The 57,261-nt window shown below is 57.1% G+C and carries 59 protein-coding genes (1 of these 59 only partly in view); 51 read left to right on the forward strand and 8 right to left on the reverse strand.

The window, feature by feature from the left end:
• Positions 1-114: 114 nt before the first annotated feature.
• Positions 115-1,077: a putative endonuclease domain-containing protein gene (locus CDUR_RS02100; protein WP_179418805.1), complete on the reverse strand. Its 963-nt coding sequence runs from the start codon at positions 1,075-1,077 to the stop codon at positions 115-117.
• Between the two features lie 124 nt (positions 1,078-1,201).
• On the opposite strand from CDUR_RS02100, the gene tsaB reads away from it, so the two are divergent.
• Genes tsaB through tsaD form a run of 3 tightly spaced genes read left to right on the forward strand, consistent with a single transcriptional unit; the run spans position 1,202 to position 3,416 of the window.
• A complete protein-coding gene (tsaB, locus tag CDUR_RS02105; protein WP_179418806.1) occupies positions 1,202-1,852 on the forward strand; it encodes a tRNA (adenosine(37)-N6)-threonylcarbamoyltransferase complex dimerization subunit type 1 TsaB in 651 nt (216 codons plus the stop codon).
• Entirely contained in the window at positions 1,852-2,313 is a 462-nt protein-coding gene (gene rimI, locus CDUR_RS02110) for a ribosomal protein S18-alanine N-acetyltransferase (RefSeq protein ID WP_179418807.1), read from the forward strand. Before tsaB ends, rimI begins: the two co-directional genes overlap by 1 nt.
• A 50-nt stretch (positions 2,314-2,363) precedes the next feature.
• Entirely contained in the window at positions 2,364-3,416 is a 1,053-nt protein-coding gene (gene tsaD / locus CDUR_RS02115) for a tRNA (adenosine(37)-N6)-threonylcarbamoyltransferase complex transferase subunit TsaD (RefSeq protein ID WP_179419178.1), read from the forward strand.
• 4 nt (positions 3,417-3,420) lie between these two features.
• On the opposite strand, the gene CDUR_RS02120 is transcribed toward tsaD, so the two are convergent.
• Positions 3,421-4,260, reverse strand: a complete 840-nt coding sequence (locus CDUR_RS02120) for a YwqG family protein (RefSeq protein WP_179418808.1) — start codon at positions 4,258-4,260, stop codon at positions 3,421-3,423.
• Between the two features lie 659 nt (positions 4,261-4,919).
• Between CDUR_RS02120 and groES the strand changes: the two genes are divergently transcribed.
• The 4 genes from groES to CDUR_RS02140 all read left to right on the forward strand — a co-directional run bounded on the left by groES (position 4,920) and on the right by CDUR_RS02140 (position 8,849).
• A complete protein-coding gene (gene groES / locus CDUR_RS02125; RefSeq protein ID WP_040359513.1) occupies positions 4,920-5,219 on the forward strand; it encodes a co-chaperone GroES in 300 nt (99 codons plus the stop codon).
• 12 nt (positions 5,220-5,231) lie between these two features.
• Positions 5,232-6,848 carry a chaperonin GroEL gene (gene groL, locus CDUR_RS02130; protein WP_006062949.1) on the forward strand — a complete coding sequence of 539 codons (1,617 nt, stop codon included), beginning with the start codon at positions 5,232-5,234 and terminating at the stop codon, positions 6,846-6,848.
• A 322-nt stretch (positions 6,849-7,170) separates the two neighbouring features.
• Positions 7,171-7,734 (forward strand): sigma-70 family RNA polymerase sigma factor, encoded by a 564-nt coding sequence (locus tag CDUR_RS02135; RefSeq protein WP_040359516.1) that lies wholly within the window; start codon positions 7,171-7,173, stop codon positions 7,732-7,734.
• Between the two features lie 2 nt (positions 7,735-7,736).
• Positions 7,737-8,849, forward strand: a complete 1,113-nt coding sequence (locus CDUR_RS02140; protein ID WP_179418809.1) for a hypothetical protein — start codon at positions 7,737-7,739, stop codon at positions 8,847-8,849.
• Positions 8,850-8,914: 65 nt separating this feature from the next.
• Here CDUR_RS02140 and CDUR_RS02145 read toward each other — a convergent pair whose 3' ends face one another.
• Positions 8,915-9,286: a DUF5319 domain-containing protein gene (locus CDUR_RS02145; RefSeq protein WP_040359520.1), complete on the reverse strand. Its 372-nt coding sequence runs from the start codon at positions 9,284-9,286 to the stop codon at positions 8,915-8,917.
• A gap of 205 nt (positions 9,287-9,491) precedes the next feature.
• On the opposite strand from CDUR_RS02145, the gene guaB reads away from it, so the two are divergent.
• Positions 9,492-11,018 (forward strand): IMP dehydrogenase, encoded by a 1,527-nt coding sequence (gene guaB, locus CDUR_RS02150; RefSeq protein WP_006062954.1) that lies wholly within the window; start codon positions 9,492-9,494, stop codon positions 11,016-11,018.
• Between the two features lie 12 nt (positions 11,019-11,030).
• A complete protein-coding gene (locus tag CDUR_RS02155; protein ID WP_179418810.1) occupies positions 11,031-12,191 on the forward strand; it encodes a GuaB3 family IMP dehydrogenase-related protein in 1,161 nt (386 codons plus the stop codon).
• 158 nt (positions 12,192-12,349) lie between these two features.
• Here CDUR_RS02155 and CDUR_RS02160 read toward each other — a convergent pair whose 3' ends face one another.
• A complete protein-coding gene (locus CDUR_RS02160; RefSeq protein ID WP_179418811.1) occupies positions 12,350-13,309 on the reverse strand; it encodes an alpha/beta hydrolase in 960 nt (319 codons plus the stop codon).
• Positions 13,310-13,543: 234 nt separating this feature from the next.
• On the opposite strand from CDUR_RS02160, the gene CDUR_RS02165 reads away from it, so the two are divergent.
• From CDUR_RS02165 to eccB, 30 genes are all read left to right on the forward strand, one after another.
• The gene (locus CDUR_RS02165) at positions 13,544-14,926 is read left to right on the forward strand and encodes an FGGY-family carbohydrate kinase (RefSeq protein WP_179418812.1); all 1,383 of its coding nucleotides are present in this window, start codon (positions 13,544-13,546) and stop codon (positions 14,924-14,926) included.
• A 16-nt stretch (positions 14,927-14,942) separates the two neighbouring features.
• The gene (gene aldA / locus CDUR_RS02170) at positions 14,943-16,379 is read left to right on the forward strand and encodes an aldehyde dehydrogenase (RefSeq protein ID WP_179418813.1); all 1,437 of its coding nucleotides are present in this window, start codon (positions 14,943-14,945) and stop codon (positions 16,377-16,379) included.
• Positions 16,380-16,653: 274 nt separating this feature from the next.
• Positions 16,654-17,022 (forward strand): 50S ribosomal protein L14, encoded by a 369-nt coding sequence (gene rplN, locus CDUR_RS02175; protein WP_006062960.1) that lies wholly within the window; start codon positions 16,654-16,656, stop codon positions 17,020-17,022.
• Positions 17,023-17,337: a 50S ribosomal protein L24 gene (rplX, locus tag CDUR_RS02180; RefSeq protein WP_179418814.1), complete on the forward strand. Its 315-nt coding sequence runs from the start codon at positions 17,023-17,025 to the stop codon at positions 17,335-17,337.
• Position 17,338: 1 nt separating this feature from the next.
• On the forward strand, positions 17,339-17,905 hold the full coding sequence (rplE, locus tag CDUR_RS02185; RefSeq protein ID WP_006062962.1) for a 50S ribosomal protein L5: 567 nt from the start codon (positions 17,339-17,341) through the stop codon (positions 17,903-17,905).
• 339 nt (positions 17,906-18,244) lie between these two features.
• Positions 18,245-19,216: a substrate-binding domain-containing protein gene (locus CDUR_RS02190; protein ID WP_179419179.1), complete on the forward strand. Its 972-nt coding sequence runs from the start codon at positions 18,245-18,247 to the stop codon at positions 19,214-19,216.
• Complete coding sequence (locus CDUR_RS02195) at positions 19,213-20,223, forward strand: ABC transporter permease (protein WP_179418815.1); 1,011 nt, start codon at positions 19,213-19,215, stop codon at positions 20,221-20,223. The genes CDUR_RS02190 and CDUR_RS02195 overlap by 4 nt, the downstream gene beginning before the upstream one ends.
• A complete protein-coding gene (locus tag CDUR_RS02200; RefSeq protein WP_179418816.1) occupies positions 20,223-20,993 on the forward strand; it encodes an ATP-binding cassette domain-containing protein in 771 nt (256 codons plus the stop codon). The genes CDUR_RS02195 and CDUR_RS02200 overlap by 1 nt, the downstream gene beginning before the upstream one ends.
• Before the next feature lie 481 nt (positions 20,994-21,474).
• On the forward strand, positions 21,475-24,264 hold the full coding sequence (locus CDUR_RS02205) for a hypothetical protein (protein ID WP_290208016.1): 2,790 nt from the start codon (positions 21,475-21,477) through the stop codon (positions 24,262-24,264).
• Positions 24,265-24,692: 428 nt separating this feature from the next.
• A complete protein-coding gene (rpsH, locus tag CDUR_RS02210; RefSeq protein WP_179418818.1) occupies positions 24,693-25,091 on the forward strand; it encodes a 30S ribosomal protein S8 in 399 nt (132 codons plus the stop codon).
• A gap of 17 nt (positions 25,092-25,108) precedes the next feature.
• Positions 25,109-25,645, forward strand: a complete 537-nt coding sequence (gene rplF, locus CDUR_RS02215; RefSeq protein WP_179418819.1) for a 50S ribosomal protein L6 — start codon at positions 25,109-25,111, stop codon at positions 25,643-25,645.
• Positions 25,646-26,056 (forward strand): 50S ribosomal protein L18, encoded by a 411-nt coding sequence (rplR, locus tag CDUR_RS02220; protein ID WP_006062677.1) that lies wholly within the window; start codon positions 25,646-25,648, stop codon positions 26,054-26,056. It abuts the gene before it with no gap.
• Positions 26,057-26,096: 40 nt separating this feature from the next.
• The gene (gene rpsE, locus CDUR_RS02225) at positions 26,097-26,726 is read left to right on the forward strand and encodes a 30S ribosomal protein S5 (RefSeq protein WP_006062676.1); all 630 of its coding nucleotides are present in this window, start codon (positions 26,097-26,099) and stop codon (positions 26,724-26,726) included.
• 3 nt (positions 26,727-26,729) lie between these two features.
• Positions 26,730-26,915 carry a 50S ribosomal protein L30 gene (rpmD, locus tag CDUR_RS02230; RefSeq protein WP_006062675.1) on the forward strand — a complete coding sequence of 62 codons (186 nt, stop codon included), beginning with the start codon at positions 26,730-26,732 and terminating at the stop codon, positions 26,913-26,915.
• Between the two features lie 7 nt (positions 26,916-26,922).
• Positions 26,923-27,369: a 50S ribosomal protein L15 gene (gene rplO / locus CDUR_RS02235; protein ID WP_179418820.1), complete on the forward strand. Its 447-nt coding sequence runs from the start codon at positions 26,923-26,925 to the stop codon at positions 27,367-27,369.
• A gap of 100 nt (positions 27,370-27,469) precedes the next feature.
• The gene (locus tag CDUR_RS02240; RefSeq protein WP_179418821.1) at positions 27,470-27,706 is read left to right on the forward strand and encodes a hypothetical protein; all 237 of its coding nucleotides are present in this window, start codon (positions 27,470-27,472) and stop codon (positions 27,704-27,706) included.
• A 5-nt stretch (positions 27,707-27,711) separates the two neighbouring features.
• Positions 27,712-28,242 carry a TetR/AcrR family transcriptional regulator gene (locus tag CDUR_RS02245; protein WP_267903433.1) on the forward strand — a complete coding sequence of 177 codons (531 nt, stop codon included), beginning with the start codon at positions 27,712-27,714 and terminating at the stop codon, positions 28,240-28,242.
• Positions 28,243-28,428: 186 nt separating this feature from the next.
• Positions 28,429-29,751 (forward strand): preprotein translocase subunit SecY, encoded by a 1,323-nt coding sequence (gene secY / locus CDUR_RS02250; protein ID WP_179418823.1) that lies wholly within the window; start codon positions 28,429-28,431, stop codon positions 29,749-29,751.
• Entirely contained in the window at positions 29,748-30,302 is a 555-nt protein-coding gene (locus CDUR_RS02255; protein WP_179418824.1) for an adenylate kinase, read from the forward strand. The genes secY and CDUR_RS02255 overlap by 4 nt, the downstream gene beginning before the upstream one ends.
• A gap of 103 nt (positions 30,303-30,405) precedes the next feature.
• The gene (gene map, locus CDUR_RS02260; protein ID WP_179419180.1) at positions 30,406-31,212 is read left to right on the forward strand and encodes a type I methionyl aminopeptidase; all 807 of its coding nucleotides are present in this window, start codon (positions 30,406-30,408) and stop codon (positions 31,210-31,212) included.
• A gap of 36 nt (positions 31,213-31,248) precedes the next feature.
• The gene (locus tag CDUR_RS02265; protein ID WP_179418825.1) at positions 31,249-31,959 is read left to right on the forward strand and encodes a L,D-transpeptidase; all 711 of its coding nucleotides are present in this window, start codon (positions 31,249-31,251) and stop codon (positions 31,957-31,959) included.
• A gap of 278 nt (positions 31,960-32,237) precedes the next feature.
• Complete coding sequence (infA, locus tag CDUR_RS02270) at positions 32,238-32,459, forward strand: translation initiation factor IF-1 (protein WP_027012703.1); 222 nt, start codon at positions 32,238-32,240, stop codon at positions 32,457-32,459.
• A 189-nt stretch (positions 32,460-32,648) separates the two neighbouring features.
• Complete coding sequence (gene rpsM / locus CDUR_RS02275; protein ID WP_006062664.1) at positions 32,649-33,017, forward strand: 30S ribosomal protein S13; 369 nt, start codon at positions 32,649-32,651, stop codon at positions 33,015-33,017.
• 4 nt (positions 33,018-33,021) lie between these two features.
• Positions 33,022-33,426: a 30S ribosomal protein S11 gene (gene rpsK / locus CDUR_RS02280; protein ID WP_006062663.1), complete on the forward strand. Its 405-nt coding sequence runs from the start codon at positions 33,022-33,024 to the stop codon at positions 33,424-33,426.
• Positions 33,427-33,450: 24 nt separating this feature from the next.
• Complete coding sequence (gene rpsD / locus CDUR_RS02285; protein WP_006062662.1) at positions 33,451-34,056, forward strand: 30S ribosomal protein S4; 606 nt, start codon at positions 33,451-33,453, stop codon at positions 34,054-34,056.
• Between the two features lie 102 nt (positions 34,057-34,158).
• Entirely contained in the window at positions 34,159-35,175 is a 1,017-nt protein-coding gene (locus CDUR_RS02290; protein WP_006062661.1) for a DNA-directed RNA polymerase subunit alpha, read from the forward strand.
• A 48-nt stretch (positions 35,176-35,223) separates the two neighbouring features.
• The gene (gene rplQ, locus CDUR_RS02295) at positions 35,224-35,718 is read left to right on the forward strand and encodes a 50S ribosomal protein L17 (protein ID WP_179418826.1); all 495 of its coding nucleotides are present in this window, start codon (positions 35,224-35,226) and stop codon (positions 35,716-35,718) included.
• Positions 35,719-35,823: 105 nt separating this feature from the next.
• Complete coding sequence (gene truA / locus CDUR_RS02300) at positions 35,824-36,660, forward strand: tRNA pseudouridine(38-40) synthase TruA (RefSeq protein ID WP_179419181.1); 837 nt, start codon at positions 35,824-35,826, stop codon at positions 36,658-36,660.
• A 95-nt stretch (positions 36,661-36,755) separates the two neighbouring features.
• A complete protein-coding gene (locus CDUR_RS02305) occupies positions 36,756-39,296 on the forward strand; it encodes a DUF6541 family protein (RefSeq protein ID WP_179418827.1) in 2,541 nt (846 codons plus the stop codon).
• A 60-nt stretch (positions 39,297-39,356) separates the two neighbouring features.
• Complete coding sequence (eccB, locus tag CDUR_RS02310) at positions 39,357-40,640, forward strand: type VII secretion protein EccB (protein WP_267903401.1); 1,284 nt, start codon at positions 39,357-39,359, stop codon at positions 40,638-40,640.
• Here the strand turns inward: eccB and mycP are convergent.
• Complete coding sequence (gene mycP / locus CDUR_RS02315; protein WP_179418829.1) at positions 40,637-41,860, reverse strand: type VII secretion-associated serine protease mycosin; 1,224 nt, start codon at positions 41,858-41,860, stop codon at positions 40,637-40,639. The genes eccB and mycP overlap by 4 nt on opposite strands.
• The gene (gene eccD / locus CDUR_RS02320) at positions 41,857-43,251 is read right to left on the reverse strand and encodes a type VII secretion integral membrane protein EccD (protein WP_179418830.1); all 1,395 of its coding nucleotides are present in this window, start codon (positions 43,249-43,251) and stop codon (positions 41,857-41,859) included. The genes mycP and eccD overlap by 4 nt, the downstream gene beginning before the upstream one ends.
• A gap of 299 nt (positions 43,252-43,550) precedes the next feature.
• On the opposite strand from eccD, the gene eccCa reads away from it, so the two are divergent.
• The 11 genes from eccCa (at position 43,551) to CDUR_RS02375 (ending at position 54,541) form a co-directional block, all read left to right on the forward strand.
• Positions 43,551-47,144: a type VII secretion protein EccCa gene (gene eccCa / locus CDUR_RS02325; protein ID WP_233453119.1), complete on the forward strand. Its 3,594-nt coding sequence runs from the start codon at positions 43,551-43,553 to the stop codon at positions 47,142-47,144.
• A complete protein-coding gene (locus tag CDUR_RS02330) occupies positions 47,141-48,109 on the forward strand; it encodes a type VII secretion-associated protein (protein WP_179418831.1) in 969 nt (322 codons plus the stop codon). The genes eccCa and CDUR_RS02330 overlap by 4 nt, the downstream gene beginning before the upstream one ends.
• Before the next feature lie 165 nt (positions 48,110-48,274).
• Positions 48,275-48,589 carry a WXG100 family type VII secretion target gene (locus CDUR_RS02335; protein WP_179418832.1) on the forward strand — a complete coding sequence of 105 codons (315 nt, stop codon included), beginning with the start codon at positions 48,275-48,277 and terminating at the stop codon, positions 48,587-48,589.
• Between the two features lie 41 nt (positions 48,590-48,630).
• Positions 48,631-48,918, forward strand: coding sequence for a WXG100 family type VII secretion target (locus CDUR_RS02340; protein WP_006062648.1), 288 nt, complete (start codon positions 48,631-48,633; stop codon positions 48,916-48,918).
• A gap of 398 nt (positions 48,919-49,316) precedes the next feature.
• Positions 49,317-49,760 (forward strand): 50S ribosomal protein L13, encoded by a 444-nt coding sequence (gene rplM / locus CDUR_RS02345; protein WP_179418833.1) that lies wholly within the window; start codon positions 49,317-49,319, stop codon positions 49,758-49,760.
• The gene (gene rpsI, locus CDUR_RS02350; RefSeq protein WP_006062646.1) at positions 49,757-50,296 is read left to right on the forward strand and encodes a 30S ribosomal protein S9; all 540 of its coding nucleotides are present in this window, start codon (positions 49,757-49,759) and stop codon (positions 50,294-50,296) included. The genes rplM and rpsI overlap by 4 nt, the downstream gene beginning before the upstream one ends.
• Before the next feature lie 97 nt (positions 50,297-50,393).
• Entirely contained in the window at positions 50,394-50,732 is a 339-nt protein-coding gene (locus CDUR_RS02355) for a hypothetical protein (RefSeq protein ID WP_179418834.1), read from the forward strand.
• Positions 50,733-50,750: 18 nt separating this feature from the next.
• Entirely contained in the window at positions 50,751-52,094 is a 1,344-nt protein-coding gene (glmM, locus tag CDUR_RS02360) for a phosphoglucosamine mutase (protein ID WP_179418835.1), read from the forward strand.
• 112 nt (positions 52,095-52,206) lie between these two features.
• On the forward strand, positions 52,207-52,518 hold the full coding sequence (locus CDUR_RS02365) for a hypothetical protein (RefSeq protein WP_179418836.1): 312 nt from the start codon (positions 52,207-52,209) through the stop codon (positions 52,516-52,518).
• The gene (locus tag CDUR_RS02370) at positions 52,515-54,224 is read left to right on the forward strand and encodes a hypothetical protein (RefSeq protein WP_179418837.1); all 1,710 of its coding nucleotides are present in this window, start codon (positions 52,515-52,517) and stop codon (positions 54,222-54,224) included. Before CDUR_RS02365 ends, CDUR_RS02370 begins: the two co-directional genes overlap by 4 nt.
• Positions 54,224-54,541, forward strand: a complete 318-nt coding sequence (locus CDUR_RS02375) for a hypothetical protein (protein ID WP_290208017.1) — start codon at positions 54,224-54,226, stop codon at positions 54,539-54,541. The genes CDUR_RS02370 and CDUR_RS02375 overlap by 1 nt, the downstream gene beginning before the upstream one ends.
• Here the strand turns inward: CDUR_RS02375 and CDUR_RS02380 are convergent.
• Together CDUR_RS02380 and CDUR_RS02385 are read right to left on the reverse strand one after the other, a co-directional pair.
• The gene (locus CDUR_RS02380; protein WP_179418839.1) at positions 54,522-55,367 is read right to left on the reverse strand and encodes a poly(ethylene terephthalate) hydrolase family protein; all 846 of its coding nucleotides are present in this window, start codon (positions 55,365-55,367) and stop codon (positions 54,522-54,524) included. The two genes, CDUR_RS02375 and CDUR_RS02380, sit on opposite strands and share 20 nt — an antisense overlap.
• Positions 55,368-55,459: 92 nt before the next feature.
• Entirely contained in the window at positions 55,460-55,843 is a 384-nt protein-coding gene (locus tag CDUR_RS02385) for a DUF1304 domain-containing protein (RefSeq protein ID WP_179418840.1), read from the reverse strand.
• Positions 55,844-55,956: 113 nt separating this feature from the next.
• Here CDUR_RS02385 and CDUR_RS02390 point away from each other — a divergent pair, with 113 nt between their 5' ends.
• On the forward strand, positions 55,957-57,261 hold the 5' portion of the coding sequence (locus CDUR_RS02390; protein ID WP_179418841.1) for an NAD(P)H-hydrate epimerase. The gene runs 42 nt beyond the window's last position; 1,305 of the gene's 1,347 nt are visible here — the first part of the coding sequence; it begins with the start codon at positions 55,957-55,959; the stop codon falls past the right edge of the window.

Consider the following 57,261-nt stretch of genomic DNA (forward strand, 5'->3'; position numbering starts at 1 on the left):
GACCATAATGTTTGCTCATCAAATTGTCGTTCTTAGCGTCTAAAAGCAGCAGTTTGATGAGCAAACATTACAGGAACCCGATCCGGCAACTCGAGGAAGACATGACAACCAGTCCTAAGGCATGCTTTTCCTTGCATTAATCCTTGCCGCGATGTTGCGTTGCAGTTCGCGGGCGTTGTAGAGCATCCCATGTGTGATGCGGAGCGTATCCCATCCCATGTTGTGTAGCTGGATGGTGACCATGGAGTCATAGTCACGTTGTCTGCGGTCAAGATGATGAATGCCGTCGTAAAATAGCCCTACCTTATATGCGCGCCACCCAGCGTCGAGCTGAGTAAGTAGCCGTGGGTACCCGCCCTCGGGAAACCTTGCATAGATTGGGATTTGCGTGCTCAGGCCATCATGCACCTGGAAAGCGATCAAACGGAGTGTGGTTTCTTGCGGAGAGTCAGCCTGAGGATCGGACAAAGAGATCAGCTTTTGTAGCATCCGAGCTGAAATAATGCCGTAGCCAGAGCTTAAAACGTCGTATGGAGTGATGCCTGTGCACCGTCGCATTGCATCAATGAGTTGAATGGAGCGGATTTCTTCAGGGGCTAATCCAGGAACACGGTGCACGAACCATGTGTGATTACCGCGTACAACATCTTTGATGCATTGGATTGTGGCCAATGCTGGCGTGACGCAACGGAGCATGGGAAAGGCCGGATCAGGGGTCCATGTAGCAGTGGCTGCGGGTTTTGCTTGCCGGTGAGGTTGCAATCGTGAGTGGGATGTATGGCGCCCGGATTCTACAAGCAGTGTCACCTGAGCCTCATTCGCCCAATACGTAAGTCCCGCATATGCAGCAGCGGCCCAATGGGAAACTATTGCTTTGGGGTTATTGAGATGATGTGCCCGCGCGCGGCTGATGATGTCGTGCTGGAAAGGAGCATCTGCAGTCTGTTCTGCTTTGGTGATAACCACTCCATGGGCAATCCGGTCATAGTTTTGTGTGATGTGCGCTCGTGTATAGCGCTGTTGCAGATCACTTATTTTTATGGGTTTTAGCTGCGGCAAGGCGCTCATATTTACCATGAAACCCCGTATAGAAATAGCTTTTCTGCAGTAGTGTGCGACATCTGTGGAGAACTTAGGTTATCCACAGGGAGCAGGTTGGCATCATTACGTCAGCTCATAACACGACTAGAATTGCTATCTTGTGCTGATCCTTGCAATCGATACGTCCACGCCCACTCTGGTCACGGGGCTTGTCCGCGACGGCGTGACGGTGGCCGAGCGTATTCTTCCGAAGTGCCGTGAGCAGGAGGAACGTCTGGTTCCGTGCGTTCAGGAGTGTTTGGCGGAGGTGGATGCCACGTTCCAGGACGTCACCGCGATTGTGGTGGGCTGCGGTCCAGGGCCGTTCACGGGGTTGCGCGTCGGTATGGCCACGGCCGCCGCGTTCGGTGATGCACTGGGGGTTCCGGTGCACGGTGTGTGTTCGCTGGATGCCATTGCCGCGCGTATCGACGCCCCGACGGTCCTGGTCACCACGGATGCTCGCCGTCGGGAGGTGTATTGGGCGTGGTATCAGGATGGGCGTCGTGTCGAGGGGCCCAGCGTGCAGTCCCCTGCGGAATCGTTTCCGCAAGCCCACATGGTGAATGTACCTGAGCACCTGGCTGACAAACTCTCAATAGAAGGCGCCCAGCGGGTGGATCTGGATCCCTCACCTGCGTCGTTGGTGGCTGTGGCGGATCTGGATAGTTCTCCGCAGCCGTTGGTGCCGTTGTATTTGCGACGCCCCGACGTGAAGGAACCGAAGCCGAGACCACCGAGTTCGGCTGTGCCGGATGTGGAGTGGCAGTGATGGAGCTTCGTCGCCTGGAGAATTGTCACGCGGTGCGCTGCGCCGAGCTGGAGGAAGTGCTGTTCTCCGGTGAGGATCCGTGGTCTGAGCGAGCGTTTTATAGTGAGTTTGCGTATCCGTCGAACTTGTATATCGGCGCGTTTGACGACGAGGACCGCCTCATTGGTTACGCGGGCTTGGCGATGGTTGGCCCTCGGAATGACCCCGAGTTTGAAATTCACACCATCGGCGTGGATCCCGCGCACCAGGGCGAGGGCATTGGCCGCGCGATGATGGAGCAGTTGATGGCGGTGGCGGACCGGCATAACGGTCCGGTGTTTTTGGAGGTACGCACCGATAACACCCCCGCTATCTTCCTGTATGAGTCGCTTGGTTTCGTGGTGACGGGCACACGCAAGAATTACTACCAACCATCGGGTGCAGATGCGTTTACTATGCATAGGCCGTCGCAGGGGAAGTGATGGTATCGTTCATCCGTTGGTGTTGGTGCTGAATAGTTGGGGTTGTGAGCATGCCAAGTAAGGTCGTTCTGGGCGTGGAAAGCTCGTGTGATGAAACAGGCGTGGGCATTGTCCGCGTCACCTATGGCGATGGCGAAGAACCCCGGTTGGAGATTTTGGCTGATCAGGTGGCTAGTTCGATGGAGCAGCACGCCCGTTTCGGCGGGGTTGTCCCAGAGATCGCGTCACGAGCGCACCTTGAGTCGATGGGGCCGGTGATGCGGGCGGCGCTTGCGGAATCGGGCGTCGATAAGCCGGATGTTGTGGCAGCGACAGTTGGACCTGGTTTGGCGGGTGCGTTGCTGGTAGGGGCCAGCGCGGCGAAGGCGTATGCGGCGGCGTGGGACGTGCCGTTTTATGGCGTGAATCACTTGGGTGGGCATGTTGCTGTGGCGAACCTGGAAGGTGAGCCCCTGCCGCACGCTGTGGCACTGTTGGTGTCGGGTGGGCACACACAGCTGCTTGAGGTGGACGGGGTGGGTGCACCGATGAAGGAACTGGGGTCCACACTTGACGACGCCGCGGGCGAAGCCTACGACAAAGTGGCACGTCTGCTGCGGTTGGGGTACCCCGGTGGTCCACTTGTGGATCGGTTGGCGCAGCGTGGCGATAGAAAAGCGATTAATTTTCCTCGCGGCCTGATGCGCCGCGATGATTCCCGACACGACTTTTCCTTCTCTGGTCTGAAAACCGCTGTGGCCAGGTATGTTGAGGCTGCCGAGCGCGCTGGCGAGGTGATTTCCGTGGAGGACGTGTGCGCGTCCTTCCAGGAAGCCGTGTGCGACGTTCTGACGTTCAAGGCGGTGCGGGCCTGTCAGGATGTAGGGGCGAAAGTGCTGCTGATCGGCGGGGGAGTGGCGGCGAATTCTAGGCTTCGTCAGCTGGCGGAGGATCGTTGTCGCAGCGCAGGGATTGAGCTGCGCGTGCCCTCATTCCGGTTGTGCACCGACAACGGCGTGATGGTCGCCGCGTTGGCGGCTCAGCGCGTGGCCGCAGGGGCGGAACCCAGCAGCCTGGGCGTGGGGACTGATTCCTCGCTGGAGGTTGAAGTGCCTCAGTTGTGAGGTTTTAGGATGACTCGCACTCGTAGATGACCTTGCTGAAATCCAGAGCGGCCAGGTCGTCGCGATGAATGTAGAAGCGAGCCACGCCGCCGTCGGCAAGCATGAAGGCCGCGGCAGAGTGGTCTCCAAAGTAGGATTCCAGCTGGAAGAGCACTATGTACCCCGAGTCGGGGTGGTGGGGGTCTGTGGGTGCAGGCGCGTGATGCGTCTGTTGGAAAAGGTCTTCGCATAGGTAAATCCAGCCGCCGCCGAAGATGGTGTGGTGTTGTGAGTCCAGGAGCTCGGAGAGATCCAGGCCGTCATCGGTGTCAAAGTCGAAACCGTGGCGGCGGGTATGGGCGATGAACTCGTAGGCGCGGCTGGTGGGCAGCTGGTCGTAGAGCTGGCCGTCCAGGTCAAAATAGCCACGGGAGTCAATAACGCCATCCTCAGCGGGGGAGTCTGTTTCTGCATGTCCGTGGGAAAATTCGTCGGCGGGAATATAACGCACGAGGTGGCCGCGCCACTGTTCTGCATCGAGCATGTAGCCGCCGAGTCCCATGTCGCCGTCGTCTGCGATGAAAAACTGGATCAGGCCGCTGGTTGGGATGCCGTCGCGTTCAGGAAGTTCGGCGAGGTTAATTTGGGCGAGGAAGAACAGCGGATTGCCGCAACCATCGGTGGGCCACGGGTAGGACGGACTGATAAAAGCCGGTCCGCGCACCCGGGAACCTGTGAGGTGGGGATTGGCGTCATGCCTGGGTGTGAGGTGAAGGGCCGTGGTCCGGCGGGCAGTCCCTTCGAGCAGTGGGAGGAAAGGCGCAAATTCCGGGGTGAGGTCTACGGTTAACACGGTGTTGTCCACGGTTTCTCCTAGTGATCAAAAACAGAATGTAGTAGTCATGCTACCAGCTTTTATGTTGTTTGTGTTTGTGGGGTCTGGCATATAGTAGGTGGGATCTTTTTTCCTTATTGGTATGCTCGTTTTAGTGAAAAATAATGGCGTTATAGTCGCGGGGCCAAGGGGGATTTTTCGCTTTTGAACTGGGGAAATGATGCCAGGAATCACAAGGTAGAAATAGATGTACGTATCAACATTAAATGGAAAATTACGGACGGCAGTATATTATTTTATGCAACAAGGTTGTTGATCTGATTATTGCATGGATTTTGCATGAGTAATTAGTGAAGTCTCACTTATGAAGTGGCTATTCTTTTCGGTGCTGTGGGGGTGTTAGGCATGGCCTTAGCTGTGTTGGAGGGGTTGGGGGTGTCATCAGGGCACACTGCTGGACCCCGCTTAATGAACTTCCATGAGGTCCACGTCCCGCGTGTTTGCGGCTAGCGAACATGCAGGTGGGTAGTACGTAAATAGTTGAGGGGCTGGCACTCGCGGGGGTAGAGTGCTAAGAGGTTGTGTGAAACAGGGCAGCTGTTCACCCGCGACGACAGCTGTGCTGGCAGATGCAACCGGCGCAATGCCAACCATCACATGATGGCAACTATCACATGGAGGAATTTGTAGTGTCGAACGTTAACATTAAGCCCCTTGAGGACAAGATCCTCGTCCAGATTAATGAGGCTGAAACCACCACCGCTTCCGGCCTGGTTATTCCGGATTCCGCGAAGGAGAAGCCTCAGGAGGCTACGGTCATTGCTGTGGGTGCTGGCCGCTTTGATGAGAAGGGCGAGCGCGTTCCTATGGATGTCAAGGAAGGCGACGTGGTGATCTTCTCCAAGTACGGCGGGACTGAAATCAAGTACCAGGGTGAGGAGTACTTGATCCTGGCTCAGCGTGACATCCTCGCCATTGTTGAGAAGTAAGAGGCTTCACATATGGCAAAGTTGATCGCCTTTGATGAGCAGGCCCGTAAAGGCATCCAGGCCGGTGTGGACACGCTGGCCGATGCTGTGAAGGTCACTCTCGGCCCTCGTGGTCGCAATGTGGTGTTGGACAAGGCTTTTGGTGGCCCGACTGTCACCAACGATGGTGTGACCATCGCCCGCGATATCGACGTGGAAGATCCGTTCGAGAATCTGGGTGCCCAGCTGGTGAAGTCCGTTGCGGTGAAGACCAACGACTTGGCTGGTGACGGCACCACGACCGCGACGCTTCTCGCACAGTCGCTGATTAAAGAGGGCCTGCGTAACGTAGCCGCCGGTGCCAACCCGATTGAACTGAATCGTGGTATTGCTGCCGCCGCCGATAAGACGGTGGAGGAGCTTCTGAAGCGTGCGACAGAGGTGTCCAACCCCACTGAGATTGCTAATGTTGCTACGGTCTCGTCCCGCGACCCCGAGATCGGTGACATGGTTGCCGCCGCAATGGAGAAGGTGGGCAAGGATGGCGTGGTCACGGTCGAGGAATCTCAGACCATGGAGACCACTCTGGACATTACCGAGGGCGTGTCCTTTGATAAGGGCTTCCTGTCCCCGTACTTCATCACCGACATTGATGCCCAGCAGGCCGTGCTTAACGACGCCCTGGTGCTTCTTGTTCGCAACAAAATCTCCTCGCTCCCGGACTTCCTGCCTGTGCTGGAGAAGATTGTTGAGTCCGGCAAGCAAGTCCTGATTGTGGCTGAAGATATTGAGGGTGAGCCACTGCAGATGCTGGTGGTGAACTCCATTCGGAAGACGCTGAAGGTTGTCGCTGTGAAGTCACCGTACTTCGGCGATCGTCGTAAAGCATTTATGGATGACCTTGCCGTGGTTACCAACGCCACTGTTGTGGACCCCGAGGTGGGTGTGAACCTGAGCGAGGTGACTATCGCTGAATTCGGTGCAGCGCGTCGCGTGACAGTGACCAAGGACCAGACGGTGATCGTTGACGGTGCCGGCAGCGCTGAGGATGTGGAGAATCGCCGCAACCAGATCCGCCGTGAGATCGAGAAAACCGACTCCACCTGGGATCGTGAGAAGGCTGAGGAACGCCTGGCCAAACTGTCTGGCGGCATTGCCGTGATCAAGGTGGGTGCTGCAACCGAGACTGAGGTGGGGGAGCGCAAACTCCGCGTCGAAGATGCCATCAACGCTGCGAAAGCCGCAGCTCAAGAGGGTGTTATCGCCGGTGGTGGATCTGTACTGGTACAGATCGCGCAAGAACTCAACACCTTTGCTGAGGGCTTTGAGGGCGATGCGAAGGTGGGTGTGCTTGCCTTGGCTCGCGCCCTGACCAAGCCGACCTACTGGATTGCGGACAATGCGGGTGTGGACGGTGCTGTCGTTGTGGCACGTACCGCTGAACTGCCCAATGGTGACGGCTTCAACGCCGCCACCCTGGAGTATGGGAACCTTATTGAACAGGGCATTATTGATCCTGTGAAGGTGACTCACTCGGCAGTGGTCAATGCCACGTCGGTGGCGCGTATGGTGCTGACCACAGAAGCATCTGTGGTGGAGAAACCTGCTGAGGAAGAACCTCACGCTGGTCATGCACATCATCACCACTAGTGCATAGACCAAAGGCCCCAGGATTGACCGCCTGGGGCCTTTGCTGTGGGGAATGTAGTGGATATAGGAAACGTCATACCACCACCCGTGCCACATGTGATTTATGTTATATTTTCTTGGGATTATGGGTGTTTTCCCTGTTCATGTATGGAATTGTTGTTGAACAACGGAAACGATTAACCAATCGACAACGATGTAACGTGGGTCAAGTCTCTGTAAAATGGAGGATCAATCTAAGGTACTGTGCTCAGGTCTTCATAAGATGCTTCTCAACAAGTGTATAGGAGATCTTAGTCTGCGAGTGAAGGGAACAGGTTCCAGGGTGAACGAGTCGGAGCGTGAACTAGCTGACCTAGTTCCCCGTGCTGCCGGCGGTGACCGCGCCGCGATGCAACGCATCATGGTTATTATTCACCCAATTGTTCTGCGTTATGCACGTGCACGAATCGGTGGCGGGAGGCATCCCACCGCTGAAGACGTGGCACAAGAAATCTGTCTGGCGGTGGCAATGTCCGTGGGAAATTACGTTGACCGCGGTCGTCCGTTTTTGGCCTTTGTGTACGGCATTGCATCGAATAAAGTAGCGGATGCGCATCGTGCGTTGTCGCGGGAAATGTCCAATCCGACCGAAGATGTTCCCGAAACCGCGCTGGAACATGATACGCCAGAAGAATATGCACTGGTCAGCGATGGAAGTAACAGAGTGCGACTTCTTCTCGATTCATTAAGTGAAAAGGCACGAGAAGTCATTATTTTGAGAGTTTTCGTTGGCCTCTCCGCAGAAGAAACTGCGGAGATTGTAGGCAGTACCCCCGGGGCTGTGCGGGTTGCTCAACATCGAGCACTTGCATCGCTCCGGAAAAATTTAGATGGGCAGGAGCGATAGGTATGGATCAACGCCGCCCCGGCGGGGACCACGACGCGTTTGCCGAACACACTGATGATGTGTTGTTCGACACCGACGTCTTCCTCACCGAGCTCTCTAAAGGACATGACCCTTCCGAGGGAGAGGACCCGCTCGCGCAGCTTCTCCTCTCCTTCAATGATGAGGTTATTTACTCACGAGCACCAGAGCCGCCGACCATTGACAATGCGTTCATGGGGCGTTTTGATGCCGCGACGGAGATCTTCGAACCAGTCACCGATGCCGCATCGCTGCTGGACCGCCAGCCGGACCTTTCTGCTGATGACGGCTATGCTGATGATTATTTCGAAGGTGGAGCGGAGTACGCTGACCGCACTGAGCAGGCAGAACCAAAGGATCAGGTTGACGATTACGATAGTGCTGTGGCGGACGTGGTTCCGCTGGAATCACGGCGTCGTAAACCGCGTATCAACGCGTTCATGTCTGGGTTGATCGGTGCTGCCGCAGCAACCTTGGTGATTGCTGGCAGTGGCGCGGCTATCTACAACTCCCAGCCGGGATCGTTCCTGTGGGGGCTGAATACCAAGCTGTTTGGTGATCACGCAGCGGTCGTGGAATTGGCAAGCACCCTGGAGCAGGTGGATAACCTCAATGCCAAGGGCGATACTGATGGTGCTTTGGCGTTGCTGGAACAGGCAAAATCACTGATCAAGGAGATTAACTCTAAGGACCGTGCCACCTTGCGCCGCGACATTGATCAATCGGAGCAGCGCATTTCCACGCAGACGGTGACCGCAGCCCCGCCCACCTCGACAACGCCACCCACGTCTGAGTCGGAGCCTGTGCCCACGGTGACGGTGACAGTTACGGCTACGGTTGGGCCAAATGGTGTGGTCCAGAACCAAAATCAAAGCGGCGGCGGGGCTTCGCAGGTGGCGCCGACGACTAATCCGCTGCCACAGTCGGCTCCCTCAACGGCTGTTACCAGTACACCGGCAAGCACCACGGGTGATGGCGGAGGTGCGCAGAATAATAACCAGAGTAATCAGCCGCCACGGCATATCAGTTCCGTGCCGAAACCAAGCAGCAATGAGCCATCGCAGCCTGGAGCGAACGCTGGAAGCAGCGATCCGTAACACAAGGCTTATGGGTAGGTAATGTGCCCCCGCAGTATGGGCTGGACAGCTTCTAGGTAGTTCTTTTAAGAAGCGTTCAGCCCATCAACGTATCCAAGGCAGTAATCCCAGGGCACGTATGCCTCAACAGCGGGGCAGGCGCTGGGTTCGTGCACGGGGCTAAGCTCACCAGCCAGGGTGGCGCGCATGTTTGCTTCCATGATGTCCCAGCCGTAGTAGTGGTTTTCTTGGCAGTCTTCACACATGAAGAAGATGCCGAGTACCCCTCGGGGTTCCAGTGCCGCGCGGAACTGCGCAACCAGCTCCATGTCTTCGAGAATGTGTCGGCGGTCTTCGTCACTGAGGGGCGGCATGGGCTCCTCAGTGTCAAACAGCGCAGCAGGATCGTTCGGGTCGTCTGCGAAGGGATCCTGAGGCATGAGGGGGTCGAAGTTCACAACAGCAACAATAATTGCTGTGGCTGTGCCGGGCAACAAGTAATATCATTCCGAAGTTCCCGTATTGCAGTTCCCGCAAACGGGGTGGCTGCGGCTACTCTAGATGACATCATGCCTCCGCGCGTGGGATTATAACGGGAATATCTTGGCGTTGAAGAGCATTTCTTTAAATACATAGTGTTGTTGAGTAGGAGGAAACGGTTTTATGACCGATATGCATGTCCCCACTGGTGGCGATGATCCGAATAAGGTTGCCCTGGTTGGTTTGACCTTTGATGATGTCCTTCTGCTTCCAGATGCATCTGAGATTATTCCCAGCGAAGTGGATACGTCCTCGCAGTTAACCCGTAATATTCGTTTGAACATTCCACTGATCTCTGCAGCAATGGATACCGTGACCGAGGCACGCATGGCTATCGCGATGGCACGGCAAGGTGGTATGGGTGTGTTGCACCGCAACCTCTCCATTGAAGACCAAGCCCAGCAGGTGGAGCTGGTGAAACGCTCCGAATCGGGTATGGTGACGGACCCAATTACCTGCAGCCCCGACATGACAATCGGCGAGGTGGATGCCCTCTGCGCCCGATACCGCATTTCTGGCCTGCCGGTGGTGGATAGCGACGGCACCTTGGTGGGCATTTGCACTAACCGTGACATGCGTTTTGAGCCGGACATGTCCCGTACGGTCGCTGACGTGATGACGGCCATGCCTCTGGTTGTGGCTAAGAGGGGAGTGTCTAAGAAAGACGCCCTGAACCTGCTCAGCTCTAACAAGGTGGAAAAGCTTCCCATTGTTGATGATGCGGGCAAGCTGGTGGGCCTGATTACAGTCAAAGACTTTGTGAAAACCGAACAGTACCCCGATTCCTCGAAGGATGCGTCGGGCAGGCTGCTGGTGGGGGCTGGCATTGGCACGGGTGCCGATTCGTGGTCCCGGGCTGGCGCGCTGACTGATGCTGGGGTGGATGTGCTCATTGTGGATACCGCGCACGCCCACAATAAAGGCGTGCTGGAAATGGTGTCCAAGGTGAAGAAGGAATTCGGCGATCGTGTGGATGTGATCGGCGGCAACCTGGCCACCCGCGCTGCGGCGAAAGCCATGATTGAAGCCGGTGCTGACGCCGTGAAGGTGGGAATCGGTCCCGGTTCCATCTGTACCACCCGTGTCGTCGCAGGTGTGGGCGCACCGCAGATCACCGCCATCATGGAGGCCGCTGTGCCCGCGAAGGAAGCGGGCGTGCCGATCATTGCCGACGGCGGCATGCAGTTCTCCGGCGACATTGCCAAGGCCCTGGCTGCTGGTGCTTCCACCGTCATGCTGGGATCACTGCTGGCAGGTACGGCAGAGGCTCCGGGAGAGACGGTCGTCGTCAATGGCAAGCAGTACAAAATGTACCGCGGCATGGGTTCGCTGGGCGCGATGCAGGGGCGCGGGCTGTCCGGCGAGAAGCGCTCCTTCTCCAAGGACCGTTACTTCCAGGCGGATGTGAAGAGCGAGGAAAAGCTTGTGCCTGAGGGCATTGAGGGACGAGTGCCGTTCCGCGGTTCCATCGATGCCATTACCCACCAGCTGGTTGGCGGCCTGCGCGCGGCGATGGGGTACACAGGTTCGGCCACCATCGAGCAACTTCACGACGCTCGCTTTGTGCAGATCACTGCGGCAGGGCTGCGCGAATCCCACCCCCATGACATTCAAATGACTGTCGAAGCCCCCAATTACTACCAGCGCTGATTAAGGACCACTGTGCGTAACAACGTCGAACTCGGCATCGGCCGCGAGGCCCGCCGCTCTTACTCCCTCAACGAGATTGCCATCGTCCCGTCTCGCCGCACTCGTTCCTCCAAAGATGTGGATACCTCGTGGAATATTGATGCCTACAGCTTTGACATTCCCTTTATGTCCCACCCTTCCGATGCCTTGGCGAGCCCTGAGTTTGTGATGGAAATGCACAGGCAAGGCGGGCTGGGCGTGATCAACGCGGAAGGCATGTGGGGCAGGCATGCGGACCTGGATGCCGCCATTGCCGAGGTCCTGAACGCCGCCGTCGATGAATACGGTGGCTACGACTTCAACAACGCTAAAGCCGTCGCTGTGCTGCAGAAGCTTCACTCCGCTCCCATCAACGAAGACCTGCTCACTGAACGCATCGCGGAAGTACGAGCATCCGGGGCCACCGTTGCCGTGCGGGTATCACCCCAGCATGCTCACGAGCTTGCACCTCTAGTAATCAAAGCCGGTACGGAACTTCTGGTCATTCAAGGAACCCTCATCTCCGCAGAGCATGTCGCCGCCGACGGGGAACCGCTCAATCTCAAAGAGTTCATTGGATCACTCGACGTGCCCGTCATTGCGGGCGGAGTCACCGACTACACCACTGCGTTGCACCTCATGCGCACTGGTGCTGCGGGCATCATCATCGGCGGCGGAACCAGTACCACCGATCTTGCGCTGGGTATTGATGCCCCGATGGCCACCGCTATTGCCGATGCTGCGGCGGCTCGGCGCGACTACCTCGACGAGACAGGCGGGCGCTACGTCCATCTTATTGCCGACGGCGAGATTGAAACCTCAGGCGACGTGGCTAAGGCCATCGCCTGTGGTGCCGACGCTGTGATGTTGGGGGCACCGCTTGCACAGGCCAGCGAGGCCGCCGCGCCAGGATATTACTGGCCTGCTGTGGCAGGGCATCCCCGATTCCCGCGCGGCGTTGTGGAACCTGCGCCAGGTCGTGTGTATGAAGAGGCTGATCAACGCCCCAGCTTGGAGGTTGTTCTTCATGGGCCGTCCGCTGACGCATTCGGTGCACTGAACCTGGTGGGTGGTTTACGGCGTGCCATGGCCAAGTGTGGCTACACCGATCTAAAGAAGTTCCAGAAGGTGCAGTTGGCTATTCGCGGGGAATAGGTTTGGCAGGGCTGTCCATCATCTGCCGAACCGCAAGAAATACCCTGGAAAATGATCAGTTCTGCACAGTGTGCTTATGCTCAAAGCACACTTTTACCCCTGTCATGTAGGCCCACTCCCAGGTACACAACATCTCATTTTTGTGCTTGCTGGTTGGCCTACGCGCCGATAGCGGGGGCGATGGTTCGCCAGGAGGTGCGTAGCTGGTGTTCGAAAAGCGGCCAAGTGTGGGCACCGTTCGGGGCATAAAAGCGGTCTACGTTGACGCCAGCCGCGCGGGCGTTGTTGGTGAAGTGCTCTGAGCAGGCGTTGGCTGCGCCTTCAACCACGAGCGGCCCGCCCCATAGCCCAACGTTGTAGTGGTTTCCGTCAACCTCGCCGGGTACGCCGGAGGCAGATCCCACGAAGACAGCAACGTCGCGGAGTCGGGTTGGCTGGGCATTGGGGTCGTGGTCGGCCCATGCGGGATCCCAGGGTGGTCCCCACGCGTTTCCAATGTTTCCGCCGGTGCCAAGAACAAGACCCGCAGCTAGAGGTGAGCCAACAACACCGGAACTCATGGGGCAACCGGAATAAGTGGCTGCGGCTTTAAACCTGCCAGGGTTGTGGGCCGCGATATCAAGGGCAGGTCCGCCGGACATGGAGAGTCCTGCAACGGCATCGCGACCGGTTCCGTTGAATTCGCGGTCAATCACGGAGGGGAGTTCTTGGGTGAGGTAGGTAGTCCATTTGTTGCGACCGAGGATGGGGTCGTCCTGGTACCAGTCACTGTAGAGTGAGCCTTTGCCGCCGATGGGGGATACGACGTTGACGTTTTTGTCGCGGAAGAAGCTTCGATAATCAGTGGTGTTTGCCCAGGTCAGTCCATCTGTTCCGCCGTAGTACCCGGGGAGAAGGTAGAGGGTGGGGCGGGGCGCATTGCCTTCGGGGACAAGAATGTCGTTGGGGATCACGGCGTTGTGGGCCGGTGAGTAGACGTGGATGCGCAGGAACTGGGCGTCGATACGCTCGGTGCTTACTAGGTGAGGGCCGTCCTGAGCGGAGGCTGTTGGTGTGATTGCCACAACTCCGATGAACGTCAGCGCGGCAAACAGCATTGTCGTGATGCGTCGGACCATGTTATCTAGGTTAGTTTATATAAAGAAAAGACGCACCTATAGATCTTGATTTATCGATAACGGATTGTGGCGCTCATGTGCTACCGCTTATTGGGGGTGTTGCGTCGGGCGAACTCCTCATTATTTATCACATGTGCTTGCGATGTTAGCTAACCCGTGAAAAACTCAGCTCAAGCCACTAGAACAATGTGAAAGAGAGACAATAATGCCCACTGGGCACATAAGGGTTGCCTTATGAATACACCCTCACTAACCTCCCACGTGGTGGTTGTGGATATCACTCCGGACGCTGGGCGCATGGTTATCGTTACTCTCAGCGGGGGGAGTCTGAGCACAACAGAAGTGCACCGCTTTGAGCATCATTCGGACCGCCACAGCACACATTCCGTTAACCATCTTGTCACCGAAATCATCGCAGGCTTGCGCATCGTCAACCTAGAGCTCAGTAGCGCGAAGGCCACCGTCTCTATCAGCGCTTGCGGTGGCGATTACGTGTGCCTCACCCCGCAGCGTGACATCGTTTCTGCCAGCACATATCCAGCTCAACCCGGGAAGGTGACCTGCAACCCACGGGACTTCTTCACCCTCACTGGAGTGCAGCCCGCGCCCACTGCAACGGCGTTTCGCCTCCATGCACATCTGAACAGCAACCCGGAGGACCGCTCGCGTATCGACGCCGTCCTTTCCATCCCTGACTACATCGTCTACCAGTTAACGGGGGTTATGGGGTGGTCGCGAAGCATTCTCTCCGGCACTGGCCTCACCCAACCAGGAAGTAAGCACTGGTCACCCGAGGTATTCAACACTCTGGGTATTCCACAGCACTGCGTGGGGGAACCATCACCAGACATGACGGTTGTCGGCCCCGTCACCGTACCCGGACTAGACAATTTCACCGTGGTGCGTGGTGGTGCTGACAACAATGCCTGCGCAGTGCACGGGCTCGGACTCGTTGATGGCGAAGCCTTCATATCCTTCGATGCCGACTCTCTCGTTGGTTGTGTCACCGATAATCCGCAGCTCGGCGACACCGCCTTCGCCGCGCACTTCAACAATGACAACTGCACAGATGGACACACTCGGCTCCAGAGAGTGCTTCCCGGCCTGCGGCTCCTAGAACACTGCTGTGCCGTCTTCGCTGACCAAGGACGCGCCTCTGATGTGGCGATTCTCACCGCTCAAGCCGCTCAGCACTACGACCCGGGCATCACCATTGACATCACCGCGCCGGGTATCAGCAACTATCCGGAACACATTGCCAGGCTGCTGCGGCACCACGGCGTGGATAGACTGGGGGAGAGCTGCGACGATCCGGCGCTCATCATGCGCGTTGTCACTGCCTCACTAGCACGAGCACATGCCACAACCGTCGCAAACCTGGAACAAACAATACAAAAGCGCATCACCAGCATCAGGCTCATCGGCGCAGGCGCGCAGAACACACTTCTCTGCAAGCTCACCGCCCAAGCTTGCGGCATCCCCGTCGCAGCAGGACCCCGAGACGCCACCCCCTTCGGGTCGGCGCTCGCACAACTTGAACTCTGCGGCCACGACAGAGACGCGCTCCTCGACATCGAACGAGCACGCACTGTACGCACTGTCTACACGCCGTCATAACAACGAAAGGACCAGCATGACCACCTACCAGAACTACATCAACGGGCAGTTTATCGACGCCGCGGACACCCACGACGTGATCAATCCCTCCACCGGTCAGGTGCTCGCCCACGCACCCAGCTCCGACATCGCCGCAGTCAACGAGGCCGTCGCAGCAGCCAAAGCCGCGCAAGTTCATTGGGCGGAACTGCCCAACATTGAACGCGCCGGGTATCTCACCGCCATTGCTGCGAAACTCCGGGACAACGTTGACCGCTTTGCTCACTACCTTGTTGAAGAGCAGGGAAAAGTGCAGGCTCTTGCGGAAGTGGAGGTGTCCTTCACCGCCGATTACTTCGACTACATGGCTGGCTGGGCGCGCAGGCTTGAAGGAGAAGTTATTCCCTCGGACCGACCAGGCGAAATGATCTTCCTCACCTACGACCCCATTGGCGTGGTGGGTGGCATCCTGCCGTGGAACTTCCCCTTCTTCCTCATCGCCCGCAAAATGGCACCGGCCCTGCTCACTGGCAACACCATCGTGATCAAGCCCAGCATGGAAACGCCCATCAATGCGTTTGAATTCTGCAAGATTGTGGATGAGGTCGGCCTTCCCGCAGGTGTGTTCAACATGGTGGGTGGCTCCGGTCGCAAAATCGGCGAAGCCCTAACCACTCACCCCGATGTGGGCCTGATCTCCATGACCGGGTCCGTTGATGTGGGCAAGCGCATCATGGAACAGGCCGGAAGTACGCTGACCCGTGTGAACCTGGAACTCGGCGGCAAGGCTCCCGCCATCGTGCTTGCCGACGCCGACCTTGACCTCGCCGCCACCGCCATCTGGAACTCCCGGGTGATCAACACTGGGCAGGTGTGTAACTGTGCGGAAGTCGTGCTTGTTGAAGAATCCGCGCATGATGATCTGCTGGCCAAGCTCGTCGAGAAAATGGAGTCCACGCAGTACGGAAACCCGGTGGATATTCGAGAGCTAGACATGGGGCCGCTGATTACCCCCGAGGCCATGGACAAGCTCGACGAAATGATTGAGGCCGCTGTGGCAGCTGGGTGCCGTGTTGAAACTGGCGGTGCCCGTGCAACGGATAAGGGCGAAGGCAACTTCTATCAGCCAACAGTGCTGTCAGGTGCGACTGCTGACATGGCTATCGCGCGGGAAGAAATCTTTGGTCCGGTGCTGCCGGTGGTGAAAGTCAAAGACCTTGATGAGGCTATCGCCATTGCCAACGAGTCGGATTATGGACTCACCAGCTCCATTTTCACCAACAACATTAACGCCGCACTCAAAGCTGCCCGGCAGCTACAGTACGGGGAAACCTACATTAACCGTGAGCACTTCGAGGCCATGCAGGGCTTCCATGCCGGGCGACGCAACTCCGGCATTGGGGGAGCGGACGGTAAGCACGGCCTGATGGAATACGTGGAGACCCACGTCACCTACATCCAGACCCACGATTAGTTGCTGGCCAGGTCGCGGCGGCTGAGAGGCTGTTGGGCGGGCGTCGATACGCAGGTGCCTGCCCATGCGTGACCTGGGTTTGAACTGGAATGCTGGCTATGGTTAAATGTTCTGGTTGCGTGTGCTGGTCGGTCCGCTGTGCGTTTCCGAGCGTGGACCGAGACCCTTCGACTATTGTTCGTCGCTTCATGGAAGAGTGCAACGTGATTGTATGTAGACCACGTGTGTCTGGGCCGGAAATTCGGCACACATTAATCCAGGTCAGGAGACCATAGTGATTCAGCAGGAGTCGCGTCTGCGGATCGCCGACAACACTGGTGCGCGCGAAATTCTGTGCATCCGTGTCCTCGGCGGATCCACCCGACGCTTTGCTGGCATTGGCGACGTTATTGTTGCTACTGTCAAGGAAGCAGCGCCTGGCGGCAACGTCAAGGCTGGTGAAATTGTTAAGGCTGTTATTGTCCGCACGAAGAAGGAAACCCGTCGCCCCGACGGTTCCTACATTCGCTTCGACGAAAATGCAGCTGTGATCATCAAGAACGACAACGAGCCCCGCGGTACCCGCATCTTCGGCCCCGTCGCTCGTGAGCTTCGTGACAAGAAGTTCATGAAGATCGTCTCGCTGGCACCGGAGGTAATCTAAATGAAGATCCGTAAGGGTGACAACGTCATCGTCATCGCAGGTCGCGATAAGGGCGCAACGGGCAAGGTTATTCAGGCTTTCCCGAAGATCGACAAGGTTCTTGTTGAAGGTGTCAACAAGATCAAAAAGCACGTGGCTAACTCCGCTCCTGAGCGTGGTGCCGAGTCTGGTGGCATTGTCACCCAGGAAGCACCGATCCATGTGTCCAACGTCATGATCCTCGACGCTGATGGTCAGCCGACCCGTATCGGCTACCGCTTCGATGAAAATGGCAAGAAGGTTCGCATCTCCCGCCGTACCGGGAAGGACATCTAACATGAGCGAGAAATACATTCCCCGCCTCAAGGCCCGCTACCGCAACGAGATCCGCACCAAACTGAACGACGAGTTCAACTACGAAAACGTCATGCAGATTCCTGGCGTAACCAAGGTTGTTGTCAACATGGGTGTTGGTGAAGCTGCGCGCGAAGCAAAGCTGATCAACGGTGCTCTGGAGGACCTTGCCCTGATCACAGGCCAGAAGCCGCAGATCCGCCGTGCAAAGAAGTCCATCGCTAACTTCAAGCTGCGTGAAGGCATGCCCATCGGTGCCCGCGTGACCCTGCGTGGCGACCGCATGTGGGAGTTCCTGGACCGTCTGTTGACGGTCGCTCTGCCGCGTATTCGTGACTTCCGTGGTCTGTCTGACCAGCAGTTCGATGGCCACGGCAACTACACATTCGGCCTCAGTGAGCAGACCATGTTCTACGAGATCGACGTGGACAAGATCGACCGCCCCCGTGGTATGGACATCACAGTAGTAACCACCGCCACAAACAATGAAGAGGGGCGTGCGTTGCTCCGTGAGCTTGGCTTCCCATTCAAGCGCAACGAGGCTAAGTAGCATCAACTTAGCAGGTATCTATCACCTGCAGTTACGGCAAGCCCCCAAGTTTTGTCAAAACTTGGGGGTATTTGTTTTTCCTGGGTAACGTTATGCGAATGGGTATAGATAAAAGAAAATGAGCGTGTCGCAGTTTAAGGCTATCTACCCCCTCCCTGTGATGTTGCGATTCACCTGTGTGCTAAAAATCCAGTATAACGCCTCTGAATCGGTAAACTCGCAGCTATCTTAGCTTGACAGGCTCCTTTGTGCTGCGTTGAATCAACATTCGTGAATGAAAACTGCGGCAACCCACAGCAGCTCCGTTGTGCTGCGTCACTCCGTCATCTCCTAACGGTCATTGCTGCCGTTGTAGCGGCGGGGGTTGTCGCTGCCTGTTCGTCCACTGGTGGTGCTCCCCGGCAATCGGCGGACGGCACTGTCGGGGGAGGGGGTGTTGATACACCCCGCGCTGTTGTTTCGATGGTGACGCATGGTGCGCCGGGCGACACGTTTTGGGACTTGGTGCGTAAGGGGGCCGAAGATGCCGCGCGCAAAGACAACATTGAACTGCGTTACTCATCCGACCCTCAAACACCAAACCAGGCTAACCTGGTGCAATCGGCTATCGACGCCCATGCTGACGGCATTGCTGTCACCCTTCCGAATGCCCATGCTATAGGTCCCGTCGCTAAAAGCGCTGTGGATGCGGGCATTCCTGTAGTTGGCCTCAATGCAGGCATGACTGATTACAAGCGGTACGGTCTTGGTGGTTTTTTTGGCCAAGATGAAAATGTTGCTGGTGAACTAGCAGGAAAAAGGCTCAAAGACGACAGTGCGCATAAGGTTTTATGTCTCATTCACGAGCAAGGCAACTCCTCTCAGGAAAGCCGCTGTGAAGGCATTAAAAAAGGCCTCGGCAATTCGGGTGAGATGGAAGTCCTCTATGTTAACGGCATGGACCTCACCGCAGTAACGTCCACTGTGCAGGCAAAACTTGCGCAGGACAGCAGCATTGACTGGGTGATGGGGTTGGTGGCTCCCGTTGCGTTGGCAACAGTGCAGGCGGCCAAAGATGCCGGCGCTGAACCCAAGATTGCTACGTTTGACACAAACGCGGAGCTTGTTGCTGCCATCAACAAAGGCGAGATTCAATGGGCAGTTGACCAGCAACCTTACGTTCAGGGTTATATGGCAGTGGATTCACTGTGGCTTGAATTGCGCAATGGCTCCACTGTTGGTGGTGGGCAACCGGTTTATACTGGACCATCGTTTGTGGATCGTAGCAATGTGGATAAAATCGCTGACGCAGCCAAGATAGGATTACGATGAGCGACAGTGCTTTTTCCAAAACTTTTAACAATGTAATTCGCCGACCAGAGCTAGCAAGTCTGGTAGGCGCGATAGTTATTTTTATTCTGTTTGTGGCGGTAGCGCCACCATTTCGTTCTATTGATGCTTTTTCGACAGTCCTGTACGCATCCTCAACGATGGGAATCGTCGCCCTAGCGGTAGGACTTCTGATGATTGGTGACGAATTTGACCTTTCATCCGGTGTAGCCGTGACAAGCACGGCGTTGATAGCAACAATGTTGAATTACAATTTGCATCTGAACTCGTGGGTTGGCGTTTTTATTTCGCTTGCATCCGCCCTGACTATTGGTGCTCTCAATGGGGTATTGGTTACACGTACCGGAATTCCAAGTTTTCTTATTACCCTCAGCGTGTTCCTCATGCTGCAGGGGCTTAACCTGGCAGTGACTAAGTTTGTCACCGGGCGAGTGGCAACGCCAATTATCTCTGATATGCAGGGCTTTCCCTCAGCTCAGAAGGTGTTTTCCAGCACGCTACATATCGGCCCTATGGACCTTCGGGTTACCGTTCTCTGGTGGTTGCTCTTTGTTGGCGCGGCATCATATTTGCTTTTTCGGACGCGTTTTGGCAACTGGATCTTTGCCGTTGGTGGTGACAAAGACGCTGCTTATGCAGTGGGTGTTCCGGTCCGTAGGGTGAAAATTATCCTCTTCATGTTTGTTGGGTTTGCGACCTGGTTTGTGGGGATGCACAACCTTTTCGCCTTTGACTCTATTCAGGCGGGTCAAGGCGTTGGTAATGAATTCCTGTACATCATTGCTGCCGTTATCGGTGGTTGTGCCTTGACTGGCGGTAAAGGAACTGCTGTTGGTACTGCCATTGGCGCCTTGATTTTTGGCATGACCAGCCAGGGAATTGTGTACGCCGGCTGGAACCCAGATTGGTTTAAGTTCTTCTTGGGTGCCATGCTGCTCTTCGCTGTTATCACCAACAAATCGGTATCCCGCTACACGGAGGCTCACTAATGTCTGACGATGCCATCATCACACTTGATTCCATCTCCAAAACGTATGGCGATTTTCAGGCACTCCAGGACATCAACCTTGTCATTAGGCCAGGAACTGTTACCTGCGTCCTGGGCGATAATGGCGCGGGCAAGTCAACCCTGATCAAGATCCTCGCGGGTCTGCATCCGCCTACCTCTGGTGACATGCTTATCGACGACGTGCCGGTCACCTTCACCGCGCCTGCTGATGCGCTCGCGGCGGGAATCGCAACAGTGTACCAAGACCTTGCCGTGGTGGGGCAAATGTCAGTGTGGCGAAACTTCTTCCTGGGGCAGGAGCTTGTACATGGTTTCTTGGAGACGCTTCGTATCAACGAGATGCGCAAAATCACGCTTCAGCAGCTTGCGGATATGGGGGTGGAGTTACCCAACGTAGACATCCCCATCTCACACTTGTCTGGTGGACAGCGCCAGGTCGTCGCCATCGCTCGTGCGATTTACTTTGGTGCGCGTGTGGTGATCCTTGATGAGCCGACCGCAGCACTGGGAGTGAAGCAATCAGGCATGGTGCTCCGCTACGTTAATGCTGCGCGTAAACGGGGCATCGCAGTGGTGCTGATCACGCACAACCCCCACCATGCGCACCTTGTCGGTGACTATTTCACTGTGCTTAACATGGGTCAACAGGTGCTCAATGCCAAATGGACCGATGTTAGCGTGGATGACCTTGCTTTGCAAATGGCGGGTGGTGGAGAACTTAGTGCGTTAGAGCATGAACTGCAACGATGATGAGCGATTTCACTTTTTTGCTGTGAAAATGACTCAGACCCCCTCGATGGGGGTATTTAATTCTTATGCAAAACGTACCGTGTGTCACTTTCTTGAGGATCCTATAGGTACTACTCTTTGTTTTCTTTAAGGAAATATTCGGGTATGGACGGAGGATGTATCAACAACTCTACGATATCAAGTTGTCATTGTAGCGCTAGTGCTATTCTGATGACCGGCAAAGTTTCGCCTGTGCATGGTTTGTTCGTTGACATGTACATCACAAAAAAATAACGATCTTAGTGGGTGAAAGCACATTCAATTACTGCAATGATGCAGCTTAAGAGGGCTAAGCAAACGAAGAAAAACCTTATAGCATCGCGGGATAAATTTATTCGATAGGCGAAAGCAGTTAGCGGTAGGGTTATGCGTGTTCGTCACTCGAAAGGAGAAAACGTTGCGCAAACCCGTAAAATCTGCAGTCATTGCAGGGGCAACGACAGTGGCAGTTACTTTGTCATTTATTCCGTCTGCCGTCGCATCTGAAGACTGCGGACCGAGCAAGAGCAACGACAGCTCGAATAATACGTCGACAACGTCAGACGACAGCTCTGATAAGGGTTCTGACGCCAGCACGACCAACTCCGGCAGCGACACTACCTCTGACGATAGCTCTAAAACTCTCTCTGGTATGTCCGGCATTGACGCTACGACCAACGTAGGCGTCACCGACGTTGTTACCGGCCACTATCAAAGTGATGCCAGCGCTCACGCTGACGCTTCTAGCCGCGCTTCTGCCTCTGGCAATGGGGATGCGTCTGCTGACGCTAGCGCTGATGCTTCGGCTAAGGCTTCCGGTAACGGAGATGCATCTGCCAACGCCAATGCTGACGCTTCGGCTAAGGCTTCCGGTAACGGTGATGCTTCTGCTGACGCTAATGCTGATGCTTCGGCTAAGGCTTCCGGTAACGGTGATGCGTCTACTGATGCATCGGCTTCCGGTGATTCAAGTGTTCGTGTTTCCGGTGGTGATGATTCGGATTCGTTTGACCCCAATGATTGCCCTCCCGGTGGGTGGGTGACCGGTGGTCATGATATTTCTGCTGATGCCAACGCGGATGCCAATGCTAACGCTTCTGTGACCGGTAACGGTGATGCGTCTGCTGACGCTAGCGCTGATGCTTCGGCTAAGGCTTCCGGTAACGGAGATGCATCTGCCAACGCCAATGCTGACGCTTCGGCTAAGGCTTCCGGTAACGGTGATGCTTCTGCTGACGCTAATGCTGATGCTTCGGCTAAGGCTTCCGGTAACGGTGATGCGTCTACTGATGCATCGGCTTCCGGTGATTCAAGTGTTCGTGTTTCCGGTGGTGATGATTCGGATTCGTTTGACCCCAATGATTGCCCTCCCGGTGGGTGGGTGACCGGTGGTCATGATATTTCTGCTGATGCCAACGCGGATGCTTCAACAAAGGTCTCGGTTTCTAACCACCGCAACATTTCTGCTGATGCCAACGCGGATGCCAATGCTAACGCTTCTGTGACCGGTAACGGTGATGCGTCTGCTGACGCTAATGCTGATGCTTCGGCTAAGGCTTCCGGTAACGGAGATGCATCTGCCAACGCCAATGCTGACGCTTCGGCAAACATCTCCGGCAATGGTGGCGGCAACCACAATGGTAATGGCGGAGGTAACTACGACTCGGACCGTGACTCTGATCATGATTCCGGTTCCGGTGGTGGCAGCTCCGACAATGGTGGCGGTAACTCCGGCTCTGGCGGTGGCAGCTCCGACAACGGTGGCGGTAACTCCGGCTCTGGCGGTGGCAGCTCCGACAATGGTGGCGGTAACTCCGGTTCCGGTGGTGGCAGCTCCGACAACGGTGGCGGTAACTCCGGCTCTGGCGGTGGCAGCTCCGACAATGGTGGCGGTAACTCCGGTGCCGGTGGTGGCAGCTCCGATAGCTCTGGCAGTGGCAGCAGCATCCTAGATTTCTTCGGAAGCTCCGGTTCCTCCAATGGTGGCGGTAACTCCGGCTCTGGCGGTGGCAGCTCCGATAGCTCTGGCAGTGGCAGCAGCATCCTAGATTTCTTCGGAAGCTCCGGTTCCTCCAATGGTGGCGGTAACTCCGGCTCTGGCGGTGGAAGCTCTGAGTTGAGTTCCCTGGGCAGCTCTGGTGGAAGCTCTGAGTTGAGCTCCCTGGGCAGCTCTGGTGGAAGCTCTGAGTTGAGCTCCCTGGGCAGCTCTGGTGGAAGCTCTGAGTTGAGCTCCCTGGGCAGCTCTGGTGGAAGCTCTGAGTTGAGCTCCCTGGGCAGCTCTGCAGGTAGCTCCGAGATTCTTGGTTCCAGCAGTGGATCGAGCATGGGAAGCAGCGCCCTGAGTGCATTGGGTAGTTCTGCCGGTGGCTCCAGCGCTGTTGGTAGCTCAGGCCTCCTGGTTGGTGCTGCTCTTCTAGGCGGCGCAGCTCTGCTGGGTAACCTGATCCTTAATGGTGGCGGAAGCTCTGCTCCTGCTGCACCGGTTGCTCCTAACGCTGGTGGTGCTGAAGGCGGCGGCGCACCTGCTGCTCCCGCTCCTGCAGCACCTGCTGCTCCCGCTCCTGCAGCACCTGCTGCTCCCGCTCCTGCAGCACCTGCTGCTCCACAGGCTCCTCAGGGTGGTGGCAACTACAACACCACCAACGAGGCTCCTCAGGGTGGCGGCAACACCACCAATGAAAAGGGCATTGCTCCTGTAGCTCACGAGGGCGTCGGTGGACCTGTTGCTCCTCTCGGACCAAACGAAAAGGGCGTTGCACCAAAGCCTGCAGGCGCTGAGAAGGGTGTTGCGCCAAAGCCTGGTGGGAATGGAAATGCGTACAATGCTCCAGCTGCCCCGGCTCCAGCCGCTCCTGCACCAGCTCCGGCTGCTCCTCAGTTTGACACCACTGGCCTGCTTTCCGGTGCAGCAATCCTGGGTGGCGCTGCATTGCTGGGCAGCTCCGTAGCACCCGCACTGAGCAGTGGTCTTGGTAGTTCTGGTTTGCTGGGTAGCTCTGAACTGAGCTCCGGCGGCAGCTCTGGTTTGCTGGGTAGCTCTGAACTGAGCTCCGGCGGTAGCTCTGAACTGAGCTCCGGCGGCAGCTCTGTAGGCAGCTCCGAGCTGAGTTCTGGCGGCAGCTCCCGAGCATTCAACTTCGGCTCCAGTAGGAACTTCCTCGGATCAATTGATTTCCTCTTTGATTCCTTCTTCAGCCTCCTGACTGGCAGCTCCATTGCACGTGCAGTTACCTCTTCATTTAGCGGTAGCTAACACTGCATAACTTTTAAGTGGCTGGATGCCGTGCGATAAGCATGGTGTTCAGTCACTTTTCTCTATGTATGGGGGCCTTCACGATTATGTAGCTAAGCGCATCATGCGGTGGTGTAAGCGTGGTGGTGGGCAGCCGACCTTGTGTGGGTCGGGACGTCGTTAAGCGAGGGGGTTGAGGGGTATCACAGTAAGTTGTGTGTGCGCTTTGGGTGCTGTATTATTGCCGCTTGGACTCTGCACAAGAATCCATGTAAGAACTTAACAACTTCTACTTTGTTGTAGGCCCCTCGCCTTAGTTGGCGTCCACCTGTTTTCAAGGCAGCGAGCTTTACCGCTATTGAGCGGCTTAGGGCGGACAGTGGCCGGTCACCAGGTGATAACTCCAGGTGAGGATGGAACCGCAACGAGAAAGGCAACAAGGTCGCCTTATGACCATGACTGATCCTATTGCCGACATGTTGTCACGCGTGCGCAACGCAAACAATGCGCACCATGACACCGTGTCCATGCCCTCTTCTAAGCTGAAGGTGAATATCGCCACCATTTTGAAGCAAGAGGGTTATATTGCTGACTTCGCCGTTGAGGATGCCAGGGTTGGCAAGACCCTCACGATTGAACTGAAGTACGGCCCGAGCCGTGAGCGTTCCATCTCCGGTATTCGTCGCGTGTCCAAGCCGGGTCTGCGCATCTACGCTAAGTCCACCAACCTGCCGCGCGTGTTGGGTGGTCTGGGTGTGGCTATCATTTCCACCTCCCAGGGGCTGCTCACCGATCGTCAGGCTACCGAGAAGGGTGTAGGCGGAGAAGTTCTCGCCTACGTCTGGTAAGGGAGGATTGACTAACAATGTCGCGTATTGGTAAGAACCCAGTCTCCATCCCGTCTGGCGTGGAGGCAAAGATTGATGGCCAGCATGTTGAGGTGAAGGGACCCAAGGGAACGCTGTCTCTGGATGTGCCGGAACCCATCACTGTTGTTCTTGAGGGTAGCGAGATTAAGGTTTCTCGTCCTGATGACAACCGCAGGAGCCGCGCGCTGCACGGTCTGTCCCGTTCCTTGATCAATAACATGGTTATTGGCGTGTCTGAGGGCTACACCATCAAGATGGAAATCTTTGGTGTTGGTTACCGTGTTCAGGCTAAAGGCAAGGGCCTTGAGTTTTCTCTCGGCTACAGCCACACCATCCCGATTGAGCCGCCGGAGGGTGTCACCTTCGCGGTTGACGGCACCACCAAGTTCTCCATTTCGGGTATTGATAAGCAGAAGGTCGGCCAGATCGCCGCTAACATTCGTCGTCTGCGGAAGGATGATCCCTACAAGGGTAAAGGCATCCGCTACGAGGGTGAGCAGATCCGCCGCAAGGTCGGAAAGACGGGTAAGTAAATGAGCAACACTGCAGAAGAAAAGCGCGTCAAGCGCACCCCCATCGGCAAGGACATTTCCACCCGTCGTCGCGAGGCGCGTATTCGCCGCCACAATCGTCTGCGGAACCACCTTCGTGGTACCGCCGAGCGCCCCCGTTTGGCAGTGTTCCGCAGCTCCCGCCACATGCACGCCCAGATCATCGACGACACCATCGGTCACACTTTGGTCGCAGCGTCCACCGTTGAGCCTGAGCTGCGCGCATTTGAGGGCGAGAAGAAGGCTAAGGCTGCTGAAGTGGGCAAGCTCATTGCGAAGCGCGCCAAGGAAGCCGGCATCGAGAACGTTGTTTTCGACCGTGGTGGCTTCAAATACCACGGCCGCATCGCCGCACTGGCTGATGCCGCTCGTGAAGGTGGTCTGAAGTTCTAATGATCACCGCAACAAAGTTCAACAACGGAAGGAACGCGTAATGCCGGGACGTGAACGGCGTGACGGCGGACGCTCCGCCGACAACAACAACGAAAACCGTAACGAGCGCCGTGGCCGTGGCCGCGACGATCGTCGTAACCAACAGCAGGATGAGCGCTCGCAGTACATTGAGCGCGTTGTCACCATCAACCGTGTGTCCAAGGTTGTGAAGGGTGGTCGTCGCTTCAGCTTCACCGCCCTCGTGATCGTCGGCGACGGCCAGGGCATGGTTGGTGTTGGCTACGGTAAGGCCAAGGAAGTTCCCGCTGCTATCCAGAAGGGTGCAGAAGAAGCACGCAAGAACTTCTTCCATGTCCCTATGGTTGGTGGCACCATCACCCACCCTGTGCAGGGCGAAGCTGCCGCTGGCATCGTGATGATGCGTCCGGCCGCTCCCGGTACTGGTGTTATCGCTGGTGGTGCTGCTCGTCCGGTGCTGGAATGCGCTGGCGTGCAGGACATTCTGTGTAAGTCCCTTGGCTCCGATAATGCTATCAACGTTGTCCACGCAACTGTGGACGGCCTGAAGCAGCTGGTTCGCCCTGAAGAGGTTGCCGCTCGTCGTGGCAAGTCCATTGAAGAGGTTGCTCCGGCTCGTATGCTGCGCGCTCGCGCAGGGCAGGAGGCTTAAACCATGGCTCTGAAGATTACTCAAGTTAAGGGCACCGTTGGTGCACGGCACTACCAGAAGGAATCGCTACGCTGCCTCGGACTGAGGCGCATCCATCAAAGCGTTGTCCGCCCCGACAATTCTCAGGTGCGCGGCTGGATCAACGTGGTGCGTCACTTGGTCGACGTTGAAGAAGTAGCGGGGGAGTAGGTAACAAATGAGCGAACCCATTAAGCTCCATGATCTGCGCCCTGCCCCGGGTGCAAACAAGGCCAAGACCCGTGTTGGTCGCGGTGAAGCCTCTAAGGGTAAGACCGCTGGTCGTGGTACCAAGGGTACGAAGGCCCGCAAGCAGGTTTCGGCCGCTTTTGAGGGTGGCCAGATGCCAATTCACATGCGTCTGCCCAAGCTCAAGGGCTTCAAACCGCACAACAAGGTTGTTTTCCAGGTTGTTAACGTTTCTGACCTGGAAAAGGCTTTCCCGAATGGTGGTGACGTCACCATTGCCGACATCGTTGCCGCTGGTCTGGTTCGTAAGAAGCAGCCGGTGAAGGTGCTTGGCAACGGTGAGATCAGCGTCAAGCTGAACGTTTCCGCCAACAAGTTCTCCGGCTCCGCCAAGGAGAAGATCGAAGCCGCTGGCGGTACCGTCACTGAGGTGTAAGTCCCCAGCGTTTGATCGCTTATCGACGCCCCGATTCTCCCTGTTTGTGGGAGGATAGGGGCGTTTTTCATGTTTGGTGCTGACTTACTGCTGGCATCTTGTGACTATTGCGATTATGGGGATGGTGATCGCATACATTCTTCTTGCGATGCGTCGTGGTGGGGTGGCACTGGCGTGGTATGCGACCATCACGGCGATTGCTTTTGCTGGTTGGAGTGTGCTGATGATTATTCTGAACAATCTGTCACCACTGATCCATGGGCAATGGATTGCGTTTTTGTTGATAGCGGCGGCGGGAATGGTGGGTTCAGTGACTATGCGGCGTCGGCAAGCGTGAATATGATGAAGCGATTTTCTCAACAGGATTGGTTGGATGCTGGGTTAAGCGCGTTATCTGAGGGCGGCGTAGGGGCTGTGACGATTGATGCGCTGTGTCGCCGGGTGGGAAAGACCAAAGGATCGTTTTATTCGCACTTTCCCACAATGAGCGACTTTATCCGGCAGTTGGGGGAACGATGGCGGCAAACCAACACGGATATGTTGATTGACGCGAGCGAAAGGGCGAAGCCGGAGGAGCGCCGTGCCGTGCTGAATCAGCTGGCCATGTCCTTGGACCATGGCTTGGAGCGAGAGTTTCGTAGGTTGGCGGCGGGCGACCATGTCGCGGCTAAAATCCTGTGCGATGTGGATGATCGACGGATCGAGTTTCTGGCAGAGTCTTACCGGGCCACGGGTGTATTCAATGACGATGATGCGCTGGCCCTGGCGAGGGTTGAGTATGCGATGTTTCTGGGGTATCAGAATCACATGGAGGACCGTCACGACGAGTTCGCTGACAGCTATCAACGTTTCCTTCGCATCATTGGGTTGTAGCAGGATTGTAGTGGGTGAAAACCTCTAGCCAGAGTGGGCGGCGATCTCACGAACTGGTAAGGTAACGGAGTTGTATATATTTTGTGCGCTGGCCTGCGGATAGCTGGTTTGGTGCAGTGAGAGCTTTTACTATTTCTTGCTTACGTGAGCGTTGTTGGCTTGTGAGCAAGGAGCACAGGAGGATATGTGTCCGCCATTCTTTCGGCTTTTAAGGACGTAGACCTGCGCAAGAAGATCTTGTTTACCATTGCAATGATCATCTTGTACCGTATCGGTGCGCAGATTCCGTCCCCAGGCATCAACTATGCGTCGATTAGTGGGCGTTTGCGGGAGCTGACGCAGGATCAGTCCAGCGTGTACTCGCTCATTAACCTCTTCTCGGGTGGTGCGCTACTGCAGCTATCTATCTTCGCCATCGGCATTATGCCTTACATCACGGCGTCGATTATTGTGCAGCTGCTGACGGTGGTTATTCCGCACTTTGAGGAGCTGAAGAAGGAAGGCCAGTCCGGACAGACAAAGATGACGCAGTACACGCGTTACCTCACTGTTGGGCTGGCGCTGCTTCAAGCCTCCGGCATTGTCGCCCTAGCTGACCGTGGCCAGCTTCTCGGTGGCGGTGTTGAGGTGCTCAAACACGACCGCAACATTTTCGACCTCGTCGTGTTGGTTCTGTCCATGACCGCTGGTGCCGTGCTGGTGATGTGGATCGGTGAGATGATGACGGAAAAGGGCATCGGCAACGGCATGTCACTGTTGATCTTCGCCGGTATTGCCACTCGTCTCCCCACCGACGGCGTTTCCATCCTGACCAGAAGTGGTGGCGTTGTGTTTGCGGCCGTCATGGCTGCTGTGGTTGTCCTCGTTGTGGGGGTGGTCTTCATTGAGCAGGGGCAGCGTCGGATTCCTGTGCAGTACGCGAAACGCATGGTCGGCCGCCGTCAGTATGGTGGTACCTCCACCTATCTGCCGTTGAAGGTGAACCAGGCTGGCGTTATCCCCGTGATCTTCGCCTCCTCGCTGATTTATGTTCCCGTGTTGATCACACAGATCGTGCAGTCCGGCTCGACACAGCCGAGCGATAACTGGTGGCAGCGTAACGTGATCCAGTACCTTCAGACCCCATCGTCCTGGCAGTACATTGTCCTGTACTTTGTGCTGATCATCTTCTTCTCGTACTTCTACGTGTCAGTGCAGTACGACCCGAACGAGCAGGCCGACAACATGAAGAAATATGGTGGGTTCATTCCAGGCATTCGCCCCGGTCGTCCCACTGCTCAATACCTGGGCTACGTGATGAACCGACTGCTGTTCGTTGGTGCCCTTTACCTGGGTGTCATCGCCGTGTTGCCGAACATCATGCTGGAACTTGGTGTGAGCGCTTCCAGCTCCAGCTCTACCCCCTTCGGTGGTACTGCAATTTTGATTCTGGTATCTGTTGCTTTGACGACAGTCAAACAAATTGAAAGTCAGCTTCTGCAAAGCAACTACGAAGGATTCCTCAAATGAGACTCGTGCTTCTCGGCCCACCTGGTGCTGGAAAAGGTACACAGGCAGCCATTCTTTCCGACAAGCTTGGGGTGCCACACATTTCCACTGGTGACCTTTTCCGGGCAAACATTGGCGAAGGCACCCCGCTAGGGGTGGAGGCCAAACAGTACATTGACGCTGGCAAGCTTGTGCCCACCGACGTGACCGCACGTATGGTGGCATCGCGGTTGGCGGAGGCAGACACAGCCAATGGCTTCTTGCTTGATGGTTTTCCTCGTACCGTTGAACAGGCCGAACTTCTCAAAGACATTCTTGCCGATGCTGGAGTGTCACTGGATGGCGTTGTGGAGTTCCGCGTATCTGAGGACGTTGTGGTGGAGCGCATGCTTGCCCGTGGCCGCGCGGATGACAATGAGGAGACGATTCGTACTCGGTTGGGCGTGTACCGTGATGAGACTGCGCCTTTGATCGAGTACTACGGTGATCGCCTTATCACCATCAATGCAGAAGGGAGTGTTGAAGACATCAACGCTCGTACTCTTGAGGCACTTGAGACAGTGGGGAAGTAAACCCCCTTTGGCGGCAGGCCAGTTGTGCGCTACACAGAACACTATGAGCGCACACCTGGCTTTTTCTTTTTAATAGCAGCAGAGAGGACAAGAAAGAACAGTGATGGGGTTCAGGTCGAAGCGAAAAAAGATTGCGGCAAAAACACCTGGAGAGCTGGATGCGATGCAGGCTGCTGGGGAGATCGTTGGTCGTGCTTTGCAAGCTGTGAAGGCTGCGGCGGGGCCAGGGGTGTCCACTGCGGAGCTGGATGCCGTCGCTGAGCAGACTATTCGCGATGCCGGGGCGATTCCTACGTTCCAGGGCTATCAGGGCTTCCCTGCGTCGATTTGTGCGAGCGTCAACGATGTCATCGTCCATGGCATTCCCAGCGCCGCCACGGTGCTCGCAGAGGGAGATCTGGTCTCCATTGACTGCGGTGCCACCTTTAATGGTTGGGTGGGAGACTCGGCCTGGACGTTTGGCATCGGCGAGGTAGCTGACGACGTCGACAAGCTCAATAAAGCCACTGAATGGGTGTTGATGGAGGGGATGAAGGCGATGGTTCCCGACAACCGGCTTACCGACGTCTCGCACGCGCTGGAGGTCGCGACACGCCAGGCTGAGAATAAATTTGGGGTGACATTGGGCATCGTAGAGGGGTACGGGGGGCACGGAATTGGGCGCACCATGCACGAGGATCCGTACCTTGCTAACGAAGGAAAAAGTGGACGTGGCCCCATCATCCAGGAGGGGTCGGTTTTGGCCATTGAACCTATGCTGACCTTGGGTACTACCCGTTCAGAGGTGAAAGAAGACGGGTGGACTGTGGTTACGCTTGACGGGTCGTGGGCATCACATTGGGAACACACTGTTGCGGCTACTGCGGGGGGACCGCGGATCCTGACTCCGCGACGTTCGTCACTAAGCTAATGAAAATCTCAGGGATTTCCGGGTATACTTCACTACATGTCTTATAAACTTCGTTACGCCAAGCTTCGTGGTGTTGCACGGTTCGCAGCCGCCGTCGTCGCTTCTGGCGTCGCAGTCGCCGGGTTGCTGAGCCCGGCCACCGCAGCTGCCCAGCCTGCTGTCGGTTCCAGCGAGGCAACACGCCAGGGCGCATGGGACACCCGTAATTCCCTTAACTCCCAGGCAGGTACACTGCCCCCAGACGCTGCACAAGCCGTGCAAGGTGCCGTTGACGGTGCGGTGAATGGCATGTTCCCGGGCTTGATTCAGGAACGTGAAGCGGCCATCCGTGCGGAAAACGAGCGGCGTGCAGCTGCGGAAGCCCAAAGCTCCGCCCCGCAGTCTTCCGACTTCGACCGTGGACCCTGCCCAGCCACTGCTCGCGCCTGCGTTGACCTTGCAGGTCAGCGCACATGGCTGCAGAAAGACGGCAACGTTGAATACGGCCCAGTCACCATGTCTAGCGGTGCTCAGGGTTGGGAGACCCCCCGCGGCACCCATAAGGTGACCCGCAAGGTCAAGGACGAAATTAGCCGCGAGTTCCACAACGCACCGATGCCATACTCGGTGTACTTCACCAACACTGGTGTTGCTTTCCACGCTGGTCGTGTGGACTGGTTGTCGCACGGCTGCATCCACCTGAACCACGATGATGCCGTCACGTACTTCAACTCCTTGAAGCCCGGCGACGTTGTCTTTGTGTACTAGGTCTGTGTGCACTAGTCGCGTTAGCGAGTATTAGTTCCATCTCTGAACAAATCAGTGCCGGGTAGCCTCCCGCAACAGTGGGGCTACCCGGCACTTTGTGTGTGCTTGCCCTGCGCTTGCTCTTTAGCGTCAATGCAGGTACTCTTCCATACTGGTGTGTGTCGTATGGCGCGCATCGTGTATACGGAAAGGCTGTATGCAGTTGACATCTACCAGGTTGCTGGTGCAGCGCGGCATGTACTGTCGTTGTTTCATCGCAGCTAGGAAAAGTGGAGGACATGGCTAAAAAGGAAGGCGCTATTGAGGTTGAGGGTCGCATCATTGAACCCTTGCCAAACGCAATGTTCCGTGTCGAGCTTGATAACGGACACAAAGTTCTTGCACACATCAGTGGCAAGATGCGCCAACACTACATCCGTATCCTGCCCGAGGACCGAGTTGTTGTGGAGCTGTCTCCCTACGATTTGACCCGTGGCCGCATCGTCTACCGATACAAGTAAGAACATTTAAGCCTTCACATTCCCGGTACAACCTCGCCTTGTGGGGTTGTACTTCGTTTACCTCCGGCAACGGTGGCCGGAGCCTTGCGTATTTCTCAGCCCACCGTCCGGCGTCCGCCCGGTCAAAGTGCTGGTAGGCGGGGATGAATGTGGAGAAAACCACCGTAACAACCGGAAAGGATCTGCCCTATGGCACGCCTTGCTGGAGTTGACCTTCCGCGCAATAAGCGCATGGAGGTTGCTCTCACCTACATCTACGGCATCGGCCCCGCCCGTGCCGCGCAGTTGCTGAAAGAAACCGGCATTTCTCCTGACCTGCGTACCGATAATCTGACCGACGAGCAGTTGTCCTCTCTGCGTGACGTCATTGAAGCTACTTGGAAGGTTGAGGGTGACCTCCGCCGCCAGGTTCAGGCTGATATTCGTCGCAAGATTGAGATCGGCTGTTACCAGGGCCTGCGTCACCGTCGTGGCCTGCCTGTTCGTGGCCAGCGCACCAAGACCAACGCTCGTACGCGTAAGGGTCCGAAGAAGACGATCGCAGGAAAGAAGAAGTAAATAAATGCCTCCTAAAGCACGCTCTGGCGCGCGCCGTTCTGGCCGCCGCGTCGTCAAAAAGAATGTGGCCCATGGTGCCGCATACATCAAGTCCACCTTCAACAACACCATCGTGTCCATCACGGACCCGAGTGGTGCTGTGATCTCCTGGGCATCCTCCGGCCATGTTGGTTTCAAGGGTTCCCGTAAGTCCACTCCGTTCGCCGCACAGATGGCCGCTGAAAATGCTGCCCGCAAGGCAATGGAGCACGGCATGAAGAAGGTTGACGTGTACGTTAAGGGCCCGGGTTCGGGCCGTGAGACCGCTATCCGTTCCCTCCAGGCTGCCGGCCTTGAGGTTAACTCGATCTCCGACGTGACTCCGCAGCCGTTCAACGGTTGCCGTCCGCCGAAGCGTCGTCGCGTCTAGTAGGGAAAGGAAAGGTTACTAGATATGGCTCGTTATACCGGCCCCGCAACCCGTAAGTCCCGCCGCCTCCGCGTCGATCTTGTTGGCGGAAGCAAGTCTTTTGAGAAGCGCCCTTACCCTCCGGGACAGGCAGGTCGCGCTCGCATCAAGGAATCCGAGTACCTGCTGCAGCTCCAGGAGAAGCAGAAGGCTCGTTTCACCTACGGTGTGATGGAGAAGCAGTTCCGTCGCTACTACGCTGAGGCTAACCGCCTTCCCGGCAAGACCGGTGACAACCTGGTTATCCTGCTGGAATCCCGTCTGGATAACGTTGTGTACCGTGCTGGTCTGGCTCGTACCCGCCGTCAGGCTCGTCAGCTGGTTTCTCATGGTCACTTCACCGTGAACGGCAAGAAGGTTAACGTTCCTTCCTTCCAGGTTTCCCAGTACGACATCATTGATGTTCGCGAGAAGTCCCGGAAGATGCTGTGGTTCGAAGAGGCTCAGGAGAACCTCGTTGACGCCATTGTTCCGGCCTGGCTTCAGGTCGTCCCGTCCACCCTGCGCATCCTCGTGCATCAGCTGCCCGAGCGCGCTCAGATCGACGTTCCGCTGCAAGAGCAGCTCATCGTCGAGTTCTACTCGAAGTAATTCTGTTTTCAAGGCCATGCGTGGCCTGCAGATGTCTTCTTTTTGTTCATCCTTCTGCCTATAGACGTCAAATAGCGGGCGTCACACAAGGAGATTTTTTCAATGCTCATTTCCCAGCGTCCCATCCTTCGCGAGGAATACGTCGATACCGCTCGTTCCCGGTTCATCATTGAGCCGCTGGAGCCCGGCTTCGGCTACACCCTCGGAAACTCGCTGCGTCGTACCCTGTTGTCGTCCATTCCTGGTGCGGCTGTGACCAGCGTGAAGATTGAGGGTGCCCTGCATGAGTTCACCACCATCAATGGGGTAAAAGAGGATCTTTCAGAGATCATCCTGAACATCAAGGGCTTGGTGCTTTCGTCTGACTCCGATGAGCCGGTTGTGATGTACCTCCGCAAGGAAGGTCCTGGTGTTGTCACCGCTGCTGATATCCAGCCCCCGGCTGGTGTCGAGGTGCACAACCCGGACATGCACATTGCAACCCTGAACGATACTGGCGTGTTGGAAATCGAGATGGTTGTGGAGCGTGGCCGTGGCTATGTTCCCGCATCAATGAGCGTCACCAATGGCGAAATCGGCCGCATTCCTGTGGACCAGATTTACTCCCCGGTGCTCAAGGTCAGTTACAAGGTCGAGGCTACTCGTGTTGAGCAGCGCACCGACTTTGACAAGCTCATCATTGATGTAGAAACCAAGAATTCAATCTCCGCCCGTGACGCCCTCGCTTCCGCAGGTAAAACCCTGGTTGAACTGTTCGGCCTCGCACGCGAGCTGAACGTTGCCGCTGAAGGTATTGAGGTCGGCCCGTCTCCCGTGGAGACCGAGCACATTGCCTCCTACAGCATGCCGATTGAGGATCTGAACTTCTCGGTTCGTTCCTACAATTGCCTGAAGCGGCAGGAAATCCACACCGTTGGTGAACTCGCCGAGTGCACCGAGTCGGACCTGCTGGATATTCGTAACTTTGGTCAGAAGTCCATCAACGAAGTCAAGATCAAGCTCGCTGGTTTGGGCTTGACGCTGAAGGACGCCCCTGAGGACTTCGATCCCTCCACCATTGAGGGATACGACGCCGAGACCGGCGACTTCATTGACTTCGACGCTGAAGATACCGAGTAGATCCCGAGTATCACGTACGCGCACTAATACGTACACGAGGAGTACAACATGCCAAAACCCAAGAAGGGCCCGCGGCTCGGCGGTTCGGCTTCGCACCAGGCGGCTATTCTGTCCAACCTGGCCGCGCAGCTGTTCGAGCACGGTGCCATCAAAACCACCGACGCTAAAGCTAGGATGCTGCGTCCTTACGCTGAAAAGCTGATCACCAAGGCCAAGAAAGGCACCCTGGCTGATCGCCGTAACGCTTTGAAGCTGGTCCCAAACAAGCCGGTCATTGCTCACCTGTTTAATGAACTCGCTCCGAAGTTTGAAGGCCGTGAGGGTGGCTACACCCGCATCATCAAGCTGGAAAACCGCAAGGGTGACAACGCTCCGATGTCCCAGATTTCCCTGGTTCTTGAGGAGACGGTGACCACCGAAGCCACTCGCGCTACCCGTGCCGCTGCGTCCCGGGCTGCCGCGAAGAAGGCCAAAAAGGCTGCTGTTGCTGAGGACACCGCAGCTGACAAGGCTGCCGCAGAAGAAGCCACCGAGGAGAAGTAATTCTTACCGGCTTCTAGGGCCTGCGTTCTACTGCAAGTAGGGCACAGGCCCTTTTTCTTTGTAAACTAGTGCGCCGTGACGGAAAAAACAGCAACTCCCTCAGCGATGGCCAGGCTTCGACTTGACGTAGCCTACGACGGCACAGACTTTCACGGCTGGGCCAGCCAAGATGGGCTACGCACGGTTCAGGGGGTGCTGGAGGATGCGCTGTCTATGATTCTGCGGGTGCCGACGTCGCTCACGGTCGCGGGACGCACCGACGCCGGGGTTCACGCATCCGGGCAGGTGGCGCATGTCGATGTCCCCACAGCCTCACTGGACACACGGTCCATCGGCGGCGACCCGATGCGCATGGTGCGCCGCCTTGCTCGCCTCCTGCCGGAGTATATCCGGGTTCAGGATTGCACGTTCGCACCAGCTGGGTTCGACGCGCGGTTTTCTGCGTTACGACGCCACTACACCTACCGCGTCACCACACATCCCGGTGGGGCATTGCCAACACGTGCGCGAGATACGGCAACGTGGCCGAAGCCAGTGGATATGGCGGCGATGCAGGAATCAGCGAATTACCTGGTGGGGCTTCATGATTTTGCCGCCTTTTGCAAGGCTCGTCCCAATTCCACGACGGTGCGCGACCTACAGAGTTTCACCTGGCACGATGTGTCCACTGATGCAGAACCACAGTTGTATGAGGCACACGTGACGGCTGATGCGTTTTGCTGGTCGATGGTACGTTCGCTGGTGGGTGCATGCCTGGCTGTGGGGGAGGGGCGTCGACAAGCGACGTTTGCGGAGCTGTTGCTTGCGGAAAAACAGCGGTCGTCGTTGGTGCCTGTTGCGGCAGCGAAAGGGTTGACGTTGGTGGGCGTTGATTACCCGGCGGATGACCAGCTTGCTGGACGGGCACTTTTGACCAGAAACATGCGTGATACGCGCGTGTGAGTGAAAATCTGTGCTACCAATGCCCTTGGTGGTGGGGGTCGGGGGTAGAATTTTGAGAGTCTGTCATTACACGGATTGCAGGGAGTGGGTTTCGGATGGAGATTTACCAGGCAGCGTATGTCGCGATCGCGGTCTTCACCGTACCCGGTTTCGTCGTTGCGTGGATTTCCGGTCTGAAACTACCCTGGGCAGTAGGTGTGTCCATTCCCGCAAGCTTTGGTATTTATGGCCTTGCTGGCTGGTATTACGGCACCACATCCTACGCATTTGACCTTAATAGTGTTGGGGTGATGTGGGGTTTTCTCACCGCACTCGCCCTGCTGTGGCGGCTATGCTTCTGGCGTGGCCGCGTGCTTCAAGCACGAAGACGCGAACGCAAAGCCCGTTTTGAAGAGCAGTGGCGGCTAGCACAGGAAGAGCTTGACGACGACCTGCAGGAGGGGGACCTGCCGGACGGGCCGGAGCGGGTGGCTAACGCCGGGTTTGCAAAAACCGAGGTCATGCACGCCGTCGATATGGATGGGGTAGACGACGAACTCGTTGATGAGCCTGCCGATTTTTCTGACGACCCTGATGCGGAAGAACTAGTAGAAGAACCCAAACCTCCGCGTTTTCCCAGGCTGCATCGCTGGTGGAATGGCCAGTGGCGCGTGGGAAGCGTGCTGGATCCCGTGTGGATTCTACCTGCTGCGGGCATCCTCACCGGCTGCTACATGCTGATTGCCCGTGGACTGAAACTGCTTGACTCCGCCAAAGGCGGCATGGAGAACATTTTCCAGGGCTGGGATGTGCACTGGCATGCCAGCGTTATTCAGTTCATTGGCGATACGGGTGTGGCATCGTCAACCCGCATGGGCGAGCTGCAAAACCTGGAGACCCACGACACTATGTTTTATCCCGCCGCCTGGCACGACGGCGTGTGGGTGTTCAAAGAGATCGCGGACATCAGCCCCATCGCGGCCATTAACATTTCCTCCATAGTGCTGCCTGGATTGCTGCTGCCTGCTTCTGTGGGGTTGATTGCCTGGCGGCTGGTAGGCAAACGCGGCCTGACAGCGCAGATTGCCGCAGGTCTTGCGGGATTGATAGTGGTGCCGCTGCCAGTGCTCATGTGGATTGGTAATTACGTGGGTGCATGGCCGTATCTGGCTGCGATCGCTATGAGCGGCATTGTGCTGGGCATCTTCATGTCTGTTCCCGCTGTACCTAGCCGCGCATTCGCCACGGCTCTGGCCTTTGGCGGCATGGTGCAAACCCACCCGTCCGCCGCGACCGTCGTGGTGATGAGCCTGGCATGCTGGTGGCTCCTCTGGCTGCTGTGGGCACCAGCGAGGAAACCTCGAGGATGGAAGCAGCATATTGGGTATCGCTTCAGCGATGTACTTATCCTGGCTGCCACAGGTGCTGTGGGCACGTTGTTGTTGCTCCCGCAGATTGTGTCAGGTGCCGGGCAGACGGAAGAAGTCAAGGCTTTTACTGCCCAAGAGGACATTAGCCGCACCGACTCGTGGTGGGTGAGTATTAAGATGCTCACACGGCATGCGGAGGACTTCGGCACGAACTGGCCACTTCTTTGGACAGCCGCTGTGGGTGGTGTGTTGTTGATTCTGTGGCGCCGAAACCTGTGGGGACCGGCGTTCTATGCACTCAGCATTTGGATTTGTGCGAACTCTCTGGTTCCCTTTGGCGATGGATGGGCAGACATCCTTGGTTCTGTGGGGGCACTGCACTACAACACGGGCCATCGCTTGGTCATGCCGGCGGCGATGTTCTGTGCTGCGGCAGCGGGCGTGGGCCTTGCTGCCGTGGGCCGGCTTGTGCTTCTTGGGCCGATTCAGCGGTGGAAACCGCTGCGTATCGGCTCTAACCTGTTGTCCATTATCGCGGGCATTGTGGGTGCATGCGTGCTGGTGTCCTACATTCCGTCCATGATGGATAAGTCCTCTGACTGGTCTATTCTCTCGCCTCGTGATGATCGCATGGTGGACAAGGCAGACAGGGCAGGTTTTGACTGGCTCGCCAAGCAACCGCATGCCTACGACGGCGCGATCATGTTCAATCCGGCGGAAGGCCCCGGCTGGATGTACGCCTACAACGGCCTGCCGGGTGTGTTCCGGCACTACTCCTGGCCGTCGGCCAAAGCCGGCACGGACACCTCACTGGTGTACCACTTCCCGAACTTCGTGGGCCAGGGCAACTACAACGACCCCGATTACCTCAACGACATTGACCTTGCGACCAGGAACCTTGGGATTAACTACTTCTTCGTCTCACCACCTAATTTCTGGGCGTTCCAGGAACCCCACCCCAACATGGAGTTTGGGCTGTGGGACGCGCCGGGACTCACACCCATCTACAAGAACAAACAGGTCATCATTTTTGCTGTGAATGCCCAGTTCACTGATGCTGAGTTGGAGCAGATGCGCGCACCCGGTAATTCTCCAGAGCCGTTGCCGCCGCTGCGCACTAAAGGTGAGGCTGGGGCCACGGAGTTGATGTCCGAATGGAATGAACCCTATTTCCACCGGTCCTGGAAGTTGCCGCACCGGAGCGACCCGCCAACCATACCCCCAAAGGATGGAACGGGCGAGGACACTCAGGTGACTGACCCCTTGGTTCCGGTAGAGATAAACTAGGGTAGTATATGGTCTAACGCACTGTCGTTGTAATCATGTTCAGGGGGTTTCGGGGGAACAATGGCCAATATCCTATTGCCAACATCAAAAGCTCAGGTCAGTGGCTACAAATTTCTCATGCGCCGCGCCCAACACGGCGTGGTGTTGGGCGATATCCGCATGATTCATGATCCGCTTGCGCGCAGGCATCGTGCGCTTTACGCGGGGGCCGCCATGGCTACGGTCCTGGGACTGGGGGCAGGTGCCATGGCGGTGCTGAATCCGGCCATCAATCCCGGGGAAGCACCCATTGTGGCATCGGAATCGGGGGCTTTGTACGTGCGTATCGACGCCACGCTTCACCCCGTGACCAACCTCGCTTCCGCAAGGCTGATCACCGGTGAAGCAACGCAACCCGTACGCGCTTCCGACTCCGTACTGGCCACTATTCCCCGTGGAGTACCTGTGGGCATTCCCGACGCCCCAGGCATGATTGCCCCGGAGCCGCCGGGGGATACGCACTGGTCCGCATGCCACCACGAGGCGGGCGTGTTGGGGGCGTTACCGCACGTTAGCGTGCAGGTGGGCCACCCAGCGGAGCACCTTCGTGATAACGAAGCCCTTGTAGCGGAGGTTGCGGGGCATTTTTACCTAGTGACCAACAAGGGCCGCGCCCAATTACCAGCCGAGAACACCCCTGAGGGACGCGTGATTCGCCGCAGACTCGGCATTACTCCAGATGTTTTTGTGTGGCGGCCCCCGCGTGAACTCCTCAATGTGATTGCGGAGCAGCCTCCCCTACACATCCCCAATAACGTGCGTGAAGTCCTGGTGTCTGACGGTGGTGCGTGGGTGCGTTATGAGAACGGTATCCAGCCCATCACATCCTTCCAACACGACATTCTGCGTGATGCCAACATCAAAGAAACACGAGTCAACGCGGGTATCCTGGCGGAACACCCGGACGCTCCACCCGCCCCTATCACGCTTCCGACCGAGCCACTGATGTTGATTCATCTGCGCCCCGAAAGCCGAGTGTGCGCCACAGACGCGGACGGCGTGGTGAGCGTGGATGCTGAAGACCTTGTTGATGATGCCCACAGCACCCAACCACGACGTGGTGTTGCCTTAAGCGGTGACAGCCTCGCCCGCACCTACGTTGGACCTGGAACCGGGGTGGGGGTGGACTCGGGACACGGTTATTTTGTGGTGTCTGATACGGGAATAACGCACCGGGTGGCCTCCCACGAAGAACTCGAAGCGCTAGGGGTACGCACACCCGCGACTGCGCCCTGGTCGATTATCAGACTCCTGCCCAGCGGTTCCCAGCTGGCCAAGAAGCAAGCCATGCTTCCCACCTACTAGCATTCACGTGCATCTGGCACAGCCTGCAAGCTTTTCACGCGGGCTACTATCACCCACCCCAGCAACACCATGACGATCACCACCACGGCAATTCCACACCGACGCATGATGTCATCGTTGGTGGCGACAGGCTCAACTGCCTGTTGACGGTGCGTGATGGTGCTGTACTTTGCCGGAACTTGGGTCAGGGCGCGGTACGGTGACACCGCCCCGGTCCCCGGGTCGGCGCTTTCAATAATCCGGGCGCGAATTTGCAGTGCAGTATCGTCCGGGTAGCGTTCCTTCAACAGTGCCGCCGTGCCGGAGACGATAGGCGCGGCGAAACTCGTTCCAGTAAATGAGGATGGGCCCTGCTCGGTGACCATCCCCGCTGCAAAAACACTGGCAGGGGGTTCACCAACATCAGGTGAGAGCCCCACTGGCGTTGTGCCCGGCGCGGACAGCAATACCCCGCTGGGTGGGATGGAATAGGTTGCGATGGTGTGTGGCTCATCCTGTGCAGACACAGCCAACACGGTTGATGAATGCGCGGGGTAGACAATGCTGTCAGGTTCACAGTTTGTGCCAATGTTGCCGGTGGCTGCAACAACGACGGTGCGTTGTTCTTCGGCGCGGCGGAGTGCTGCATCAAGCCCTTGCCGGAGTTTCGCACCGTCGGGATGAGTGCGCAGTGCGCCAGGGACGCAGGAGACCACGGAGATGTTGATGACCTGCGCGCCAAGGTCGAGGGCGCGGTGGATGGCGGTGGTGAGGGATTCGAGGGTGCCGCCGTGGTCGTTGTCACGCGTGTGGGCGCTGGTTTGTCGGATGCTGATGATGGTGGAGTCCGGAGCGATGCCCACGTAGTCATCAGGTCCGGCGGCTCCAGCAATGAGACCAGCAACAATGGTGCCATGGCCATCGCAGTCGTGGAGGGGGTTGTGTTCCCCAAGGAGGTCGGCACCGGCGTCAAGCCGGGGTAGGAGGCGCGGGTGGGGTGCGACCCCAGTATCAATGACGGCGACTTTGACGTTTCGTCCAGTGGCTATCGAGTGTGCTGGTTTGAGGGAGCTTTTCGACGCCGCCCGCGCGGTGTCGGCACGTAGGGGAGGGTCGGTCGGAACGCTGCGGGCGCACGCTGGGGGTGGCGGTGTGGTGGTATGTTGGGCGTCGGCACAGGGTGCGGAAGCGCACAGAAGCAACGCTGTGGCAGCGACAGCGGTGACGTGGTGGCGTCTCATCCGAGTCCCCTGATCAGGCTAAAAATGCCAAGAAGATGCGCAGCGAGTGGAATGGTGGCTGCGACGGCGAGGGATTCGAAGCGTTCGAGCCAGTTGAGCGTAGTGGGGGAGAGGGTTTTGATGTGATGCGCCCACAGCGGTGCGGTGGTGCATACGAGTGCGCCGAGTGCCCCGATGCAGAGCAGGGGCGTGTTTTTACCTGCAAAGAGCAGGCAGAGTCCGATAGCGGCGATGCTGGTCATGCCCCATGACCAGAGGGACCAGAGTGCGAGGATGCTGCGGTGTCGCATAGCGTGGGCGAGGACAGCCCCGGCGCTGGCTGCGCAGAGAGCTGCCGTGTAGCCGTCGCCACGGAGGCTGAGCACAATCATGGCTGGTATGGCGCAGGCCACTGTTCCGATGAGAATGCCGTCGAGAAGTGCGGTGGCGCGGGAGGCCCTGGCCTCGGGATTGTCAATGGGAATGTCGGCAACGTTGAAGTCTTGACCCGCCGAGGGCAGTTGTGGGACGCGTAGCCCGGCGAACCGGAGGGACAGCCATGGCGATAGTGCGACCAGGACGGTGGCGATGACGCAGGTGGCGGCGGCAATGCTGCTGGGGGTTGAGGTGAGTGCGAACGCTGCGCTGGTGCACGCGATGACAGTGAGTGCGGTAGCACATGCCACAGTGAGCCGCAGTGGTGGTGTCCCCAGAATGTGGCAGGTGATCAACATGGTTGCGCCGCATAGTGCGGTGACCAGTCCGGCCCATGGAACAGCGGAGAGCTGGCTTGATGCGATGGGGAACGGAATGATGAAGCTGAGTGCGCCGAGGCACGTACAGATGACACTGGTCAAGCACAGGATGCTCAGCGCGGCTAAGGCCCCCGTTGAGTCGCCATCTGGTGAATCGTTGAATAAGGATGCCGTAGAGCGCATGCGGGTGAGCACAATAAGTGTTAAGAGCGCCACGACCAAAAATTTTGCCCCCAGCGGAATGATACCCGTCAGTGGTGACATGGCACAGCACATGATGAGAATGATGCCCACTAGGGTGCTTAATGTGGTCAGCCCAGTGTGCTGACGGGTCGTGCCGTGGTCGATGAAGGATTCTGCTGCGTCGCACAGGACGGGTGGTTCCACGTCGCGGTGTGGCGATAAAACTATGGTGCTCCCGTGGGTGAGTGGTGTGTGGGCGAGCGGTTGCGCGGCGTCGATAAGCACACCTGCAGCAGTGGTGGCTTGCCAGGGGCGGCTGATGCGTGGGGCATCGGCGAGTGTGAGTACCTCATCAAGAATCTCAGCGATGCTGGAGTTGCGCGGAACCGCAAGGTCAATGCAGGTGCTGGGATAAGCGCTATCTGGAATATCAATGCGGATGGTGATGCGCAAGGCGCTGTCAGTGGCCACCATTACCCCCTTGTGACGTGTGAATGTGCTGTGGTTGCACTGCCTCCCCTGTGCAACTATCACAAGCATGGCGTAGAATATTCGCTATGTCCAGCCGGTGGGGGAAACCGGCGTTGAAAAAACATAAAAAGGGGGGTGTTTCCCAGTTGTCAGCACCACATGTTTCACCATCACATGCTGTTGCGTCGAGCACCATTGTGGTGCCGTTAGCGTACGCGGAACGCGAACCAGCGCCGCCGTTACCATCGGGAACCTTGACTGCGGAACCTGTTCCGGCTGCCGTGCGACCGCAGCCGGTGCCGATGGTTCGATTGTTGTTACCGCTGGTTATGGTGTTGGCGTTCGTCGGGATGATGGGGCTAATGGTGCTCAACAGCCGTAATGGTTCCGGCGGGATTGGGGCTGTGTTACGCAACGCGAACCCAGGAATGTTGGTGTTTCCGCTGATGATGCTCATGAGTGTTGCCACTATGTTCGCCCCGCAGCAGGCCGATGATCCCGATGAAACCCGCAGGATTTTCATGCGCCACATTGGTGTGTTGCGCGCGAAAGCCCTGAAAAACGGACAAGCGCAGCGCACGCACGAGTTGCATAAACACCCTGACCCGGCGTTTATGTGGTCGCATGTGGGGTCGCGACGTATGTGGGAACGCAACGCCAACGATCCTGATGCGTTAGAAATTCGGATGGGCGTTGGTGCCACGCGCCTGTGCACCCCCATTGACGTGCAGGATTCCGGTGCGGCCGAAGACCTTGACCCGGTGTGTGCTGTCGCTCTGCGGCACACCGTCCGATCCGTAGGGACGCTGGAGAAAATGCCCATTTCCATCCAGTTACGAGCGTTCCGCTTCCTGGGGATTTCCGGGCCCCACGCTGCGAATATGGCGCGTGCGTTGGTGCTGCAGCTCGTGTTTCATCACGGCCCTGAAAGCGTGGGCATCAAGGTTCTTGGTGGTGGTTGGGAATGGGTGAAATGGTTGCCCCACACACGCACCATCGACTACGCCGCTTACCGCATTCTGATTGTGGATTCCGTGACTACCACTGGAGTGGAATCCTTCATCGACGATCCCTACTGGACCACCATCATTGACGTCGGTTCCCACGAACACACAGCTCTGGGGGCTCGCGCCCGCGACGAAGGGCTGTGCCTCAGCGTCGAAGGTGACGAGCTGATCGCACACACCATGAGCGGCCCAGAACCGCTGGGCAGCCCCGATCTGATCACCGAAAACCAAGCATGTGCTGTGGCCAAAGCCATGAACGCGTATCGACGTCCCGCAGACACCGACTCCGCTACCGCTTCCGGTGACTTCCTGTCTCTGCTTGGTGTGGGCAGCATTGACCAGCTCACTCCCGGCGCACTATGGCAACCTCACACCACGCCTGAGACGGCTCGGCAGCGTCTTCTGGTGCCACTCGGATTGGGCGATACAGGCAGGCCGTTGCTCTTGGACCTCAAAGAATCCGCACACGGCGGCGTGGGACCGCACGGCTTGTGCATCGGGGCTACTGGGTCGGGAAAATCCGAATTGCTCAAAACCCTGGTCCTTGCGCTGGCGGTCACGCACTCGCCGGAAGAACTGAACTTTGTGCTCGTCGACTTCAAAGGCGGTGCGACCTTCCTGGGGCTTGATCGGCTCCCACACACGAGCGCTATCATCACCAACCTGGCCGAAGAATCCACCCTGGTCGAGCGCATGCACGATGCCATCAGTGGTGAACTCAACCGCAGACAAGAAGTACTCCGTGCCAGCGGAAACTACGCCAATGTCCACGACTACAACAAAGCCCGCGCAGACAACCCTGACCTTGAACCGCTCCCAGCCCTGCTCATCGTCCTCGACGAATTCTCCGAGCTTCTTGCCCAACACCCTGACTTCGCCGACCTTTTCGTCGCCGTGGGACGCCTCGGACGCTCCCTTCATATCCACCTTCTCCTGGCCAGCCAACGGCTCGAAGAAGGACGCCTGCGTGGATTGGATTCGCATCTGTCTTACCGCATTGGGTTGAAAACATTCTCGGCTGCGGAATCCCGCCAAGTACTCGGCGTTGTTGATGCCTACCATCTGCCAGCGCGGCCCGGTGCGGGCTACATCAAAACCGATGCTGAGGAGGTCACGCGCTTCCAAGCAAGCTACGTCTCTGGACCGTTGCCCAGCTCAGCTGCAACAGCGGTTGCGGAAACCTGTGGCATTCGTGTATTCACAGACTGGGAGAGCATTGCCCCGCCCGAGGTCATCAATTCGGATGACAATCTCGATGAAGAACACAGCGACACACACGAGGACACCACGACGCTGCTTGACGCCGTTGTGGACATTGCCCAAGAAGCTGGGCGGCAGCAAGGAGTTTCAGCGCACACAGTGTGGCTACCGCCGCTACCTGATACTATTCCTCTCTCTGAGGTGATAGCTGCCCGAGACGCGGCAGCGGGCTATGAGACAATGGAAACCCCGGCAACATGTGACTGGGAAGCAGCTATCGGCATCATTGATCGCCCTTACCATCAGCGCCAAGACCCTCTCGTCTTGTCCTTTACAGGAACCGGCGGGCATGCCGCGATCTGCGGTGGGCCGCAGACAGGGAAAACCACGGCACTGCGCACCATCGTTTTATCCCTAGCAGTCACCCACCCCACCAGCGCCGTTCGCTTTTACGTCCTTGACTTGGCGGGAACCGCCCTAGCCACACTCGCGCGGATTCCACACGTTGCTGGGGTGGCGCACCGTAATGATCCAGAAAAAGTCCAGCGCATCGTTGATGAAGTCCTCGGTTTCATTGACGAACCGGACGATCGGCACACGTTCCTCATCGTTGATGGTTGGCACACCGTAGGAACCGACTTTGACCACCTGGTTGATTCCTTCAACCGCATCGCCGCAGATGGTCTTGCCGCAGGTGTGCATCTTGTGGCCAGTACTCAGCGCTGGACTGCCATGCGTCCAGCGATTCGTGACCTGATCAGCCATAGGATAGAACTGCGGCTCGGTGAAGCGATGGATTCATTGATCGACCGAAAAGCCCAGCTGAAACTTCCGCACGCGCCGGGACGGGGCTTAACCACCGATGGTGAACCCATGCTGATTGCGTTGTCCACGAACCAAGACATTGAGTATGTGAGGATGTCGGCGGAGCAACAAGGGCAGTCTCCCGTCCCACCGTTGCGTGTGCTGCCACCGCAGATTCACCGTGCTGAGATTTGCACTGGCAATACTGATGTTGGAAAGGGCATTCTTATCGGGCTTGGCGGTCCTAAACTCAGCCCCCAGACCTGGGTGCCAAGCGACGCCCCGCATGTGCTGTGCCTGGGTAGCCAAGGATCCGGCAAGTCCACATTTATTGCCACCATGGCCGCTGGTATCACTGATCTAGGCCGAGATGCAGCGCGCATGGTCGTTATAGACCATAGGCGTACCCACCTGGGGGCTTTTGATGAAGCCATGATGGCTGTGTACAGCGCGACCAGTCAGGCCACGGACATGGCGGTTGCCAACATGGTGACCACCTTGACCTCGCGGCTTCCCGGGTCGGATGTGACAGCGCAGGAACTGCGTGATCGGTCCTGGTGGACGGGGCCAGACATTTATCTGCTTATTGATGATTACGATCTTGTGCAAGACGGGGCGTTCCTTCCTCTGAAGTCGCTCATCCCACATGCGCGTGACATCGGGTTCCATGTGGTGGTGTCTAGAAAGTCCGGTGGTGCGCAGCGCGCGCTGTACGACCCATTCCTCAGCGAAATACGTGACCAATCACCTGCGGTGATGTTGCTCAACATTGACCGTGAAGAGGGCGTGTTGTTCGGGGTGAAGCCGGTGCAGCAACCTCCAGGCCGTGGCACATTAGTGAACCGGGGTGCTGTTGTCGGCGTGTGCCAGGTGGCGCAGCCATGAGTAGCCTCAGCTCGGTAAAAATTACCGTTTTGGATTCTGCCACGCTTTTTGAGGGTATCGACACGATTTACCGCTATGACTTGCCTGGTACAGGCGTGGAAGAAGGCTGGGCCGTCAACGCTGTGATCGAACAGATCCGTGACATGTATGGGGCTGTGTGGCCTGATGTTGAGGTAGTCATCGATGGTAGTGAAGCCGCCACGGATATGTTGAGCCGCACGTTGTTGAATAAAGGCGTGACGGCCTACAGCATTGAGGCGCTCACCGATCCTGTGATTCAGGAATCAGGCAGCCAACCTAGCCATGAGGATCTTTTTCAGATCAGGCGTCCCACCGAACATACGCGGCAGTTGCCCTTCACCCGATTTCATGCTGTGCTTGCGGGTATCGGGGTAGTGATCGTCGGTGGGGTAGTGCTGCTTGTTGGTAACTCAGTGCGTACCGACGCCCCCGCACACAGCCATGCTGCAACCGTCAGTACCGCAGCACATGCCCTGGGGAACGGGGCGTCGTCACCCGCGGCAAGTACCCGCCGTAAACAGGAAGTGCCGCCGTCGCGTGTTCTGGAATACCAGAACGTGGTGTTTTCCGTGCCGCAGGGTTTTAAACTTGAACCCCGCGATGACGGTTTGTTGGTGGCCACTGGTGATGATCCAAATCTGCGTATTCTTGTGGCGGCCGACCCCATTCATAATGTGGATCCAGCGGCGGTGCGGCGGGAAGTGGAGGAAATGGTGGAACATGACCCACAGCTCACGGCTCAAAGCGACGAGCAGATGCGCGGGCCTGAGATTGTGACACAAACCTACCGCGAAGATCCGGGGGATGGATCCAGTGTGCTGTGGGTGACGTGGGTGCAGCAGAACAACCAGGTAAGCGTGGGATGTCATAGTAAAACGAATGCCACGATTCCACAGAAAGCTGCGTGTCGAATGGCTGTGGAAACCCTCCAGCTGAAAAATTAGGAAATTTTTTTGGGGTGTAGGGAACTTTATGGGTGGTTTGCTAGTCCAAATGTGGTGAAAAGCTTTTTCGGCATTCATGACAAAGGTGGGTGCGGGATGCTTTTCGGGGGTTCGGCTGGAAAAGTTCTGGCCGGCACGTAATTTCGTTCGAGGAGGGGCGAACCCATGTCTGAGACGTTTAGGACTGAAGCCGATGTCATGGTGTCCACAGCGGGCCATGTTGATGACACAAACAATTACGTTCAATCGGAACTCAACAGGCTTCACGGGGTTGTTGATGGGCTGAAGGGTAGCTGGAGAGGCTCGGCTCAAATGTCCTTTGACAGCCTGATGCAGAACTGGAACACACAGGCCACCAAGCTGCGGGAAGCGCTGAATAGCATCGCCGAGAATATTCGCAGCAACGCGAAGTCCTTTGAAGGTATGGAGGCGCACAACGTCAGTTCCTTTAAAACCATTGGTCAGGGCCTGGCTCTCTAATACATCCACCAGCGACAGAACATAAAACAAGGAGACCTATCATGGATCAGATCAAGTACCAGTTTGGGGACATCGAAACAGCAGCGGCGGACATTCGGGCAACTGCGGGCAGCATGAACGCGCTGCTGGATGATTTGAAGCAGCAACTGCACCCCATGGTTTCAACGTGGGAAGGCGATTCCGCATCTGCCTACCAAACAGCCCAGGCCAAGTGGGATAGCGCAGCCGCAGAGCTGAACACCATCCTGGAAACTATTGCTTCCACCGTGCAGGAAGGTAACGACCGTATGAGTGAAGTCAATCGCATGGCAGCCGCAAGCTGGGGCTAAAAGACTCTGGTTTCACACCGCGACACTGCTTCCTGTGGGTTTCACCCAACACGGCAGGCTTGCTGCAGGACGTAGAAGGGCATTCGGGCTTGTCCGCTGTGGTGTGAAACCAGGATAACCATGTATGAAGACTCTGTAGTGTGGCTCTGCATTGTGTGGCATTGCCCCGATAGTTCATTCAACGTGGCCAACCAGTGCGGGGCACGCACTGCAGAAGTATTTTGAAAACAGATACACCATGCTTTAAGCTGGTGTATCTGTGTATGGGCTGTGGTCCTCCTCTGCATGCAGTTGCGGGGCCAGAGCAGCAAAGACATGCGGGTCTCCACCGGCCGCCGTATGTTTTCCCTGCATTGATCTATGGCTGGCAGTTCTAGACAGACTTACAAGGAGTCGTTTTGTCTACCTATTACCCGAAAAGCGGTGAAATTACCCGCAAGTGGTACGTCATTGACGCCACTGACATGATTTTGGGTCGTCTTGCTGTGGTCGCCGCCAATCTTCTGCGCGGCAAAGGCAAGCCACAGTACACCCCCAACATTGATTGTGGTGACCACGTCATCATCATTAACGCCGATAAGGTTGCTGTTTCCGGCAATAAGCGTGAACGTGAATTCCGTTACCGCCACTCCGGCTACCCGGGTGGTTTGAAGGCACTCACCTTGGGTCGTTCGCTGGAACTGCACCCTGAGCGTGTTGTTGAAGAAGCTATCAAGGGCATGATGCCGCACAACAAGCTGTCGCGTGCGTCGGCGAAGAAGCTGCGCGTTTTCGCCGGATCCGAGCACCCCTATGCTGCTCAGAAGCCCGAAACCTACGAGATCAAGCAGGTGGCCCAGTGACCGAACCGAACAACACCGAAAACCTCGCAGCCGACGCTGCTGATATCGCTGCCGCACAGGCTGCGACTGAGGAATTCACCAACACCATCGCCGATGCCGTGGCTGTGGAAGTTGAAGAAGAAACCGTTGTTCCTGCTCCCGCCGAGCTGGATCAGCCGATTCAGACTGTTGGTCGCCGCAAGCGCGCCATCGTTCGTGTTCGCATGACCGCTGGTACCGGTCAGATCATCTGCAACGGTCGTTCCCTGGAAGATTACTTCCCGAACAAACTGCACCAGCAGCTGATCAAGTCTCCGCTGGTACTGATTGATCGTGAAGGCCAGTTCGACATTCATGCAAACCTCAACGGTGGTGGCCCCTCCGGCCAAGCTGGTGCTCTTCGCCTTGCTATTGCGCGTGCCCTGAATGTCTACAACCCGACTGATCGCCCGGCGCTGAAGAAGGCTGGCTTCCTGACCCGCGACGCTCGTGCTGTTGAGCGCAAGAAGGCTGGTCTGCACAAAGCACGTCGTGCACCTCAGTACTCCAAGCGTTAAGCCTCTGGTTTTACACAAACACCGTCTCTTTTTCACCTTTTCAAGGGTGCAAAAGGGCGGTGTTTTGTTTTTCCTCAGCGTTTGAACGGAGAGGTTTATGGCGAAAAGTGCAGGCTGGACAGTAAACCTGGCGAAAAACACTACAGCCCCAATCGCCATTGCCGCTGCACGTCACTGTTCCAAAAATGCGCAGGTAGAGAAAGAATTCTCTGTGACTGTCATCCTGCCGAAGGATAGCATCAAGAAGTCTATCTTCCAGGGGCAGAAGGTGCTAATTGGCTTGGGTAAAGCAACGAAGTCCGAGCCATCGTCAAGTAGCACGCAGCCTACTGAACCCCAAAAACCGGGCACACCTGGGGAGCCTGCGCAGAAGTCACAGCACCTAGCCGTAGCGCGGCAGGCTTTTGTGCGTGCCGTGTTTGGAGGGCGTCGTTAGGCAGGCATAATAGAATCCATGACTCGACTCTTTGGAACTGACGGCGTGCGTGGAATGGCGAATGAAAGGCTGACAGCGTCGTTGGCGCTCAAACTTGGGGCAGCTGCCGCGCATGTTCTGACCAGTGAAAATAGGACGTCGAAACGGCGCCCAGTGGCGATCGTGGGCCGTGACCCGCGGGTGTCGGGGGAGATGCTGGCCGCCGCACTGTCGGCAGGCATGGCGAGCCAGGGTGTCGACGTCCTGCGGGTCGGGGTTCTGCCCACCCCAGCGGTTGCATTCCTCACTGACGATTACGGCGCGGATATGGGGGTGATGATTTCCGCAAGCCACAATCCCATGCCCGACAACGGCATCAAGTTCTTCGCCGCTGGTGGGCACAAGCTGGCCGATGAGGTGGAGGATGAAATCGAAGCGGCGATGACTCGCCTCCCGGAAAACGGCCCCATCGGCCACGGCATTGGTCGCATCATTGAGGAAGCGACGGATGCGCAGGAACGGTACCTTCAGCATTTGTCGCAGGCCATGCCCCACAATTTGCAAGGCATCAAAGTGGTGGTGGATGCGGCAAATGGTGCGGCATCTGAGGTGGCCCCTCTGGCCTACGGGACGGCCGGTGCCGAGGTCATTGCGATTCACGACAAGCCGAACGCCTACAACATCAACGATAATTGTGGATCCACCCACATCAACGTGATCCAGAAAGCAGTGCTGGACCATGGTGCTGACCTGGGACTCGCGCACGATGGTGACGCCGACCGCTGCTTGGCGGTGGATGCCGAAGGCAATATTGTCGATGGGGATCAGATCATGGCGATCCTCGCGCTTGCGATGAAAGACAATGGCGAATTGCGCAAAAACACGCTGGTGGCCACCGTCATGTCGAACCTGGGCCTTAAACTCGCCATGAATGAAGCAGGCATTAACCTGCGTACCACCAAAGTGGGGGACCGCTATGTGCTCGCTGATCTGAATGCCGGTGGCTTCAGCCTGGGTGGCGAGCAGTCCGGCCATATTGTTCTTCCTGATCACGGCACAACCGGCGATGGCACGCTGACAGGATTGGCTTTGATGTCCCGCATGGCGGAAACTGGCCTGCCACTGAAAACTCTGGCACAGGCGATGACGGTACTGCCACAGGTGCTGATTAACGTCCCGGTCTCGGATAAAGCCATTATTGAAAAACACCCGGTGGTGGTGGAAGCTATTCAGCGCGCAGAAGGAGAACTCGGGGACTCAGGTAGGGTGCTGCTCCGGGCATCGGGTACCGAAGAACTCTTCCGGGTGATGGTGGAGGCAGCCGACGCGGAAACCGCCAGGAAGGTTGCTGGCAGGCTGGCTGCCGTTGTGGCTGAGGTCTAGAAACCTCTAGAAACCGGAGTACAGAAAAATTAGTGGGTGGTTAGGGAACCACGTGGGGTTGTGCGCAGTCTAACCAGATAAAATACTGCGTACAACCACGATCGGGGGAGTAATGACACAACCTGATGAAGTCACGCTGGACTTTGAGCGGGCCTTCGCAGGCATCGCGGAAACACGAAGCCAGTGTGAAGATTACCAAGACCGACATGGACAAACTGCACCGTGTTTTGCGTCATCTGCCGCTGGTCAAGGGTTTGAAGATCAAGGCCGGGCTATTGCTGACATGTATGAGCGCATACACCGGCAAACAGATGAGCAGACCCAGCAGCTTCTCCGCGTCATGGGTACGGTAGAGCAGAGCGTTCACCGTTTTGCGGTTGCGGAGGGCTTTTTCACGGACTGCCTGCGAAGGCTGAACCAGTGACCGACCATGTAAAGGCCGCTAAAGGCATGGTTGCGCAGTTGATGCAATCCTCGCGCGGCCAGTGGAAAGGCCCGAAGATACCCATCAAGGATATTGAGAATGCGGTCAACAGCACCGAAGGCCTGAAGGTGGCATCGCTGCAGCAAGAAGGACACAAAGCCGGGGGCGCTGAGATGACGAGGAACCTTGTGCCCGCAGCGCATCTGTGTGCCAATGTGATTGCTCACGTGAGTGGCGGAACGCTGGCGGATATTGTCATGGAGCAGATAGCCAACTGGCAGTGGGAACGAGAGCGGGGTAGGAAACTATCGGAATCCTCACAGAAATGTGGGAGCACAATTGAATCTGTCCTCGACGACTTTGAGCAGCGGTTAGCGGACCCAGAAGCTGCCGCGAATTTCCTGGTCAATTCCGTGTGCGCGTGGCTGGACAAGGCGGATCCAGAGAAGAATCCTGATGCTTTTCAGCAGACGGTACAACTGGGTGCCTCAAATATCGACAGCTTCAGCCAACTCCTCATGAATCTTTGCGCCGAGCGTGACAAGGCTATTCGATGCTGCTACGACAAGCTCCTTGACGACGGCCGCGACGATAACGCTCAGCCTTCCACTGGCGGCCCAACTACGTCGGCTGCGCCGGTGCCTCAGGCTTCGGCTGTGTCATCATCGGCGGCATCGGCAAGTGCAGGTATGGCAGGCACAGGCATGTCACGTGCAGTCATGGCGGGTGCTGTGCAGAGCAGTGCTGCGCAACCTTCGAACAACGTGCCCATGCATGAGGACCATGCTGTTTCCCAACCCATTGTCCAACCTGCCACTACTGCTCGCACTGAACAGCCGACACCACAACGCCATGCCCCGTGCGTGGAACCGGTTCGCTGTGAGAACGTGCCGTCGCAGTCTTCGTCCCCGGATATGCGGGTAGCGCAGTCGCAAGTACTGCCGCAGAACATGGCGCGGATGACAACTCCGCTGCCTCCCAATTATCAACAGTCAGTACCACAACAAGGATATGGTAATGCGTGCACGCCATCGCCCTCGTTGGATGCTTCGAATTTGATGAGTTCAACCATAGGTGGTGGCTATGGTAGTGGCCAGCCGCTGTTTGAGGTTGAGCACATTATCAGAAACGCGGTGGGTCCAGTTCTTGTCACTCTGGTCACCGCTGGGGTTCGAGAAATTGTCAATCAGGTTGAACACCACCTTGCTCAGTTCCTGGAACAGGCAGGGGCAGGATCTGCTGACATGCACAACATGAATCTTGATGTTTCGGCGCAGCATGACGTCCCCAACCATGTAGTAGAGAACCACCATGGGGAAACACATCACCCAGAGTCGCCTCAACCGCAGGAATCACATGTGGAGTCGCGGACCCAAGGTACCCAAGGTACGGCGCCTCCGGTTCAACCTCCGCAGGAGCATCATGCGCCACCACCAGCGCCACAACCTGTGAAGCCGTCCCCGGAGCCAGTGCCCCATGTTGCTGCGCCGGCACCGGCACCAGCGTCTCATCCACAGCCCGAACCACCTCTACATCAAGTACCTCAACACCAAGCACCAGTACACCAAGCGCCTGCACCACAACCCCAACCTGCACCGCAACCACCAGTGTGCGTGCCAGCGCCAGGTGGATCAGGTGATGCTCCGGTAGGCGGGGCGTCGACAAGCAGTAATCGTGGTCGGGCGCGGAAGGCAGGTGCATGGTGATGCAAAGTTACGACCAGTTTTTAGAGCAGTTTCAACAGCGTGCCGAGCGTTATGTGGCTGAGTTTGATGAGTCGATACGTGCGGTACAAAAAGAATTAGAGCAGCGTCGCAAGAAGGGAGAAACCACAGCGCACGCCCAACATGTGCACGAGGCTTCAGGGCTTGACGAGCAGTTGCGGTGGGTGCATGCTCGCCAGGAAAACAACGGAGAACAAGTGCAGGCGGCGGTGCCCGCGCACAAGACACCTCAGCCGCCACCGCTGCGGCAACCCTCCCGACGGCGACCTGTTCGGGGAATTAAAACGGCAGGCTGGTGAAGGTTTTATCCTGCTCTTTCGCTTGCAGTTCCGCTTTGGTGAGGGAGGACAAGCCACGGGCGTGAACGTCCTCCTGGGCGAACGCCGCGTATTTTTTCTCCCCTTCAAGTTGATAGAGCAGAAAGCCCGTGAGCAGCCCCCGGGCTTTTTCCTGTGCGGAAAACTGTGGTCGGCCCATGCCCACAAGAGCTTTAACCACGGCACCTTCAGAAAAGCCGGATTGCGTGCCTTTGGATACTTCCCGATAGGTGACCGGGCCAGCCCATTGTGCTGCTATTTTTACAGACTCATTTGAGTCAAAATCAGTGGCTTTTCCAGGGCCTATGATCAGTCCCGGGGCTGTGGTGTGGGCGGCTGCGGTCACAGCGGACGGTGCCGTGGCGGCGGGGTAGAGGGCACCAACAGCGTGGATATTGTCGCGGCCCGCTGCCGTCAAGATCGCGGCACCTGCGCCCATGCCATGCCCGGCAACCCCCAATTTTGCGGGGGAGACTGTGACATTTCCTGTTCCTAATTTAACCCCAGCGACGATCTGCAGGCAGGACTCTAGGTCAGCAGCGAGGCCCTGGTGGTTGGGCATGAATCCCATCTCCGTGGCGGGGGCAGCAACGACAATGCCCCAGCTGGCCAGATGTTGAAGGGTTTGGTGGTAGCTTTTCACCGAGGTCATCCAGTCGTGACCAAACGCAATGGCGGCTACCCCATTACCCTCGGCAGGCGTGTACACCTTGCCGGGGAGACCTGCGTAGGAGAGGTCACCAATAAGCACGTGGTGCGGCCCACGTTTGGAGAGCTTGGACAACTGCTTTTTAAATTTCTCAGCCACAAGTCTCAAGGATAGTGGATTGGTGTCTTGTACGACTGTGTTTGCAGCTGTCAACTACAACGGTGGTTGTGTCCACCCTCACGACACTATCGTTACAAAGCCACGGCCAGCGCAATGACACCAATGACGGCAAACGCTGCTTGTTTTGCGGCGGCACCGCGATGTGCTGTGGATTTCAGTGCCAGTGCAGCGGCGGCAATAATCATGGAACCAGCGCCTGCAAACATCAGCGCGGCCCCCACGTTATGGTGCCCTGCCAGCCACATGGCGATCCCAATACCCGCAACAATGGCGAGCATGAGGTTGTAAACACCTTGGTTATAGGCAAAAAACCGAGTGATGGCGAGTTCTTCCTCCGTGGCGTGGCCAAAAATATTACGGGCGGTGGGGCTGGCCCATGCGAAGGCTTCCAGATAAAAGATGAACACGTGAAGCAAGGCGGCAAGTCCGATAAAAATAAGTGCGACGAGAGACATAATGGCAGACAACGATGCTGAGCCTTTCTCCAAAGGGGTGTGACAACGGGTCGGAAGTATAGTCACCTGCTCTGGCTGCGGTCACGTAGCACAATTTTGGCTACCGTGGAGGTATGATTCCGATGTACACTCCTGACCAGGTTCGTGCTGCTGAGCAGCCACTTCTTGCTCGACTTGGGGAAAAGCTGATGCTGTCGGCGGCGTTTGCCGTGGCTGTGGAATGCGCCCGACTGCTTGACCACCACCCGTACGGTAAACGCGTGCTGGTGCTCGCCGGTTCAGGGGGAAATGGCGGCGATGCCCTTTATGCTGCAGAGGAACTGGAACGACGCGGAGCACATATCACTGTGTGGCAGACCTCAACCGGTCTCCATCACGCGTATCGACGCCCCGAAGAACCCACCGCTGCTGCCGCTGCTCGGGCGGATCTTATCATTGACGGAGTTGTGGGGATCGGGGCGTCTGGTGGTTTGCGTGGAGAGGCCGCGCAGGCGGCGTCGATAATCGCGGAACACGCCACTTGTCCTGTGGTCGCCGTGGATATTCCCAGCGGTGTGGACCCCATGACCGGTGTGCCAGGGGATAGTTATATTCGTGCCACCAACACAGTCACCTTTGGTGGTTTGAAGCCTGTGCATGTGCTGGGTTGGGAATACTGTGGCGATGTAGTGCTGCGTGGCCTGGGCATTGATGAGGAACTAGCGAGCATGGATCCGTGGGGTTATTCGGTGGATCGCGTGGAAAACTGGCCGCGCCCTGGGGCGGACTCCAACAAATACACCGATGGCGTTGTCGGCATTTACGCTGGTAGTGTCGCATATCCGGGTGCGGCGGTACTATGTGTGGAGGGGGCAGTGCGGGCGACGTCGCCTATGGTGCGGTACCTAGGGCCATGCGTGACCAAGGTGATTCGCGCAGTGCCCGAAGTCGTGGCGGGTGAAGGGCGAGTTCAGGCGCTTGTGATCGGACCCGGGTGCAGCGAGGATGACACGCAGCTTGCCGAACAACTCCGCAGCAACCTTCCCCTTGTGATTGATGCAACATCACTGACGCGCGTGGCGGAATCGGAGGAGCTGCGAGAACTGGTGCGTCGCAGAACCGCTTTTACTGTTCTGACCCCACACACAGGCGAATTCGCGCGCTTTGGTGTTGCTGCCCCCGAAGAATTGGCGCGTGAACTGGACGTATGCGTACTGCTGAAAGGTCGAGTTACACAGGTTGTAAGTGAAGGTGAACGCTACCTCATTGAGGCCGGGTCTAGCTGGGCGGCAACAGCAGGGTCGGGGGATGTCTTATCCGGTGTCATTGGAGCCGCTGTGGCCTACGAACCCAGCGCAGTAATGGTGGCCATGGCCGCGCGCGTCCACGCTGATGCAGCTGCGTTGTGCAACGGGCCAGTGCCCGCCCATCTCATTGCC

Source organism: Corynebacterium durum, from assembly GCF_030408675.1.
GTDB classification, from domain to species: domain Bacteria; phylum Actinomycetota; class Actinomycetes; order Mycobacteriales; family Mycobacteriaceae; genus Corynebacterium; species Corynebacterium durum.

What these genes read in the sequence shown, in the direction of transcription:
- rplE (WP_006062962.1), top strand. Translation starts at nt 17,339, where the DNA reads ATGAGCGAGAAATACATTCCCCGCCTCAAGGCCCGCTACCGCAACGAG.
- CDUR_RS02245 (WP_267903433.1), top strand. Translation starts at nt 27,712, where the DNA reads ATGAAGCGATTTTCTCAACAGGATTGGTTGGATGCTGGGTTAAGCGCG.
- CDUR_RS02335 (WP_179418832.1), top strand. Translation starts at nt 48,275, where the DNA reads ATGTCTGAGACGTTTAGGACTGAAGCCGATGTCATGGTGTCCACAGCG.
- eccCa (WP_233453119.1), top strand. Translation starts at nt 43,551, where the DNA reads ATGGTTCGATTGTTGTTACCGCTGGTTATGGTGTTGGCGTTCGTCGGG.
- rplO (WP_179418820.1), top strand. Translation starts at nt 26,923, where the DNA reads ATGAGCGAACCCATTAAGCTCCATGATCTGCGCCCTGCCCCGGGTGCA.
- CDUR_RS02195 (WP_179418815.1), top strand. Translation starts at nt 19,213, where the DNA reads ATGAGCGACAGTGCTTTTTCCAAAACTTTTAACAATGTAATTCGCCGA.
- CDUR_RS02160 (WP_179418811.1), bottom strand. Translation starts at nt 13,309, where the DNA reads ATGGTCCGACGCATCACGACAATGCTGTTTGCCGCGCTGACGTTCATC.
- CDUR_RS02265 (WP_179418825.1), top strand. Translation starts at nt 31,249, where the DNA reads ATGTCTTATAAACTTCGTTACGCCAAGCTTCGTGGTGTTGCACGGTTC.
- CDUR_RS02340 (WP_006062648.1), top strand. Translation starts at nt 48,631, where the DNA reads ATGGATCAGATCAAGTACCAGTTTGGGGACATCGAAACAGCAGCGGCG.
- CDUR_RS02375 (WP_290208017.1), top strand. Translation starts at nt 54,224, where the DNA reads ATGCAAAGTTACGACCAGTTTTTAGAGCAGTTTCAACAGCGTGCCGAG.
- glmM (WP_179418835.1), top strand. Translation starts at nt 50,751, where the DNA reads ATGACTCGACTCTTTGGAACTGACGGCGTGCGTGGAATGGCGAATGAA.
- CDUR_RS02200 (WP_179418816.1), top strand. Translation starts at nt 20,223, where the DNA reads ATGTCTGACGATGCCATCATCACACTTGATTCCATCTCCAAAACGTAT.
- rpsK (WP_006062663.1), top strand. Translation starts at nt 33,022, where the DNA reads ATGCCTCCTAAAGCACGCTCTGGCGCGCGCCGTTCTGGCCGCCGCGTC.
- aldA (WP_179418813.1), top strand. Translation starts at nt 14,943, where the DNA reads ATGACCACCTACCAGAACTACATCAACGGGCAGTTTATCGACGCCGCG.
- groL (WP_006062949.1), top strand. Translation starts at nt 5,232, where the DNA reads ATGGCAAAGTTGATCGCCTTTGATGAGCAGGCCCGTAAAGGCATCCAG.
- eccD (WP_179418830.1), bottom strand. Translation starts at nt 43,251, where the DNA reads ATGGTGGCCACTGACAGCGCCTTGCGCATCACCATCCGCATTGATATT.
- rpsM (WP_006062664.1), top strand. Translation starts at nt 32,649, where the DNA reads ATGGCACGCCTTGCTGGAGTTGACCTTCCGCGCAATAAGCGCATGGAG.
- rpmD (WP_006062675.1), top strand. Translation starts at nt 26,730, where the DNA reads ATGGCTCTGAAGATTACTCAAGTTAAGGGCACCGTTGGTGCACGGCAC.
- CDUR_RS02365 (WP_179418836.1), top strand. Translation starts at nt 52,207, where the DNA reads ATGACACAACCTGATGAAGTCACGCTGGACTTTGAGCGGGCCTTCGCA.
- eccB (WP_267903401.1), top strand. Translation starts at nt 39,357, where the DNA reads ATGGCCAATATCCTATTGCCAACATCAAAAGCTCAGGTCAGTGGCTAC.
- guaB (WP_006062954.1), top strand. Translation starts at nt 9,492, where the DNA reads ATGACCGATATGCATGTCCCCACTGGTGGCGATGATCCGAATAAGGTT.
- CDUR_RS02165 (WP_179418812.1), top strand. Translation starts at nt 13,544, where the DNA reads ATGAATACACCCTCACTAACCTCCCACGTGGTGGTTGTGGATATCACT.
- map (WP_179419180.1), top strand. Translation starts at nt 30,406, where the DNA reads ATGGGGTTCAGGTCGAAGCGAAAAAAGATTGCGGCAAAAACACCTGGA.
- CDUR_RS02385 (WP_179418840.1), bottom strand. Translation starts at nt 55,843, where the DNA reads ATGTCTCTCGTCGCACTTATTTTTATCGGACTTGCCGCCTTGCTTCAC.
- infA (WP_027012703.1), top strand. Translation starts at nt 32,238, where the DNA reads ATGGCTAAAAAGGAAGGCGCTATTGAGGTTGAGGGTCGCATCATTGAA.
- rimI (WP_179418807.1), top strand. Translation starts at nt 1,852, where the DNA reads ATGGAGCTTCGTCGCCTGGAGAATTGTCACGCGGTGCGCTGCGCCGAG.
- CDUR_RS02255 (WP_179418824.1), top strand. Translation starts at nt 29,748, where the DNA reads ATGAGACTCGTGCTTCTCGGCCCACCTGGTGCTGGAAAAGGTACACAG.
- CDUR_RS02330 (WP_179418831.1), top strand. Translation starts at nt 47,141, where the DNA reads ATGAGTAGCCTCAGCTCGGTAAAAATTACCGTTTTGGATTCTGCCACG.
- CDUR_RS02305 (WP_179418827.1), top strand. Translation starts at nt 36,756, where the DNA reads ATGGAGATTTACCAGGCAGCGTATGTCGCGATCGCGGTCTTCACCGTA.
- rpsE (WP_006062676.1), top strand. Translation starts at nt 26,097, where the DNA reads ATGCCGGGACGTGAACGGCGTGACGGCGGACGCTCCGCCGACAACAAC.
- CDUR_RS02355 (WP_179418834.1), top strand. Translation starts at nt 50,394, where the DNA reads ATGGCGAAAAGTGCAGGCTGGACAGTAAACCTGGCGAAAAACACTACA.
- CDUR_RS02290 (WP_006062661.1), top strand. Translation starts at nt 34,159, where the DNA reads ATGCTCATTTCCCAGCGTCCCATCCTTCGCGAGGAATACGTCGATACC.
- rpsH (WP_179418818.1), top strand. Translation starts at nt 24,693, where the DNA reads ATGACCATGACTGATCCTATTGCCGACATGTTGTCACGCGTGCGCAAC.
- mycP (WP_179418829.1), bottom strand. Translation starts at nt 41,860, where the DNA reads ATGAGACGCCACCACGTCACCGCTGTCGCTGCCACAGCGTTGCTTCTG.
- rplR (WP_006062677.1), top strand. Translation starts at nt 25,646, where the DNA reads ATGAGCAACACTGCAGAAGAAAAGCGCGTCAAGCGCACCCCCATCGGC.
- rplX (WP_179418814.1), top strand. Translation starts at nt 17,023, where the DNA reads ATGAAGATCCGTAAGGGTGACAACGTCATCGTCATCGCAGGTCGCGAT.
- truA (WP_179419181.1), top strand. Translation starts at nt 35,824, where the DNA reads ATGGCCAGGCTTCGACTTGACGTAGCCTACGACGGCACAGACTTTCAC.
- rpsD (WP_006062662.1), top strand. Translation starts at nt 33,451, where the DNA reads ATGGCTCGTTATACCGGCCCCGCAACCCGTAAGTCCCGCCGCCTCCGC.
- rplQ (WP_179418826.1), top strand. Translation starts at nt 35,224, where the DNA reads ATGCCAAAACCCAAGAAGGGCCCGCGGCTCGGCGGTTCGGCTTCGCAC.
- CDUR_RS02140 (WP_179418809.1), top strand. Translation starts at nt 7,737, where the DNA reads ATGGATCAACGCCGCCCCGGCGGGGACCACGACGCGTTTGCCGAACAC.
- rplF (WP_179418819.1), top strand. Translation starts at nt 25,109, where the DNA reads ATGTCGCGTATTGGTAAGAACCCAGTCTCCATCCCGTCTGGCGTGGAG.
- tsaD (WP_179419178.1), top strand. Translation starts at nt 2,364, where the DNA reads ATGCCAAGTAAGGTCGTTCTGGGCGTGGAAAGCTCGTGTGATGAAACA.
- CDUR_RS02100 (WP_179418805.1), bottom strand. Translation starts at nt 1,077, where the DNA reads ATGGTAAATATGAGCGCCTTGCCGCAGCTAAAACCCATAAAAATAAGT.